Raw genomic sequence first — 57,372 nt, 5'->3', positions numbered from 1 at the left:
GGCCGACGAGCTCGAGGCGCGCGGCGTTCGGCTGCTGCCTCGCACCGTGACAGATGCCGCCGACGCGTTCGAGGCGGACCCGGTCGTGACGTCGGCGTTCGGGTCCGACCTCTCCGCCTCGATCCTCGCGCTCCGGCGTTCGGAGGCGCAGCTGTTCGACGGCGTCAGCGACGAGGACGTCGCCGCGAGCACGAGGTGGCAGCGCTAGCGAGACCACGGGGGACACGGGGCGGGAGCGCGCTCGGCGGCTGGGTGGTGTGGGGACGCCGCTCGGCTGGGGCGCAGGGAGGGGATGAAGCGGGCTTGCCTCGGCAGTGCCCGCGCGATGCACGGCCGCCTCGAGCCTGGGGGTGAGTCTTGCGGGCGATCGAGGGTTCGACCAGCATCGTGAGGAATGCTCCTACCAGGATCCTGGAGGTCTCATGATGCGGCGGACACCCATCGTCGTAGCGATCGCCACGGCTACCACGCTCACCCTTGCAGCGGCGGCCCAGGCGGTGACGGTCAGCACCGGCGGAAGCGACGGCACGGACGACAAGGTCAGTGACCAGGCGTACGTGCGACACGATGGCGGCACGGACGCCGCCATCCAGGAATGCAGCAGCGACGCGACCAGTCCGGTCCCCGTCGCCGCCACCGCAGACGACCTCGACCCCAATGACGGCGGCGGTGAGAGGCAGAACAACGAGCCCGCGGTCGCCGTCGACCCGACAGACCCGACGCACGTCGTCGCGTCCTGGAACGAGTACTGCACCAGTGACATGAACGGGGGCTTCCTGGGCCTGGGGTTCTCCACCGATTCGGGCGAGACGTGGGTCGACTCGCTGACGCCGGGCTACCCCCAGGACACCAGCGCCGAGGGGCAGGCCTCACCGCTGTTCGGCAGCCAGAACTCCGGCAGCGACCCGCTGCTCGCCTTCAACTCCGACGGGGACCTCTACACGGCCGGGATCGCTTACAGCGACGCGCGCCCTCAGAACAGCTTCATCTATGTCACGACGTGGGCCGGCACGCCGGCCGGCGGCCTGCCGTACGACTACCAGCGCACATCCCTGGTCGGGAAGGGCGGCACGCCACCGCTGGTTGCCGGTCAGTTCACCGACAAGCCCATGATGGAGATCGACCGGACGGGCGGCCAGGACGACGGCAACATCTATGTGTGCTGGTCGCGCTTCACCGGCGGCGCCGGGCGCACGAAGATCTACTTCAGCCGCTCCACCGACGGCGGCGCCTCGTTCTCGAAGGAGATCGGACTGTCCTCGGACACCGACGTCCAGGGCTGTGACATCGCCGTCGAGGCGGATGGGGACGTGTACGTCATCTGGGGCAACCGGGACACGGCCAGCTCCCACACGCGCGAGGGGGTGGGCTTCGCCCGGTCCAGCAACGGTGGCCGAACCTTCTCGACGGAGGGGGAGGTCGGCGCATTCAGCCGCTACTTCCCCTTCGACACGATCGCCCGGGACTGCGGGGACGGCCCCGATCTCTGCCCGAGCGGATTCGTGTTCGCGCGGGTTCCCTTGGAGCCGCGGGTGACGGCTGACCAGTCCGGCGGGCTCCCAGGCGTGTACGTGACCTACAACGCGATCGACCCCGCGACGGTCACCGACAGCACGACGTCCTACGACTCCGCCGGCCCGGGAACCGGTCGAGTCGGACGCGGTGTGGTCTACGTGACCCGTTCGCTGGACGACGGGCTGCACTGGGGACCCCCGGTGAAGGTCGATGATGCCGGAGGCAGTGGCCATCAGTTCTTCCCCGATGTCGACGCCTTGGACGGCACCCTGGTCGCGGTGTGGCAGGACGACCGAGGCTCCGACTACTCGGTGCAGCGTCCGATCGGCAACACGCCGGCGGCCACCTCTAGTGGAGCCACCGTCGGTACGTTCGCGGCGTACTCGACGAACGGCACGTCCTTCACCCCGCTCGGGATGGTGTCCTCGGTCCGGCAGCCGATGCAGTACGAGATGTTCGACGCGCGGTCGGTTCCGTTCCTCGGCGACTACAACTGGGTGTCGCTCGTGAGCACCGACGCCGGACTGCGCGGGTACATGGCCTGGACCGACAACCGTGATGTGGCTCCCGGGACCGACCCCCGCGAGAGCGCGCAGGACGGATTCGACGTCCACATGTGCGTCACCGTCACCAACGGCGTCGCGGGACCCAACACCTGCCCCAACGCGGGCGGGTTCGACCAGAACATCTACGGGTCCGCCATCGCCCTCCAGTAGGCGGTGCGCGGGCCGGTGTCCCGCGTCGTACGACCATCCCGCGTGCGAACGGGGGTATCGATCCGCTCGCCTTCCGGACGCCCGCGTCAGCCGGCGCGTACTCAGCGCTGGGGCGTGGTCATGAGACACCGACCGCGAGGAGGATGCACCCGTGGCCGAGCTGCGATTCTGCGCTTACCAGTACCAGCACCTCCCGATGGTCGAGCTGCGCGAGCGGTGGAGACGAGCCGAGGAGCTGGGCTTCGACGTGATGTGGAACGTCGACACCGTGGTCGAGCCGGACCGTGAGCGACACCCCATCTTCGACGGTCCCGCCACCCTGGTGGACCTGGCACTGAGCACATCGGCGATCCGGGTGGGGACGCTGATCTCGAGCCTCTACTTCCGCAGCCCTGTGACGTTGGCCAAGGCGACGATGACCGTGGATCACATCTCGAACGGTCGGGTCGAGCTCGCCCTGGGTGTCGGTGACCCGTCCGCTGGCGCGGCGCAGGTCGGCGTCGACTGGTCTCCGGGTGAGAGGGTGAGACGATTCCGGGAGTTCGTCGAGCTCACCGACCTGCTGCTGCGGCAGGAGGTCACCACCTACGAGGGTGAGTTCTACCGCTGTGAGGAAGCCGAGACGATCCCTCTCCCGCCGCAGCACCCGCGGCCGCCGATCACGGTGGCCGCCCATGGGCCGAAGATGTTGCGAATCGCAGCCGAGTTCGCCGACGGCTGGAACTCATGGGGCGGGTCCGGGATCGACTCCGAGGACCAGTTCCACCGGGTGACACGCGAACGCGCGGAGCTGCTCGCCGAGTTGTGTGAGGCGCGTGGACGCGATGTGCGGTCGATCCGGCACTCGCTCGTGTGCTACCCACCCCTGACCCCATGGGCCTCGGTGTCCGGGTTCCGGGAGATGGTGGAGCGCTATCAGGCGATCGGGATCGACGAGTTCGTGCTCTATTGGCCGCGGAACTGGGATGCGCACGCGACCCACGAGGACGCTGTCTTCGAGGAAGTCATGACCACTGTCGTCCCCGAACTCCGTGCCGTCCGCTCCGCTGACCCGGAACGCGGCTGACCGTCGGTCGGCTGAGCGCCACCCTGGAACGCCGCGTCAGTGGACGCACGGAACACAAGGAGTGCCGCACGGGGCGCAGGTCGAGTCCCCTCACGAGGTTGCTGCGGGGTGCGGAAGCTTCCAGCCGGGCCTGGGGAAGTGGCACGTCTCACCGTCGGGGTTGCGCTGGAGGTAGAGCTGGTCGTCAGCTTCGGCCTCCCAGAACTCCCGGGCGGGCTCGAGGCGCGTGACCAGCTTCCCGGGCCACAGGCCCGAGCGGTCGACCTCGGCGATCGTCTCCTCGGCGACTCGCCGTTGCGTCTCGTCGGTGTAGAAGATCGCGGATCGGTAGTCGGTGCCGATGTCGTCTCCTTGACGATTCAGCGTCGTCGGGTCGTGGATCTGGAAGAAGAGCTCCAGGATCTCGCGAAACGACGTCAGATCCGGGTCGAAGACGAGCTCGACCGCCTCGGCATGAGCACCAGGACTCTCCTCCGACGGATCCGGAGTGTCCCCGCCGGTCCAGCCGACCCGTGAGGAGACCACCCCGGGTTTTCGGCGCATCAGCTCCTGCATCCCCCAGAAGCAGCCACCAGCGAGCACTGCCGTCTCCAGCTTGTCGTCCATGGGCGCGTCCTCGGCTCGCGAGACACGCCGACGCTACCCCTGGGTGTGCGCTGAGTCCATGCGCGAGCTCGGGGGTGCGGTGCCGTGCACGCCGTAGCCGGTCACCCTCCGAGCCGAGCAGCAACGGGGTCTTGGCCCGTTGATCGTCTCCCACGCTCGGAAGTACGTTGATGGCTCTCGCAACCGCTTGGGGTTCGCCATGGACGACGACGTGGAGACTGCGTATCTCGCCGGAGGCTGCGCCTGGATCATGCAGCCACTGCTGTCCCTCCCCCAGGGAGTCATCTCCACCCGGACCGGGTGGATGGGTGGTGATGGGGAGAACCCGACCGAAGAGCACGACGGCGGTCACGCGGAGACCGTCAAGGTCGTCTTCGACCCTGAGCGCCTCTCCTACCGGGGGTTGCTGGAGGTGTTCTTCCAGGCTCACCGAGCCGACCTCGACCGCGACGTCGTCGGTTCCATCTATCGCTCGGAGGTCTTCTGCACGAGCGCGGAGCAGCGGAGAGTCGCCGAAGAGATGATCCGTGACGTCGACGCGTCAGGCCACTGGCCCGGGAGGACGGCGACCAGGATCAGCCCGGAAGGGGTGTTCTGGGAGCAGGGGCCGGAGCACGAGAACTACTTGCAACGCTTCCCGAAGGTCTTCAAGGACCCATTTCCTCGGCAGGGGGTCTCCTCCGAGAGCGCCCCCGCGTCCGGGTGAGCCGGTCGCATCGGCAGCCAGCCGGCGCGATCGGTGCCGGTAGCCCGGCGCCTGAGTGGACCGGAGCGCCTCAGCTGGCGTAGCGGCTCACGTCGGTGCGGATCTCCATGACCTGACGATCGGCGAGACGCGCACTGTGCCAGGCCCGGCCCAGTGCTGCAGTGAGAAGCGCGACCTTGGAGGTCCTCGACGCGTGCGCGCGGGTCGACATGCTGATCAGATCCTTCGAGTAGGTCACGAGGCTCTCTCGTGACACGCATCATTCTGGGTGCGGCAGTACCATCAGGCCAAGCCGTCGATCGTTCAGGCAGGAGTAAGAGAATCTGATGCTCGATCTTCGCCGTCTGGAAGTCCTCTCTGTGTTTGCCGTGCGCGGCAGCATTGCGGCCGCGGCGCAAGAGCTGGGCGTCTCGCCGTCCGCGGTGTCGCAGCAGCTCTCGGCCCTGGAGCGAGAGGCGCAGCTGCCACTGATCGAACGCACCGCGCACAGCGCCAGCCTCACCGACGCCGGCAGGGAGCTGGTCGAGGACGCCACCACGATCCTGGCCGCGGTCGAGGCCGCCGAGGGCCGGCTGCGCGCTCGGTCGGGCACGATCGCCGGACGGGTCCGGGTGAGCTTCATCCCGGGGCTGGCGGCGACGGCAGCCCCGGACCTGGCCGAGCTCCAGCGCCGGCACCCCGAGCTCAACGTGGTCGCCCTCCAGATCGACTCCACCGAGGCCTCGGCCGCCCTCCTGGACCGGGCGACCGACATCGCGGTCGTCGACGAGTGGGGCGAGCAGGCGCTGGTGTCCCACGGCCCGCTGCAGGCCCAACGCGGGCACCGTGAAGCGATCGTGCTCGCCGTACCCGCCGACCACCCCGTGGCGGTCAGCCACTTCCAGAAGCCGATCTCGGCGGCGACGCTGCGCGAGCTGGTGCGGACCGAGACCTGGCTGAGCTCGCCACCCGGACAGGTCTCGCGGCTCGCCGGCGACGCGCGGCTCGCGGACCTGGGGGTCACCCCGGGGCGGCGCTGGGAGTTCGACGGCCTCTACGTCCTGGCACGCCTTGTCGCTGTGGGTTCCGGGATCACACTCCTGCCCTCGAGCGTCGCGGCCTACGAGCGCAACGTCGCGGGGATCCCGTTGCAGCCGCGGATGTACCGCTACGTCCGGGTGCTCACCCGCACCAGCAGCCGCGGCGACCCGAAGATCGACGCCTGCCTCGAGGCGATCCGCCAAGGACTACGCCGCCCCTGGACCGAGCCCCTCACCGCGAGCCCTTCGCGTCACTGACCCGCAGGTTCATGCCGTGGAGAACCTCGGCGCGCCTGGACCAGGCGAGGGCACAAGTGCCCGACGTACGGGGAAGTTGGCCTCTCATCGTCGAAGCGGTGAGGAGCGAGTCTGGCCATGGGCCGGCGATGCGGGCGGTGGGTCCGGGTCGCCTTCCGCCATGTGGCCGGATCGTGAAGGGGGTCGTCATGGGTATCGGCACGACGTTGAGCTCGCGGAGGTCGGGAACCGGGAGGCTTCGGCTCTCGGCTGCGGTCGTCGCCCTGGTCATGGCGTTCCCCGCCTGGGCGGCCGGCTCGACGGAGCCGACGAGCGCCGGTGGACCTCTCTCCGCGCCGTCCTCCGCAGATCAGGTGGCGGTCCCGAGCCAAGCAACGGGTGCCGGCCGACAGATGGCCGGCACGGCGAACTGGCCCGAGTTCCAGCGTGGTGGACGACACCAAGGGTTCAACCCGTTCGAGAAGAAGCTCACCCGTGCCACGGTCGGGCGGCTCAGGGTGGCCTGGCGGTTCGACAATCCCTCGGGCTGCACCAGCTACTCAGGGCCGACCGTCGCCGACGGACGGGTGTACGTCGGCAACTACTGCCCGTACCTCTACGCGGTCGACGAGAGGACCGGTCGCCTCCTGTGGACGGCGACCACCGACGGCAAGGTGGAGTCGGCTCCCGCGGTGGCGGACGGTCGAGTCTTCGTGACGACGGGATACACGGGTCGCGGGGTCTACGCCTTCGACGCGGCCACCGGCGAGCGGTTGTGGCGCTACGAGATGACCGATGGGTCCCTGGGCTCCCCGTCGGTTCGACACGGCGTGCTGTACGTGGCAGCCGATAAGGACGGGGCGCTCTACGCCCTCGAGGCCGCGACCGGGAGGCCCCTGTGGAGGAGTGTCGTCCCCGGGTGGGCAGGTGGATCGGCGCAGTCACCACTGGTGGTCGGCGGCACGGTGTACGTCGGCTCGACCGACGGGTACCTCTACGCGTTCGACGCCGTGACCGGGCGGACGTTGTGGCGAGGAGCGACCGGCGGTCCCATCCACAGGTCGTCGGTCATCGCGGCGTCGGGTCATGTCTTCGTCGGGTCCGATGGCGGCACGCTCGTGGCGTTCCCGCTCTCGGGGTGCGGCGAGTCGACCTGCCAACCCTCCTGGCGCTCCAGAAGCCTTACGCCCGGCACCAGCACCGCGGCGGCAGCGTACGGACGGGTGTACGTCACCGACTCCGACGGCTACATGAACGCGTTCTCGGCCAGAGGATGCGACGCGCTTCTGTGTCCGGCGGTCTGGCGCACAGCCCTCGGTGGCGTCAACGACCGTGCTCCCGCGGTCGCTGGTCGGGTGGTGTACGCCACCTCGGCCAGGAACAGAGCCGTCACCGCCCTCGACACCCGGTCCGGAGCAGTCCTGTGGAGGTTCATCCGGCGGACCGAGTACGGCGGCAACGCGGACATCTCGGTGGCCAACGGACGCCTGTTCGTCAACTTCACGTGGACCTTCAAGCTGTTCGCCTTCCAGGTGGCACAGGAGTAGGCATCACGTCACCGCGCCGCTTCGTCGAGGCGTGATCGAAGGCCTCGTCAGCGACGGCCGACATGCACGACGTGGCCGCCCGCGTCGTACCTGACCACCATCCGCACGTCGGGGTCGGTCGACGTGCGCGCGCAGAACGTCGCCCGGGTCGCGATGCGCGTGTACGGCTGGCCCACGGCTCTCATCACCGCCCGCACCGACATGCCCGGACGCACCAGCGACTTCAAGGTCGGTACGGGCTGACGCAGCGACGGGTTGCGGCAGGAGTCCGGGGCGATGCCGGTCGCGCGCTCCCACATCTGGAGGTACGCCTCGGCGCCGCGCGCCATGTCCTCGGCCAGCGCCGGGCCGTCGGGACCGGCGACGTGCTGGATGTCCTCGATCCAGTCGGGGTACAGCCCGTACTGCGCCACGCCGTCGACGTTGACGTCGTAGACCCGCTCGCCGGCGTGCTGCTTCCCGATGCGTACGCCGTTCAGGCCGGTGAACGGGTATATCACGGGAGCTGGGGCCGACGAACCCCGTGGGTCGCCCTGCGCCCCGAGGCCGTTCATGTCCGCGCCGTAACCGAAGCCCCAGTAGTAGCGGGGATCCGCCCAGCCGAGGTGGGCGCGCCACTTGTCCACGAAGCCGGTGGAGTCGCCGGCGTACGGCGTGATGAAGCCACCGAGCCGGTAGATCCGCGGGTAGGCATCGGGCGTGGACCACGAGTGCGAGGACACGACGCCGGGGTAGCCGAGGGCCTCGACCTGGTCGAGGGCGGAGTTCCGGGCCTTCACGCTCATGTGGTCGGGGTCGAGGATCATGTGCCGCTGCGCGAGGCCCGCGATCGTTGCCTCGCCGAGCGTGGTGAGGCCGCGCGAGTTGCAGTGGTGCGGCGGCCCGTAGATCGGAAGCGCGAGGTTCGGGACGCCGACCAGGGCGGCCACCGCCCCGAAGAGCGCGTCCTGCTGCGAGCCGTCGATCTGGCCGTCCGGGAGGGCGGGAACGGCCAGCTGGTCGCGGTCGTGGGACTCGGCGTCCGGGGGATCGCAGTGCCGCATGTCCCAGAACGACCCGGTCTCCAGGAAGTTGGCGGCGTTGACGGCCACCCCCACCTCGCCGTTGTCGCCGGCGACGCCCGCGAGCGCGTTGTCGAACTTGTTGACCAGCTCCATCTGCCGCACGCCGAGCTTCTTCACCTCGTCCAGCTGCCGCTCGATCGAGGCGACGTCGCACTGCGGCACATCGAGCTTCATCGTGCAGCCGAACGGCACCGACGTCTCGATGCCCATCACCACCGCCATCTTCCCGGCGTTGATGACCTTCCGGGCCTCGAACGGCGAGCGGACGATCCGGTAGAAGCCCTTGCCCGGGCCGCCGAACTGGGCGTCGATGTAGTCCTGCATCGCGTACATGTCGTGCGCCTGCAGGCGGATCGAGTCCATGTCGTCGCAGGAGTTCCGCTTCAGCGGGTAGAGCCGGCACAGCTGGTCGTTCTCGACGAGGAGGTTCACGAACAGCCGCTGGCCGCCGCGCCAGGAGCGCTCCAGCCACCGGTAGTACGTGCCCTCGTGGGTCAGCGAGTCCGGCGCCGGCCAGTCCTTGAACGTCGGCCAGCCCACCGGGTCGTGGTGCGGCCTGCCCGACAGCGCGGACTCCAGGGCACCGCCGAAGCCTCCGGTCGCGGTGTGGTCCGGGCAGTCGACGAGGGCGTACGGCGCGCCGTACTCGTGCCACGGCCGCCCGCAGTGCGCGTCACCGCCGAGGAACTCGAAGGCCATCCCGTGGGTGTGCGCGTCGACGTACCCGCGCACCTCCTGGTACGGCGTCACGCCGGCGTGCGGGCGGCCGCTGACGTCGATCCGGGACTCCGGGTACGGCGCGCAGCCGGTCGTCACGTGCGGCTCGAAGGCGGTCCTCCCGTCGACGGACAGCCGCGTGGTGCCGCTGCGGAAGACGAACCCGTTGCTGCGCTTCGATGACGACCAGACGGTGCTTGCGGAGGGTGCGGCCGCCTTCCCGGTGGTGCTCACGAACTGTCGCTGCGCGTCGTACAACAGGTACGTGCCGAGCCCGGTCGGCTTGAAGAACAACGGCTCGCCGCCGGGCACGAGCCGGTAGCAGCCGTTCGCCATGGCGTAGACGTCGGCCGGCACCTCGGTCCGCGGCTGCATCACCCGCACCGTCGTCAGCGGCGGGTCGGGGAGGGCGCGCTCGCGCGCGACGTACGCCGTGTGCGCGGCCTTCTGCGCCGGCGTGGTCGGGTCGACGGCCGTCGCCGCGTCGGCCGAACGCGACAGGGAGTTCTTCGTGCGCGGGTCGTCGTGGGTGTGCGCCAGACCATGATGCCGCGTGCCGGGCGGGTCGACGTGCGGGCGGGCCTCGAGCACCCTCGTCTTGGTGGCGTCGTAGTTGCGCAGCAGGTCGCCGGTGCGGTTCGCCGACGCGGGCAGCTGGGTCGCGGTGACGACCAGGCCGGCGGCCAGGGACGCGGTGAGGACGAGCTGACGCAGAGGTGTGCCCACGGACCTCCAACGAGCGGGTCCTCCTGAGGTCACCGCCGCCTATGCTCGCCCCCGTGTGGGTGGGGGTGCTCGGCCCGACGGTCGTGGCCGCGTCCGGTGACGGGGAGCCCATCGACGTGCCCGCACAGAAGCAGCGGGCTCTGCTGGCCGCCCTGGCGCTGCACGCCCCGCGGGCCGCGTCCGCCGAGGCGCTGGTCGAGGCGATGTGGGGTGCCGACGCCCCCGACACGGCCGGCGCCTCGCTGCACTCCTACGTCTCGCGGGTCCGCCGCATGCTGGAGCCGGACCTGCCGGCGCGGTCGCCCTCGACGTACCTCCCGAGCGTGGACGGCGGCTACCGGCTGGTGGCCGAGACGGATGCGGCCGAGGTCGTGGCGACCCTCGGCGAGGTGCACGCAGCCATCGGCTCGCTGCGCACCGCCCTCGTCCCCGTCGCCACGGCCGGTGTGGACACCATGGCCCTGGCCGACCGGCTCGCGCGAGCCCTGGACGCCTGGCGCGGACAGCCGTACGACGACCTGCCGGACTCCGACCTCGTCCGCCCGGAGCGGGCCCGCCTGGAGGCCCTGCGGGTGCAGGCACAGGAGGATCGGGCCACCCTGCTCGTCGCGAGTGGACGGGACGCCGAGGCCGTCGCGGAGCTGGAGGCCCTGACGAGGGCGCACCCGTTGCGCGAGCGTCCCTGGCTGCTGCTGGCGGCCGCCCTCGCTCGCTCGGGCCGGCAGGCCGACGCGCTGGCCGCCCTCGACGAGCTCCGGCGGGCGCTGGACGACGAGCTCGGCCTTGAGCCGTCGCACGACGTCAACGACCTGCAGACCGCGATCCTGCGTCACCAGCTGCCGGCCGCCTCCGAGTCGCCGCCGGCGGCGCCGGAGCAGGTCCAGGTGACGCTCCCCGAGTGGCCGATGGTCGGACGGGACCGGCACCTCGCCGCCCTCGAGACCCTGCTGGGGCGTGTCGAGGTCGGCGGTCCCGCGTTCGCCGCCCTCGTGGGCGAGCCGGGCGCCGGCAAGAGCCGGCTGGCCGCGGAGCTCGCCGTCCGGGCCCAGCAGCGAGGCGCCGTCGTGCTGGTGGGTCGCTGCTCCCAGGACGAGGACGCACCCCCGCTCTGGCCGTGGCGACAGGCCCTGGGGGAGGACGCGCTCCACGGCGGCCGGGCCGGTGAGGACCACGACGCGGCGAGGTTCGCGGTGGCCGAGTCGGTACGTCGCGAGCTCGGCCAGCGGGCCGCCGTCCGGACGGTGCTGCTCGTGCTGGAGGACCTCCACTGGGCGGACGCGTCCTCGCTGCGGGTGCTGCGTCACGTCGTCGCCCACCTCGAGACCGGCCGGGTCCTGGTGCTGGCGACGTGGCGGAGCGCTGCGGCGCGGGGTGGCGAGCCGCTCGCCGAGGTGGCCGAGGCGCTGGCCCGGCGGCACGCCGCGCGGCTCGACGTCACCGGCCTCACGCCGGAGGAGACCGGCGAGCTGGTGGCCGAGCTGACCGGCGACCGCGACGCCGGCCTGGCCGTCGCGCTGCACGAGCGCACCGAGGGCAACCCGTTCTTCCTGATCGAGTACGGCCGCCTCGCCCGGGACGAGGGCCGGGCCCTCCGGGAGGCGGTCGACGGGGTGCCGGCGACCGTGGCCGCGGTCCTGACCCGCCGCATCGCCCAGCTGCCCCAGCCGACCTCGGCCGCGCTGACGGCCGGCGCGGTGATCGGCCGCGAGTTCCAGGTCGACGTGCTCGCCCGCGCCCTCGAGACCGAGGAGACCGCCCTGCTCGACCTCCTGCAGCCGGCCGTCGACGGCGACCTGCTGCGCGACGAGGGCGGCGACGTGTTCCGCTTCGGCCACGCGCTCGCCCGGGACGCGGCGTACGACGCCCTCACCCCGTCGCGCCGCGAGCGCCTGCACGCCGTCGTCGCGGGCATCGTGGAGCAGTCCGACCAGGCGGACGCCCGCTCGGCCGAGGTGGCTCGGCACTGGGCGGCGGCGGGTCCGCGGCACGTGCGGCGGGCCTGGCAGGCGGCGTCGAGGGCCGCGGCCCTGGCCATGACCGGCCACGCCGCCGACGAGGCCGCCGCACACCTGCGCGCGGCCCTCTCCCTCCACGCCGAGGATGCCCGCCGGAGCGAGCGCGAGCGGTACGACCTGCTGGTCGCCTACGCCGACGCCTGTCGGTGGAGCACCCGACGGCTCGAGATGCACCAGGCCTGCGACGAGGCGGCCCTCATCGCGGGCCGGCTCGGCGACGCGGCCCTCGTCGTCGCCGCCGTCTCGGTGCCGAGCGAGGACGCCCTCTGGCCCGCGCGGAGCTACGGTGAGGCGAACGACGAGGTCATCGGCGTGATGAGGCAGACGCTCGCGGGGCTCCCGATCGAGGACTCCGCGCTGCGCAGCAGGCTGCTGCTCGCGCTGGCGTCCGAGAGCTACTACGACGCGCGGCCGGCCGAGACCGACCGCCTCGTCGAGGAGGCGCTGGGCATCGCCCGCCGGCTCGCGGACGCCGGTGACACGCGGCTGCTGGCGGAGTCGCTGCTCGCGGCGAGCGTCGTGTGGTGGCAGCCGGACAAGCTCGCGGAGCGCGTCTCGATGCTGGCCGAGTGCCGGCGGCTCGCGGAGGCGGAGGGCGACGCCCGGCTCGCGGCCAACGCCCGGTGCCTGCAGGCCAGTGCTCGCTGCGAGCGCGGTGGCATCGACGGCCTGGACGAGGAGCTGGCCGAGCTCACGACGGTCGTCCGCGAGCTCCGCCTGTACTTCGCGGAGCTGATCACGGTCTGCCTGGCGCACTCGTGGGCCGCCATGCGCGGCGACGCCGCCGCGGTCGCCGCGCTGTGGGGGAGGTTGACGGAGCTCGACGAGCAGATCTCGCTGGCCCACAAGCAGGACACCATCCGCGGGGCGGTCTTCAACGTGCCCCTGTGGAACAGCGCGAGCGGGTTCGACGAGGACCTGGTGGCCGCCTTCCTCGGCGAGACGGCGATCCCCCTGGCGACCGCTGCCGCCGCCCTGTACCTCCGCCACGGACTCCCGGACCGCGCGCGGGAGATGTGGGCGAGCCACACGTTCGACGCCGAGACCGTCAACTGGTACTCGCCTCCCTACTGGGCCTTCGCCGCCGAGGCGTCCCTCGGCCTGGACGACCCGGCCACCGCGGCCCTCGTGTACCCGCGGCTGCGGCCGCTCAGCGGTGGCTGCGTGATGTCGGGCTCCAACCCGGCGATCGGACCCGTCGACGCGTACCTGGCCCTCGCCGCCGCCGCGACCGGCGACACCGCCCTCGCGACCGAGCACGCGGACCGGGCCGTCGAGCAGCTGCGCTCCTGGCGGGTCCCGCAGGTCGAGGCCTGGTTCCTCGGCCTGCGGGACCGCCACGGGTTCTGACCTCCGCCGCTGGTCGAGGAGGGACGAAGTCCCGTCACGAGACCAGCGGGGTGGCTACGCAGGCAGGTACGCGAAGGCGGCGCGCTCGAGCCGGCGGAACTTCCGGCGGCCGAACCACATGACGACCCGGAAGGCCTGGCCCGCCTTGGCGTAGGTCTCGTCCACCACGGCGGGGGCGAGGTCCTCGGCGAGCCAGTTGCAGATGAAGGCCAGCAACGGGAGGTTCCGCTTGGTGTCGCCGAAGTGCTCCTTCTCGATGCGCTCCCAATCCTCCGCCGTCATGTGCCGTTGGAGGATCACCAGCGCCTCGGTCTCCTCGTGCCGGAGGTGGTGGTCGAGCAGCTCCCGGGTCTCCGCGAGCCGTACCGCGAGCCGGGCCTTGAGCCGCTCGCGGTCCTGGCCGTCGGCGGACCGCGAGAGCTCGCCGAGGAGCTGCTCACAGGACGCCAGCTGCGGGTCGATCGTGTCGTGCTCGGCCTCCATGGCCAGCAGCGTCGCCCGCTCGTCGTCGTCGGCACGCTCGAGCAGGAACGGCCAGATGCCGGCGTCCTCCCCGCTGTGGTGCTCGTGGAGCACCTCGGCGAACTTGTCCCACCGTGCGGCCAGCGCGGTCCAGGTGCCCAGGTCGTCGACCGGGGTGTGCGGGACGGCGCCCGCGAACCGTGCGAGGTCGCGCCGGAAAGCGTGGTGCATCAGGTACATCATCATCATGTCCACCGGGCCCGCCGGGGCGGCGGCCTGGCCGGGGAGCATGAGCTGCTCGGGGTACGTCGTGGTCATCGCGGGCTCCTTCGTGGTGGGTGATGTCCCCACCGTGACGGGCCCGTCTTGAGCGCCACTTGCGCGCGACTTGCGCTACCGCTGGATACGGATCACCTTCACCGGGCTGGTCGCCTCGAAGGTCGCGGCGGTGCCGGGCAGGAAGGCGCGGACCTTGACCTTGGGCTGCTTCGGGACGCGGACGACGTACGACGCGGCGTACGTGCCCTGCTGGGACACGGTCGCCTTGCCGATCGAGCGCCACGCGCCGCGGATGAAGCCCTGGAGACGCACGGTCTTGCCCTTCTTGCCCGGGGTGACCTTGCCGCTCAGCCGGACCGTGGCGCCCGGGTGGACGCGCTTCTCGGAGACCTTGAGGGTGATGTCCGGCTGCGGCAGCACGGTGAGCGAGCGCTGCGCGCCGAAGCGGGCCGGCTGGGTGGCGGACTTGCTCGCGGTGCCGGCGTACGCGACCACCACGGTGACCTTCTTCGTCACCTCCGGGATGCGGATGCGGTAGCTGCCGCTCGTGCGCGTGACGCCGGTGCCGAGCGGCTTGCACTGGGAGAGCGGGGCGTTGCGGGACGGGCACGCGTAGGCGTCGACCTGCTGTCCGGCCACCCCCTGGCCGGTGTCCTGGTCGGCGAGCTCACCGGTGATGCGGTTGCCGGCGGCCTGCTTGACGCGCAGGCGCGAGCCGGCGATCCGGACCTGGACCGTCGTGCTGCGCACCCCGGCGCTGTCGACCACCGTCGCCAGGGCGAGCACCGCGTTGGACGTGGGGTAGGTGTGCGTCGTGGTGGCCCCCGTCAGCGCCTTGGCGCCGTCACCGAAGACCCACTCGATCGAGGCGGTGCGTCCGGGGACGGCGGCGACCGGCGGCGTGGCCGCGAAGGTGACCGCGAGCGGCTGACCGGGGACCGGCGCGACGGAGGTCAGCTGTGGGGCCGTCGGGCATCCGTTGATGGTCTGCGTCACCGGCGCGAGGACCGACTGGGTGCCGCGGGCGTTGACCTGCACCGAGCTCGTCACGTCGGTGCAGACGAGCGTGTGACGCAGGAACGGTACGGCGGGGCTCACCGGGCCCGTGGCGGCTTCGCTGACCAGCCCGTTGAGGGTGAGGGTGAGGTCGTTCAGCGAGGCCGGGCTCGACCCGTAGGGCGGCGGCTGGAGGTCGAGCTTGACGCTCAGCTCGAGCTTCGGCCCCGCGTTGGCGGTCGCCGGGTTGAAGGTGATCGGTGTCGTGGCGGTGATCGGGAAGAGCAGGGTGGTTCCCGGGATCCAGATGCTCAGGTTGGCGGCCACGACGCCGTTGAGGCCGGTCGTGACGCTCTGGACGCCGAAGGAGAAGGGCGCGATCGTCGGGCTGCCGGGGATGATCGGCGTGAGCTGCACGTGTCCGGTGCCGTACCCCGCCGGGCACGACGTCGCGTAGCCCGAGCCGTCGAGGCCAGGGGCACATGACGCCGCCGTGGCGGAGGACCCCGCCAGGTAAGACCCGAGCGGCAGCGACGCCGGGTCGGCGACGGCCATCGTCTTGGCCGACGAGGTGCCCGGCCGGACGATGACCTCGGCCAGCCAGCGGGCGGGGTCGGTCGCCACGGTCGACGAGGTGTCGGTGACGTGGAGGTTGAGGTTCACCGGCTGCCCGGCCGCGGTGGTCGGCTGCGTCGGCGCGCCCGCGTCGAAGGTGGTGATCTCCACGCTCGCGCAGAACGGGCCGTCGCAGAGGTTCTGCGGCGCCGCGGCGACCGGTGGCGTGGCCAGCATGCTGACCGCGACCAGCACTGCCAGGGGTGCGCTGACGCGCAGGTGTCGACGTCTCATCCGGGCTCCCTCCCGCGTTCCTGACTGCTCAACGACCACCCGGGCAGAAGGTCACCGCCTGTCCGGACCACCCAGCCGCCGGGACAAGGTCGTAGCGGTCCGACGTACGGCCGCGGCCAGGCTCGCAGTCTCGCCCTCGGCGTAGGTCAGCGCCACTCCTGCAACCGGGTGCCCGTTGTGGTCGAGCACGGCCGAGGCCACGCTGGAGAGACCGGGCGTGACCTCACCCTCCTCCACGGCGTACCCGCGCTGCCGGGTGTCGCTCAGCAATGTGCGCAGCTGGCTGAGGGTGCGCGGCCCGGTGCCGTGACGCTGCACGAAGGCGTCCGCGCCCGGGTACAGCGCGCGGACCTGCGCCGCCGGCAGCTCGGCCAGGATCGCGCGCCCGCTGGCGGTCAGGTGAGCGGGCAGGCGCACGCCGACGTCGGTGACCAGCGGCGGCCGGCCCGGCGCGCGCTCCTCGACGACGTACAGGACGTCGCGCCCGTGCAGCACCGCCAGGTGGGCGCTCTGGCCGGTCGTGTCGGCCAGGTCGGCGAGCAGCCGTCTCGCGATCCGTTGCAGGGGCTCCTGCCGGGTGTACCCGCTGCCCACCTCGAACGCCGCCACGCCGAGGCCCCACCGGTGCTCGTCGGGCAGGTGCACCACGAAACCCTCCTCGGCCATGGCGGTGAGCAGGTGGTACGCCGTGGAGCGCGGCAGCCCGCACGCCCGCATGATCCGGTCGATCGACGTCGGCTCCGGCTGGGAGGCCAGGAACCGCAGGACCCTCAGGGTCCTGGTGGCGGCGGGTACCTGTCCCATGAGTCTCTTCTTTCGCTGGTCGAGCCCGCGAGCGCCAGCGAGCGGTGTCGAGACCCGGTGAGAGTTACGGGGTCTCGACACGGGCTCGCCCAGGGGCTCGCCCGGCTCGACCAGCGAAGCGATGCGATGAGTCTCGCATCCGAGACACCCTCGACGGCACCCCTACTCCCCGAACGGGGCGCCGGAGGAGTTGCATGGGAGGCATGACGGTGCAGGTATACGTCGGCCCCCTGTCGATCGAGGACGTGGTGGCCGTGGCCCGCGACGGAGCCCCGGTGGCGTTGACCGACGGTGCGCTCGACGCGATCGACAAGGCGCGCGCGGTGGTCGAGGAGCTGGCGGCCGCGACGGACCCGGCGTACGGGATCTCGACCGGGTTCGGCGCGCTCGCGACGCGGCACATCCCGGCCGAGATGCGCGAGCAGCTCCAGCGGTCCCTGGTGCGGTCGCACGCCGCGGGTTCCGGACCGGAGGTCGAGCGCGAGGTGGTGCGCGCGCTGATGCTGCTGCGCCTCTCGACGCTGGCCACCGGGCACACCGGCATCCGCCGCGAGACGGCCGAGCTGATGGCCGCGCTGCTGTCGGCGGGGATCACGCCGGTCGTGCGCGAGTACGGCTCGCTGGGCTGCTCCGGCGACCTCGCGCCGTTGTCCCACTGCGCTCTCGCGCTGATGGGTGAGGGCGACGTACGGGACGCGTCCGGGACCCTCATGCCGGCCGCGGATGCGCTGGCCGCCGCGGGCCTCACGCCGGTCGAGCTCAAGGCCAAGGAGGGCCTGGCCCTCATCAACGGCACCGACGGCATGCTCGGCATGCTGGTCATGGCGATCACCGACCTGCGGATGCTGCTGCGGACGGCGGACATCGCCGCCGCCATGAGCGTCGAGGCGCAGATGGGCACCGACCGGGTCTTCGCCGCCGAGCTGCAGGAGCTCAGGCCCCAGGTGGGACAAGGGCTCTCGGCCGCCAACCTGCGCGCCGTCCTCGCCGGCTCCGGGGTGATGGCCAGCCACCGGGAGGACATGTTCCACCGGGTGCAGGACGCGTACTCGCTGCGCTGCTCGCCCCAGGTCCACGGCGCCGCCCGCGACACCGTCGAGCACGCCGCGCTGGTGGCGTCCCGCGAGCTGGCGTCGGCGGTCGACAACCCGGTGGTCGTGGGCGACGAGGTCCGCAGCAACGGCAACTTCCACGGTGCGCCGGTCGCCTACGTGCTGGACTTCCTGGCGATCGTCGCCGCAGACGCCGCCTCGATCAGCGAGCGGCGTACCGACCGCTTCCTCGACAAGGCCCGCAACCACGACCTGCCGCCGTTCCTCGCCGACGACCCCGGTGTCGACAGCGGGCACATGATCGCCCAGTACACGCAGGCCGCCATCGTCTCGGAGATGAAGCGGCTGGCCGTCCCGGCGTCCGTCGACTCGATCCCCTCCAGCGCGATGCAGGAGGACCACGTGTCGATGGGCTGGAACGCCGCCCGCAAGCTGCGCCGGTCCGTCGACGGCCTCTCGCGCGTCGTGGCGATCGAGCTGCTCACCGCGGCTCGGGCCCTCGACCTGCGCCGGCCGCTCGAGCCCGCGCCCGGCACCGGCGCCGTCGTCGACCTGCTGCGGTCGTCCGGGGTGCAAGGCCCCGGCCCCGACCGCTACCTGTCCCCGGAGATCGAGACCACCGTCTCCCTCGTCCAGTCCGGCGCCGTGCTCGCCGCCGTCGAAGAAGAGATCGGAGAACTCCAGTGAACGACCGCCTCCCCATCCACGCCGCGACCGGCACCGAGCTGACCGCCAAGTCCTGGCAGACCGAGGCGCCGCTGCGGATGCTGATGAACAACCTCGACCCCGAGGTGGCCGAGCGTCCCGAGGACCTCGTGGTGTACGGCGGCACCGGCAAGGCCGCCCGCAGCTGGCCGGCGTACGACGCCCTCGTGGCCACCCTGCGCGACCTCGAGGCCGACGAGACGATGCTCGTGCAGTCCGGCAAGCCGGTCGGCGTGATGAAGACCCACGAGTGGGCACCGCGCGTGCTGATCGCCAACTCCAACCTGGTCGGCGACTGGGCCAACTGGGAGGAGTTCCGCAAGCTCGAGGACCTCGGGCTGATCATGTACGGCCAGATGACCGCGGGCTCGTGGATCTACATCGGCACGCAGGGGATCCTGCAGGGCACGTTCGAGACGTTCGCGGCGGTGGCCGACAAGCTCGCCGCCCGAAGGGCCGGGTCGGTTCCTGAGGAGCCGCGAGGAACGAGCGGCGTCTCGAAGGGCAATGGCACGCTGGCCGGCACGATCACGCTGACCGCCGGCCTCGGCGGCATGGGCGGCGCGCAGCCGCTGGCCGTGACCATGAACGACGGCGTGGCGATCTGCGTGGACGTCGACCAGTCGCGGATCACCCGGCGGATCGAGCACAAGTACCTGGACGAGCAGGCGTCCTCGCTGGAGGACGCGGTCGCCCGTGCGGTCGCCGCGCGCGACGAGCGGCGCCCGCTGTCGATCGGCCTGCTCGGCAACGCGGCCGAGGTGTTTCCGAGGCTGCTGGAGATGAAGGCGCCGATCGACGTGGTCACCGACCAGACGTCGGCGCACGACCCGCTGTCGTACCTGCCGCTCGGTGTCGCCTTCGAGGACTGGAAGGACGCCGCTTCTCGGGATCCCGAGGGCTTCACCAAGGACGCGCAGTCGTCGATGGCCGTGCACGTGCGGGCGATGGTGGAGTTCCAGGACGCCGGTGCCGAGGTCTTCGACTACGGCAACTCGATCCGCGACGAGGCGAGGAAGGGCGGGTACGACCGGGCGTTCGAGTTCCCCGGCTTCGTACCGGCGTACATCCGGCCGCTCTTCTGCGAGGGCAAGGGCCCGTTCCGCTGGGCCGCCCTCTCCGGCGACCCCGCCGACATCGCCGCCACCGACCGCGCGATCCTCGAGCTTTTCCCCGACAACGAGCGGCTCCGGAAGTGGATCACCATGGCCGGCGAGCGGGTCCACTACCAGGGCCTGCCGGCGCGCATCTGCTGGCTCGGGTACGGCGAGCGCCACCTGGCCGGCCTGAAGTTCAACGAGATGGTGGCCTCCGGTGAGCTGAAGGCGCCGATCGTCATCGGCCGCGACCACCTCGACTGCGGCTCGGTGGCCTCGCCCTACCGCGAGACCGAGTCGATGCTCGACGGCTCCGACGCGATCGCCGACTGGGCGATCCTCAACGCGCTGGTGAACACCGCGTCAGGCGCGACCTGGGTGTCCTTCCACCACGGCGGCGGCGTCGGCATGGGCCGCTCGCTGCACGCCGGCCAGGTCTGCGTCGCCGACGGCACCGAGCTGGCCGCCCAGAAGATTGAGCGAGTGCTCACCAACGACCCCGGCATGGGGGTCATCCGGCACGTCGACGCGGGGTACGACCGCGCCGCCGAGGTGGCGTCCGAGCGCGGGGTACGGGTGCCGATGCGGGGCTGAGAGCACATGTAACGCGGTGTTAGGGGTACTTCCCACGCGTTCTAACGCGTGGGAAGACGGTCTAACACCGCGTTACATGTGCGTGCGGTACGGCGCGGGTCAGGCCGGGTCGCTGCGGTACCGGGTGTCCTCGCGCTGGGGGTCGAGCGTCGTTTCGCCGGTCGTCGTCCCCGTCGTGTGGGCGGAGACGTCGTCCCGGTCGGTGGCGGCGTGGGTGCCGGGAGGGGTCGGCTGGTAGTCGTCGGTGCGCGTGTCCACGTCGGGGTCGACGGCGTCGGCGGTCCGGAGGCGGTCCTCGACGCGAGCCTCCTCGACGGTGACGCCCTGGCGTGTCTCGGCGGCGGCCTGCTCGGCGCGCGCGGCCTCGGCGCGGGCCACCTCGGCCCGCGCGGCGGCCTCGTCGGCCTCGCGGCGCTGCGCCTCGACGGCGGCGGCCTTCTCCTCGGCCTCGGAGCGCAGGCTCTCCGCCTCCTCGCGCTTGGCGGCGGTGCGCTTGTTGCCCATCAGTGCGACGGCCACGCCGACCACGACGACCAGCACGACGACGATGAGGATGATCCAACCAACTGTGCCCATGACGTCACCGAATCACGGTTGCGCCGCTGACAGACCACCCCGCGGGGTGGCAGTGGCCACCGATCAGTAGTCGTCCCGCTGGCCCGGCATCCGCCAGCGGCGCAGGTTCTGGAACAGCTCGGCCTGCTCGACGGCGTCGTCCAGCGCGTTGTGGGTGTGCGGGCGCTCCGGCAGCAGCTCGGCCGGGATGTGCTCCTTGCCCAGCTTGTCCAGGACGTGGTGCGTGACGGCGTACATCATCGACTTCATGTCGAGCGCGGAGCCGAACGCGAACGGCGACCCGATGACGGAGTACGTGTGGAAGTACCACTGGAGGAACATCCAGTCGTACCCCATCGGCCAGCCCACGAAGACGGGCCGACGGCCGTGTGCGAGATCGTTGACCCAGCGGGCCGCGTCGGTCATCGCGTCGACGGGGTCCTCGCCCTCACGCAGCAGCCGGTCGCGGTCGAGGCCACCGGCCCGTACGACGTCCAGGTTGCTCGGCTCGAACTCGTGGGAGATCGGCTTGAGCTCGCGGTAGAAGCGTGCCGACTCCGGCTGGATCGGCGTGAACGTCCCGGCCGCGTCCTGCTCCCCGGCGATGCACATCCCGAGCGAGAGCATCGAGTACCGCCCAGGGACCGGCCCGTCGGCCTCGATGTCGGCGGAGATGTAGACGTCGGAGCGGACCGGTGGCTCGGTCGGCTCCTCGGTGGCCGGGTCGTCGGGGAGCTCGTCCTCGGAGGTCGTGGTCATGCGTGCTCACCCGGCTTCCGGGGAGCTTCCTTGAGCACCAGCTCGTAGACGTTCTTCAGCCCCGGCGACTCGTCGATCTTCTGCTGGAAGTAGTCGCTCACCTGGGTGTTGGACGCGGCGGCGATCCGCTCCGCGGCCGCGAGCAGCTCGTCCTCGTCCATGTCCGGCAGCCGCCGGACCAGCGCGATGATCTCGTCCCGGTCGGCGCCGACGTAGCAGTCGGCGATGGTGCCCTCGAGCGCCGCGAGCTGGCCGGCGATGGTCTCCCTGTCCAGCCGTTCGGCCCGGATGGCCTCGCTGAGCGCGTGCATCGTGCCGCCGACCTGGTACAGCCGCGCCGGTGGGTCGTCGAAGAGCTGCCGCAGGTACGACGCGTCGGCGTCGCGCCGCAGGATGCGGGTGATGTTGTAGAGCCGCTTGGCGACCTTGCCGTAGTTCTCGTGGCCCTCGGCGGAGTACTTCGCGATCTCGCCGGCGATCTGGTCGAGGTAGTTCTCCAGCCCGTCGGGGGAGACGTGCTGCACCAGCCGTTCGACGTCGACCTGGCTCTCCGGGTCGAGGTAGACCTCCTGGTAGAAGCTGTCGAGCACGCCGTCGAGCGCGATGATCGACCCGTCGGGCGACTCCCACGTGGCGTCGATGACCTTCGACACCGGTACGACCCGGTCGCGCTCGCGGTCGGCGTACACCCAGTCCAGCTTGACGAAACCCGGGTCCATGGCGACCTCGTGCATGCGCAGCCGGTGCGTCTCTCCGGTGGCGTCGACGACGCGGATCATCCGCACGTCGAGGTCCTCCAGGCCCCAGCTGATCGGCGAGCCCTGCCCGACGGGCTCCTCGGCCCGGCTGTACGGCGCGGGGTACAGGCCCAGCTTCATCTCGGCGAACTGCAGGTGCGGGTTGGTGAACGTCCGTGCGACGGCCTCGATCATCGTCAGCGCGAGCACCTCGATGGCGTCCTCGCGCGTCGGCGCGGTGATGTGGACGCGCTCGAAGAAGTCGCAGTCGCCCGGGAACAGCTGGAACTTCGACTGCGCCGCGCTGCCCGCGAGCGCCATCGCGCTGCGCACGCCCTCGCGCGCCTGGGTGCGGATCATGTCGGCGATCTGGCGCACCGCGTCGACGCCGGCGGCGTCGAAGTCGCCGACCACGTCGTCGAGTCCGAACACGCCGCCGCTGCGGACGAACCGCTCCTTCTCGTGCATGCGCACATCCTCGCTGCCTACGATGTCGCCCGGGGAGGGTTTCGCATGGACATCTCGACGTTCTACGCACTGTTCTCGGCGACCTGCTTCACGCTGCTCGGCCTGTGGTGGAACGTGCTCCAGCTCAACTCGAACTGGATCGGCGTGGCCGACGAGCGCCGGGCGGTCGGTGGGGTGTACCTGACGTTCCTGCTTCCCGCGCTGATGGGCCTCTTCGCCCAGGTCGGTGGGGCGGAGACCCCGAACATCTGGCGGGTCAGCTTCATCGCGGTCGCCGTCGTCGGCTGCGTCTCGACCCTGCGCCTGCTGCGCGTGCTCCGGTCCGGGGGCGACGAGCAGCCGCGCGCCAAGTACGTCGCCACGCTGGCCATCTACGTGCTCGTGGCGATCATCGGAGCGGCTCCCGAGGTGGCGAGCCCGCTGGACATCAAGCCCATCCAGGCCGAGGCGATCCTGCTGATCCTGCTGGTGCTGGTCGGCCACGGCCTGGTGTGGGACTTCATGGTGCGCCGCCCGCCGGGCGGGGCGCACGTGCGAGGCTCCGACGAGTGACCCCGGAGCGACGCGCCGTCCTCGCCGAGGTCGCGGGCGCGCTGCCCGACCTGGACCGGCCGTTGCTGGTCGTGGTCGACGGGGCGGACGGTGCCGGGAAGACCTGGTTCGCCGACGACCTGGCCGCCCTGCTGGGTGAGGCCGGCCGCGCGGTCGTGCGCGCCTCGCTCGACGACTTCCACCACCCGAAGGCCTACCGGCACGAGGCCGGGCGCACCGGCGAGACCGTGTGGTCGCGCTCGTTCGACTACCGCGCCGTGCGGCACGAGCTCCTGGACCCGTGGTGCCGCGGCGCCGGGACGCCGTACCGTCCCCGCGTCCACGACCTGGCGACCGACGCGGTGCTCGACGAGCCGCCGGCCGACGTGCCCGAGCACGGCGTCCTCCTCGTGGACGGCGTGTTCGCCCAGCGGGCCGAGCTGTCCGGGTGCTGGGACCTGGTCGTGTGGCTGGAGGTGCCGGACGAGGAGCGGGTACGCCGGATGGCCGACCGCGACGGCGTACCTCCCGACGTCGACCACCCGGACCAGCGCCGCTACCTCGAGGCGCAGCGGCTCTACCGCGCTGCCGCCGATCCTGTCGCGGACGCCGACCTGGTGGTCGACAACGCCGACCCCGGCCGGCCGTTCGTGGTCGGTCGCCCCGTCGTGCCGAGCGGCTGGCACCGCACCCCGCACGGTCTGCGCCGCGTGGTCACCACCGACACGGAGACGGCGGCACGCATCAACCGGCTGCTGGGCGAGTAGCCGTCACCCGGCCGGCGCGCGCCGGAGCCGCTCGAGCCCGTCGTCGGTCACCAGCGCTCGGGCGATCAGCATCGCGCCGGGCAGGGAGCCGATGCGAAGGCGTACGACGTCGCCGTGGACCTCGACGGAGCGGACGTCGTCGTACCGGATCTCGCGCACCCCGCCGTGGTTGCGCGAGATGAAGCGGTCCTCGAGGAACTCGGTGGTCGCCTCGGTGCCGTCGGGCACCGCGGACGCGAACGCGCGGCGGGCCTGGACGTAGCTGACCGCGACGAAGAGGACGGCGAAGGCCGGAGCCAGGACCAGCCAGGCTGGATGACCCAGCACTGCCGCGACCCCCGTCACCGCGAGGGCGACTCCGAGACGCGTCCAGAACGCCCGGCCGGTCAGGGTCGAGCGCAGGTGCACCGCGGCCAGGTGCGCGGCCCAACCGGCCGGCGCCACGAACCGTCTGCTCGGCTCACCCGCCACGGGCGGCACCGACGCCGCCGGCACCCGGCCCCGCGAGCGGGTGCGGACGTAGTCCAGCGCGTCGTCCGGCAGGATCTCCGCCGGCAGCAGCACGGGGCGCAGGCTGCCACGGACCGCGATGCTGAGGAATGCGCGCCGGCGCTTGATCTGGGCGACCGTGCCGTACGGCACCGTGCGCGAGCCTGCGGCCCGGCGCACCACGAGCGCGTCGTCGCCCAGGTCGACCTCGGTGACCAGGCCGGCTGCGTAGTTGCGGGCCAGGACGCGTCTGCTCAGCACCCTGACCGTGGGCACCATGACGGCGACGCAGACCACGACGGCCAGCAGCTCCAGGGCACCCCAGAAGAGACCGATCAGGAGCACCTTGCCGAGGTACGTCGGCAGCGAGCTCTCGTAGGTGACCAGGGACAGGACGACCCCGAACCCGAGACAGGCCACCACGAAGCCGGAGACCACGAGCGGGTTGAGCAGCCGCGCGAGTCCGTCGCGGTGCATCCCGTCCAGGAGGCTGCCGTCGGAGACGTATCGGTAGGTCGTCGTCACCCGGCGATCGTAGGCACCGTCAGCCCGCCACGACCGGCAAACAGCCGTGCTGGTCGAGCCCGACCCGGATCGGGTCGGTGTGTCGCCGACCAGCACGGCGCCGGTCAGATGTGGGCGAGCTGGTGGGCGTCACGGGCCAGCTGTGCCTGGACGTCGTCGTGGGGAAGCGCCAGCCGGACCGCCCAGAAGTAGACGGCGTAGCTGAAGCCGACGACGGCGAGGAGGTCGATCCAGGCGGGGAGCACGTTGAGCTGCGAGTCGCCGTACCGGCCGAGCGCACTGATCACGAGCATCCCCACCAGCCAGACGGGGATCCAGAGCGCGTGCTTGACCATCTTGAGATCGCCGGTGTGCGCCTGGCTGGAGCCGATCGCGAACAGGGCCAGGCCGAGGACGAGCGCCCCGATGACCTTGTACATGGTGTCGAACCCGCCGAAGTACAGGATCAGGTTCGCCGACGCGAACGACGCCGGCAGCACGAGTCCGGGCATCGGCACCTGGTAGGTCCTCGGCCGCTCGGCGTCCGAGGCGCGCAGCGCACCCAGTGCGATCGGGGCCATGCCGTACATGACGGCGGTCGCGCCGGTGACGGCGTTGACCAGCGAGTTCCAGCTGGGGAACGGACCGAACGCCACCATGCCGATGACGGTCGCGAGCAGGATCGAGACGACCGGGACGCCCTTGGCGTTGGTGCTCGCCAGCGAGGCCGGCATCTCCCGCTCCTCGCCCAGTGCGTACGAGAGCCGCGCCGTCGTCCCGAGGTAGACGATGCCCGTGCCCGCCGGCGAGATCACGGCGTCGACCAGGATCACCTTGGCCAGCCAGCCGGCGCCGACCGCCAGGGCGAGGGTGTACCACGCGCCGACGTTGGAGATGCTGCCCAGCGGCGCGTCCCAGTTGTGGGCGACGTCGCTCGGGTTGACCGCGCCGATGAGCGCGATCTGCAGGGCGGAGTACAGCACCGCGCCGAGCAGCATCGCGATCAGGATCGCGCGCGAGAGGTCACGTCGCGGGTTGCGTGCCTCGCCGGCGAACTGGACCGCCTGCTCGAAGCCCTGCGTGGCGAACACGACGCCGCCGGTCAGCGCGGCGAACACGCCGTGCATCCCATGGGGCATGAACCCGCCGCCCGTGGTGAAGTTGCCGCCGTTGAACTCGAGGGTCGCCACGACCAGGATCGCCAGGACCGGCACCGCGAACTTCCACAGCACGACGTAGGTGTTGGACTCCGAGAGGAACTCCGCGCCCGCCAGGTTGATCGTCATGAAGAGCAGCATCAGCGCGATCGCGACGACGTAGCCCCGCACGTTCAGGAAGCCGTTGTCGGCCTGGATCATGTTGAAGTGGTCCTCGACCCAGCCGACGGAGTTGGTGTACTCGATGCAGGCCAGCACCTCGATGGGGGCGATGAAGACGGCCTGGAGCCAGGCCGCCCAGCCGGCGGTGAAGCCGGCGACGCTGCCGTGGGAGTAGTAGGAGAAGCGGCCGCCGGCACCGGCGACGGGGTACGTCGCGCCGAGCTCGGCGTAGACGAGGGCGAGCAGCCCGAGCATCAGGGCCGCGAGGAACCACGCCAGGATCGACGCGGGACCGGCGAGCTCGGCGGCGTTCAGCGCGCCGAGCAGCCACCCGGACCCGATGATCGATCCGAGCGAGACGAACATCAGACCGTAGAAGCCGACCGTACGGTTCAGGTGACCGGCGCGAGGGGCGTCGTGCACCTCAGGGGTGACGGACATGGGGTGCCTACTTCTCGCCCACCGTTGCAGTCGGACGGATTGTCCGACAATCTTGGGCGACCGGATCGGAATGTAGTGACCTGGGTCACGCGCGAGAAGCCCGCTGTCTCTCGTGCTCGACTGGTGAGATGACGGCCCGCGCCGACGAGGACGGGCCGGCGAGGAGGGACGTTGGACGTCAGCCTGATCGGTGCCCCGACGGACGTGGGCGCCAGCGTCGTGGGGTGCCGCCTCGGCCCGGGGGCCTTGCGGCTCGCGGGCATCCAGGCCGCCTTCGAGCGGTTCGGTGCGACGGTCGTCGACCGTGGTGACCTGACCGGGCCCGTCAACCCGATGGCGCCGCCCGTCGACGGGTACCGCCACCTCGCGGAGGTGACGGAGTGGAACAGGTCGGTGCACGACGCGGTGTACGCCGAGGTGTCGGGCGGCCGGATGCCGGTGCTGCTCGGCGGGGACCACTGCCTGGCCATCGGGTCGGTAAGCGCCGTCGCGCGCCACTGCCGCGAGCAGGGTCGCCCGATGCGGCTGCTCTGGTTCGACGCGCACGCCGACTACAACACCGCCTCCATCACGCCTTCGGGCAACATGCACGGGATGCCGGTCGCGGTGCTCACCGGCAACGGCCCGCAGGACCTGGTCGAGCTGTCCGGGGCCGTGCCGGCGCTCGCGACGAGCGACGTGCGGCAGATCGGCCTGCGCGACGTCGACCTGGGTGAGAAGCACCTGCTCCACGAGCACCGCATCGAGGTCTTCGACATGCGCTACCTCGACGAGGTCGGCGTGCGCGAGGCGATGCGGATGGCGCTCGACGACCTGGATCCCGACACCCACGTGCACGTCAGCCTCGACCTGGACTTCCTCGACGACACCATCGCCCCCGGTGTCGGGACGCCCGTGCGGGGCGGCCCGACCTACCGCGAGGCCCACCTGTGCATGGAGATGGTGGCCGACACCGGCCGGCTCGGGAGCCTCGACATCGTGGAGCTGAACCCCGCCCTCGACGTCCGCAGCGAGACCGCCCGCCTGGCGGTCGACCTGGTCGAGAGCCTGTTCGGGAAGAGCACGCTCCTGCGGGTGCACCGCTGACACTGTCGACCAGCGGCAGCGATATCAGCCCTGTGCCAGCCGTCGTACCCGGTCCCACCAGCCGCCTGCGGCGGGCTGCTGCCCCCGGAGATGTCGCAGCCGACGCCGCAGCCGGCGGTTGTCCGCACGCAGGCGCTCCACCTCGTCGACCAGTCCGGGGGCCAGCTCGGCCGGTACGTCGAGCAGGTCGCGACGTCCCTCGGCGTCCAGCCGGCGCAGGCACTCGAGCATCAGGGCGCCGCCCTCGTGGGGACTGACGGCTCGGTAGTGGTAGCTCTGCCCCGGGCGCACCACCGCGACGCGGTCGAGGATCAGCTGCTGGAAGAAGAAGCGCTCCTCCGGCGTGCGGCAGACCGGCATCGTCGCCTCCATCAGCCCGGTGTACAGCGTGGTCCACGAGCCACGGACGCGCTCCTCGGGCCAGTCGAACCACTGCTTGTGGAAGTTCGTGCTGTGGTCGAGGCGGTGGTACATGGGCTGGGGCACGCGGAGGAACGGCCCCCAGCGCAGCAGCTTGGCCAGCCAGACGAACACCTCGGACAGACCGCGGAACTCGTCGCCCCGGATCGGCCCCGCCTGCTCGACCGCGCCGCGGCGCATCAGCCCGCGCACGGCCACCGGCTGCTTCTGCTCGATGTGCTGACGCATCCGGTCGAGCACGTCGCCCTCGATGGACGGTGCCGTCTCGAGGTCGGTGCGCCCGCCGTGCCACTGGCAGTCGGCGTAGACGACCGCCGCGTCGGGTCGCTCGCGGGCCGCCGCGACCAGCACCTCGAAGAACTCGGGATCCGTCGTGTCGTCGTGCTGGCGGTAGCAGAAGAACTCCCCGAGGGGCCGCTGCAGGAGCCAGTTCAGGTTGCCGAACCAGTCGAGGCGCGCCGGCTGCACCGTGAGGGAGAAGCGGTCGTCGGAGAGGAACGGCTCGCAGGCCCGGGCGCTCTCCTCGTCGGCGGCGTCGACGGCGATGATCGCGTCGAAGTCGGTGAAGGTCTGCTCCTGCAGGGACCTCAGCGCCGCACCCACCTGCTCCGCGCCCCGGTAGACCGGCACGCCGACCGTGATCGTCCGGGGCATCAGGCCACCACCCGGTCGGCGCAGTGCTGCGCGAACAGCGGCGCCATGGTGAGCTTGCCGGGGTCCACCGAGTGGTAGCCGTCCTCGCTGGTGACCCCGATCGCGAAGCGGTGGTGCAGCTCGCTGAGCGGGTCGTCGATGTCGGTCTCGCCCCACGCGACGATCACGCCGCCCTTCACGGTGGCGTCTGCCAGGTGCTCGTCGCCGAGGGCCGCGAGGTCGGGCACCAGCTGCGCCAGCCCGCGGACCGTCCCGCGCACGATGTCGTCGCGCACGTCACCCGTGGGGTGCGTCTCCCAGGACGTCGGGGGGCTGACCTCTCCGCTGTAGCCACGCAGGCAGGCCGGGTACCACGTGAGGTAGACGGTGTCGTCGGGGTAGCGGACCACCTCGCCGAACGGCCCGCTCACGACCGTCGCGCTCGGCGGCGCCGGAGCCGACGCGGGCCACCGCACGCTCACGCCGTACTTCAGCCGGTGCAGCCACGGCCGGCCGGGGCGCAGGCCGAGCGTCTCGTCGACCGCCAGTCGCCCGCCCCACAGTGCGTTGACGACCTGGTCGAACGGCTCGTCCCACTCCTCGCCGGGCTGCCCGACCAGGAACCCGGTGACCTCGAAGCGCTCGTCGGCCGTGCGCTTGACCGCCTCGACGCGGTGCCCGGTGCGCACCTCGACCAGCGGCTCCTCGGTGATGCGACGGCGCAGGATGGAGGCCAGCGCGAGCGGGTCGACCGCGACCTCGGGGCTGTCGAAGACGCCGACCGCCTCGGCCGGGTCGAAGCACGCCTCGATCTCGGCCTCCGTCCAGCGCCTCAGCGGCGCGGTCACGGCGCCGCCCAGGTACGTCGCTCCGGGCACTCGAGCCGCGTCGGCCACGAGCCCGTGCACGGCGTCCAGGTAGGCGGCGACCTGCTCGACGCCGTGCTGGCTGTCGCGGTGGACGACGTACGCCGCCGGGCTGGAGGTGGCCAGGTCGAGGTCGCCGCCGAGGTGGCGACGGAGGAACGGGGCGAAGGCCAGCGCGCCGGACAGCATCGTGCGGGCGGTCCGCAGCGACGGGTCGGCGGCGTACATGTAGCCGAGGTGCACCTTGCCCTCGTTCGCCACCGCGGTGCGTGTCAGCAGGTCGGGGTTCTCGTCGACCAGGACGACGTGAGCCCCGCGAGAGGCCAGCTCCAGGGCGATGCAGCAGCCTTGGAGACCGCCGCCGAGGACGCCGACGCGGGTCATGCCATGGAGACGCGCGGCTTCAGCAGGAACGCGATGAGGTAGAGCACGGCGACCACGATGAGCAGGTTCGCGTAGCCGGTCAGCAGGGCGGCGTACTCCAGGCAGCCACCCACGATGGCGCCGAGGATGTTCACCGCGAACGCCGCGCGCGAGTCGCCCGAGTCGCTGAACCGTTTGGCGAACGCGATGTTGGCCAGGTAGATCGGCAGGAAGGCCAGCGCGACCGCGATCAGCAACCGGGGCACGAACGGCAGCGGCAGCAGCCAGTCCGGCCGGATGGCGTACGCCAGGGCGAGGGACGCGGCGATGCCGCCGAACACCACCGGCAGCCGTGGCGTGCGGAGCCGTCGTTCGGTCTCGACGGCGGCGAGCACGACCATGAGCACGCCGGCGAAGACGAGTGCGTTCACCAGCCAGGTCGTGCCGAACAGCAGCGCAAACGTCGCGACGTTCTTGGTCTCCAGTAGCAGGAACGCAGCGCCCATGAAGAAGAGGTCGGCGTACGGGCGCATCGAGCGGAACGACCCGCCGAGCACCCGCAGGGCCAGGGCCGAGACCAGCAGGATGCCCGCGATGGCCCAGAGGTAGAGGGTGGGGAAGCCCTCGCCCTTGTAGTAGAGGAACGGCCGGTCGTCGGTCGAGGGTGCGATCACCTCACCGGAGGGCTGGTACGCCGCGCCGCACTGCTGGTGGCTCTCGTCCAGGGCCGCGGTCACCACGGCCTGGGCGCCGGCGAACGTGTCGACGCACGGCGTGTGCCCGAACACGGTCTGCGCGGTGCCGGCCAGCCGGTCGATCAGCCAGTCCTCGCGGTAGTAGTTGTACATCGCGAACGAGCCGTCGGGCTTCAGGTGGTCGCGGGCCTCCTCCAGCGCCTGCTGGGTGAACAGGAACGACTCGAGGCGGATCTGCGAGGCGCCGCTGACCAGGGTGAGGGAGTCCGGCAGCGCGAAGAGGATCAGGTCGTACCTCTGGTCGGTCCCGGTCAGGAACGCACGGCCGTCGTTGACGTGCCGGGTGACCCGCGGGTCCTGGTAGGCCTCGTCGGGGTTGCGGTCGACGCCGATCTGCATGATCCGCGGGTCGATGTCGACGGCATCGATGTGCTGGGCGCCCTTGGAGAGCGCGATGGCGACGTCGGACCCGGAACCCGCCCCGACGATGAGGACGTTCTCGAGGCTGTTGTCCTTGATCCGCTCGTACGGCGTGGAGTACTGCTGCTCGCCCTGCTCGAGCTTCCACTGGGCCGGCGCCATCAGCTGGTGCGGGATGCCGTTGACGGCGATGTCGACGTAGTCGGGGTTCCCGGAGAGGTCCTTGGTGGTGATCTTGTAGTACGGCGACCAGCTGGTGTTGGCGGCCGTCGACTCGATCAGCAGCACGCCGACGATGGCGACGCCGGCCACGGTCGCGATGAGCCGCCTCAGGTTCGGGACGAGCAGGACGAACGCGACCGCGACGATCACGCCCCACACGACCGGCGGCGCCCAGAGGAACGACAGCACCGTGAACGCGCTGATGCCGACGAGCGAGCCGACCAGGTCCCAGCGGTACGCCGTCAGGGGGGTCAGGTCCGCGAAGCACCGGCCGACGATCTCGGCGGGACCGGCGATCACGAGGGCGACGGCCACGAAGACCAGCGGCAGCACGACCCAGGCAGGCGGCCCGCTCGCCTGGAGCGACGTGAAGTAGATGACGTCGGAGCCGGTGCGGTCGAGGGAGACCGGGAACAGGACGACGCCGAGCACCAGCACGGCCAGCAGCAGCGGCGCGGCGGGCACGAGCGTCCACGTCCGGCGGCTGACGAGGAACCCGATGCCGATGCCCAGGAACGAGCCCAGCAGCACGAAGTTCGAGAAGTACGACAGGTGCACGATGTTCGACCCGAGCCAGCGGATCAGGGCCAGCTCGAGGAACAGCATCAACGCGCTGCCGAGCACCAGGCGCCGTACGACCACACCCTGCCCGGCGACGCTGGCGGCCCGGACCGTCTTGGTGTCGCTCATGGCGGTCATCGTCTCAGCCGAGCGGTCCCGTGTACGTCAATGGGCGACATCGGCGCGCGGGAGCAGCGAGATCTTCTGCCAGATCTTGTTGGAGAGCTCGGTGGTCAGCGTCTCCAGGGTCGAGATGGTGTCGAGGACGACCTCGTCGGTGCTGTGCTCGGCGCAGAGGGCGGCCGTCTTGGCGGTGAGGCTGAGCATCTCCGAGCAGTAGTCGAGGTAGTGGTGCAGCTGGTCGGCGTCCAGGCCGTGGCTGACGGAGGCCTCGGTGCGGACGTACGTCGGCTGCACCTGCTCCGGGTCCTTCGACAGCTGGTGCATGTCGATGACGTGCGCCAGCGAGCGCAGCCGGTGCAGCAGCTGGAGCAGCGTCCGGCGCTCGCGGCGTTCGGGGAAGGCCCACAAGAAGAGCACCGCGATCGCCGAGAACACCAGGTCGTTGATCACGCTCTCGACGAAGGGGATCCAGTCGGAGGTGTGCTCGAGGCCGTCCTCGATGGCGGAGCGCAGGCTGAACACGAGCGCCAGGGCGGTGGCCACGACGATCGTGACGCTGATCGCGCGGGTGGTGAGCGTCGTACGCCGCAACCGCCGGTGCGACTGGCCCGCCTCGGACTCCACCCGGCGCACCAGGTCGGCGAGGTCGCGCGCCGCACGGGTCAGGCCCCGGTCACCGAACCGCGCCTCGATGCGGCGCTCGAGGTGCTCGACCGTGGCGCCGACGTGGTGGGCGACGAGCTGGACCTCGTCACCCGAGGGGCTCGTCGCTGCCACCTCAGCAGACTAGAGCGGCGACACGCCCGGACCGCGAAACTCGCCGTTTGCCGCCCCGTCGACGTGGTCGGGCCGGATACTCACGGCCATGGGCTTCTTCGACAGCCTCAAAGAGGCGCTCGGCGGCGACAAGGACGACGACGGTTCCGTGACGTCCGCGTCCGCCCCCGTCGACCCCGCCCTCGACCCGGCCCCCGCCTCGGCCCCCGCCTCGGCCTCCGACGTTGCCCCTGCGTCCGGCGATGCCCGCCACGTCGACCGCGACGCGACCGACGAGTCCACCGCCGCCCCGCACGTCATCGGCGGCAAGCACGCCCAGCGCGACTGACTTCGCCTCGGCGCCGGTGATGGTGCCGGTGATCGCGCGATCGCGCGGTTTCTGCAGGTTTCCGGTCGCGAAACCTGTCATACGGCTGCGATCGCGCGATTTCTGGCACCCACCGCCAGCCGCGGTCGCGCGATTTCTGGCACCCACCGCCAGCCGCGATCGCGCGATTGCTGGCACCCACCGCCAGCGCGGCTACAGCGCCCGGATCGCCTCGTACACCGCCAGCGTCCGGCGGGCGGTGTCGACGTGGAGGGCCTCCACCATCCGGCCCTGGTAGGTGACGACGCCCGAGCCCCCGTCGACCTGTTGGCCCTCCTCCCAGGCCCGGAGGATGCCGCGGGCGTCCTCGACGGCCTCGTCGCTGGGGGCGAACGCGGCGTTGGCGCCGTCGACCTGGCTGGGGTGCACGAGGGTCTTGCCGTCGAAGCCCATCTCCCGGCCCTGGCGGCACTCCTCGAGGAACCCGTCGGTGTCGCGGACGTCGTTGTAGACGCCGTCCAGGATCGCCGTACCCGTCGCGCGCGCGGCCAGCAGGGCCAGCGACAGCCCGGTGAGCAACGGGCCGCGGCCCGGCACGTGCCCCGGTGATGAGCTCGGGTACAGCTCCTTGGCCAGGTCGTTGGTGCCCATCACGAAGACGGTGAGCCGATCCGAGGCCAGGGCGATCTCCTCGGCGTGCAGGATCGCGCGCGGCGTCTCGACCATCGCCCAGAGCGCGGTGTGGTCCGGCGCGCCGTGCCGCTCCATCGCGTCCGCCAGGGTCTGCACCTCCGACGCGGACGACACCTTCGGCACCACGATGCCGTCGGGGCCGGCCGCGCAGGCCGCCGCCAGGTCGGCGTCGTGCCACTCGGTGTCGGCGCCGTTGACGCGGATGGTGACCTCGCGCCGCCCGTACTCGCCCGACGCGGCCGCCGCACAGGCCGCTTCGCGTGCGGCCGCCTTGGCGTCCGGGGCGACGGCGTCCTCGAGGTCGAGGATCAGCCCGTCGCAGGGGATCGACTTGGCCTTCTCCAGGGCACGCTCGTTCGACGACGGCATGTAGAGCACGGACCGCCGCGGCCGGAAGTCAGCCATCCGAGACCTCGATGGCGGCGTACTTCTCCTTCAGCTCCGGGTCGACCGCGGAGAGCTGCTCGGCCAGCTCGACGAGCACCAGGCACTGCTTGAGGGAGGCGTCGTCCTCCATCTTCCCGTCGAGCATCACCGCGCCGGTGCCGTCGCCCCCGTCACGCTGCAGGGCGGCCACGACGCGCCGCGCGTGACGGATGTCCTCGACCGAGGGGGAGAACACGCGGTGCGCGATCGGGATCTGCGTCGGGTGCAGGCTCCACGCGCCGACGCACCCGAGCAGGAACGCGTTGCGGAACTGGTCCTCGCAGGCCACGGGGTCACCGATGTCGCCGAACGGCCCGTAGTACGGCGAGATGCCGTGCATCGCACAGGCGTCGACCATGCGCGCGATCGTGTAGTGCCAGAGGTCCTGCTGGTACGTCGCGCGGTCGTTGCTCTCGACCCCGTCACTGGTCCGCCGGGGGTCCTCGCGCACCAGGTAGCCCGGGTGCCCGCCACCGACCCGGGTGGTCTTCATCCGCCGGTCCGCCGCGAGGTCGGCCGGCCCGAGGGACAGTCCCTGCATGCGCGGCGAGGCGCCGCAGATCTCCTCGACGTTGGCCACGCCGCGGGCGGTCTCGAGGATCGCGTGCACCAGGATCGGCCGGTCGAGGCCGGCCCTGGCCTCCAGCTGGGCGAGCAACCGGTCGACGTACGCGATGTCCTCGGCGCCCTGCACCTTCGGCACCATCACCACGTCCAGCTTGTCGCCGATCGCCGGGACCAGCGTGGTCAGGTCGTCGAGCACCCACGGGCTGTCGAGGGCGTTGATGCGGGTCCAGAGCTGGGTGGGGCCGAAGTCCGTGCCGGAAGCGATCCGCACCAGGCCTTCGCGCGCGGCCACCTTGTTGTCGGCCTTGACGGCGTCCTCGAGGTTGCCGAGCAGCACGTCGACGGTGCCGACCAGCTGCGGCACCTTGGCCGCCATCTTCTCGTTCGACGGGTCGAAGAAGTGGATCGCCCGGCTGGGCCGCGCGGGGATCTCGCGAAGCGGCTGGGGGGCACCGACCGCCAGGGGTCGGAAGAAGTCCTTGGGGCTGCGCGAGGACGGCATGGCCGGAACGTACCGCCGGGCGGATCCCGCCGGTATGACGCACTTCTCACGCTTGTACCCCCGGACTCCCCGCATCGGGCCGGTTTGCCCGTTCCTGCCCGCGGGGCCCTCGTGGCGCGCAGCATTTGCCGCGCCGATCCGCCTTCCCTGCCCCGAGGTACGCCGTGCACGTCGCCCGTCCCGACCACGCCGCGCTGGAGCGCGCCGTGCGCTGGGTCGTGCTGGTCGTGAGCACGGTGCTGGCGATGACGATCGTCCTCGTGGTGGTCGTCACCTCATCCGCCCGCGCCGACGACGGCAACGGGCCGGGAGGTGGGCCGGACCAGACAGGTCCAGACCAGGAGCAGCTGGTCAAGCAGTTCCAGCAGGCGCAGCTCACCGGGACCCCGACCGGCATGGCGAAGAACCCGCAGGGCCAGGACGTCTGGGTCGGCGTCCCGGGGACCCACGTGGCCACCAACGTCTACGGCTACCCGTACCCCGCCGCCGGCGACTGCAACGAGGCCACCCTGGGCGGCGGCTGCATGGGCGACGCCCGCGGCTTCCTCCAGGGCCAGTGCACCTCGTGGGTCGCCTTCCGGGTGGCGGCCCGCAACGGGCTGTCGTTCTCCAACTGGTACGCCGGCCGGCACTGGGGCAACGCCTCCGAGTGGGGCAAGGTCGCCAAGTCGATCGGCAAGAAGCCCGACAAGACGCCGGCCATCGGCTCCATCGGCTGGTACAAGCGCGGTCACGTCTCCTACGTCGAGGACGTGTACTACGGCGGCACCATCCTGATCTCGGAGATGAACACCGACGGCCACAACGGCTTCCACTTCACAACGGTCAGCCCCGGCATGCGCGGGTACCCCGACAAGTTCATCCACCTCGACGACGTCGTTCCGGTCGACACCACTCCGCCGACCGTGCCGACGGACGTCCGGGTCGTGGCCCACCGCGGCCGCACCGGCATCACCTGGCACTCCTCGACCGACGCCTTCGGCGTCGCCGGGTACCGGGTGCTGCGCAACGGGGTGCCGCTCGGCACCACGCGCGGGACCTCCTTCTGGGACCGCACCCCGCCCGCCGGCCAGTCCGCGGTCTACTCCGTGGTCGCCTACGACGCCGTGGGTCACTCCTCCCGTCCGGGCAACGCCCGCACGGTGCCGGGGTCCGAGGCCGTCGACCGGGCCTGGCTCGCCACCGCCGGTGGACCCGCTCTGTGCGGACGGGCCGGTTCGGAGAAGAAGCCGCGGCTCGGCTGCCGGATCCTGGGCGACAACGGCTGGCGGTCGGTGAGGCTGGACCGCAGGACCCAGTGGGGTGGACCGCTCAGCCGGTCCTTCGTCACCGGCTCCGACGGCTCGGTGTCGTACTGCCGCAACCTGGGGCTGAGCCAGCGCGAGCTCTCGTGCACGGCGCTCGACGCCGACCGTCGTACCTGGGGATCCGACGTCACCTCGGCCCGCACCCCCCGCACCGCCCTCGCCGACCGTGCCTGGGTCGCGACGTCCGCGGGGCCCGCGCAGTGCGGACGGACCGGTACGCCGGCCGAGCCGCGCGTCTCCTGCTCCGTCCTCACCAGCACCGGCTGGCGCACCTCGACGGCGCCCGACCGCACCGACTGGGGCACCGCGCTCAGCCGCGCGTTCGTCGCCCGGCACGACGGCACGGTCGCCTTCTGCCGGACCCTCGGCCGACCCGGCCAGCTGCGCGCCGCGTGCCGGACCTTCACGCCCGAGACCTCGACCTGGGCCGCCGACGAGGTGTCCTCCGACCGCATCGGACGACTGCCCGCGGACGCGACCTGGGTCGCCGCCGCGGCCGGCCCCGCTCTCTGCTGGTCCCCGGCGACCGGCGTGCGTGGCGGCTGCCAGGTGCTCACCGGGTTCGGCTGGCACACCGCGAAGCTGTCCAAGAAGGCGGACCCCGGTGCCGCCGACTCTCGTGCGTTCCTGGTCGACCGCGGCGGGAACGTCTCGTGGTGCCGGGTGACCGGGCACGGCCGCATGGTCGCCTGCGCCGCGCTGCGGGCCACCGGCAACGGCTGGGAGACCGGCCGCTCGGCGCACATCGCCCGCGCACTGCGGTACGGCTCGACCCTCAACCGCGCCTGGGTCCCCACGAGCGCCGGACCCGCCCTGTGCGGCCGCACCGGCACCGTCAAGCAGCAGCGCGTCGGCTGCCACGTGCTCACGAGCACCGGCTGGCGCTTCACCGGCTCGCAGCGCACTCCGTGGGGACTGCCCGGCTACCGCGCGTTCGTGCCCTCCGGTGCGGGCGTCGCCTACTGCCGCACGGTCGCGGTCAAGAAGGGCACGGCCGTCTCCTGCACGCGGATGAGCCGCCTCGACTGGGGCGTCACGCGGACGTCGCGTCGCGCCTCACTTCCGCTGGCCGACGCGTTCTGATCGCGTCGACCGCTGCCACCAGCGCCGCTTCGGCGGTGCCGGCGGAGCGGCCGGTGCCTCGCGACGCACAGCGCCGGCGCGACGTGCCTGCCGACGCTCGCGCCAGGCGACCACCTCGGCCTCGACGTCGCGCGGCATGGTGATCAGCGGCGGCCCGTCGACCGGCGTGTAGCGGGCCTTCATCACCCGGGCGTTGAACTCCTCGAGCAGGCGGCGTACCTCGCTCTCGGCGGTGTGCCGGTCCAGCTGGCCGTCGAGCTCGGCGTCGTCCTTGCGCAGCTGGAGCGCCGGCGGCAGAACGCCGGTGATCTTCTCGCGCTCGATCAGCCGCTTGATCCACCAGTCGGGGTCGTGCTCGGTGCCGAGGTCCTTGATCGGCTTGCCTGCACCCGGCAAGTTGTCGAAGTCGCCGCGGTCCATGGCGATCCGCAACTGCTGGTCGACCCACTCGTTCTTCCGGCGCATGCGTTCGGCCGCCGCGCCGCGGCCCGTGCGCTCGTCGAGCTCGCGCTCCGGACGGTCGTGGCGGGGTTCGGAGCCCTGCTCGGCCATGGTTCGAGGATACCGGCGGTGATCACGGGTCCTGGCGCAGGACGCGGACCAGGACGTGCGCCACGGCTGCCCTGTCCACGCCGGCGCGCAGGGCCGCGTCGTCCAGCCGCTGCTCGGCCTCCGCGAGCTCGAGCCCCCGCAGGCCGGCCAGCAGGCCGATCGCCGTCTCGACCTCCAACCGCTCCCGGAGGATCCCGGGGGCGGCCTGCGCCTTGCTCCGCGAGGAGAACGACAGGTCGGCGTTGCTGACCGCTTCCGCGGTGCTCGCGGAGACGAGGGCGGCCAGCTCGGCATGGTGCCCGTGGAAGGCCTCGGACGACCCGGCGTACAGGTTCAGCCCGCCCACCAGTCGGTCGCCCAGGTAGATCGGGAGAGACAGGCTGCTGCGCACGCCGGCAGCCGCACCGACCTCCGCGTAGAGCCGCCAGCGCTCCTCGTCCAAGGGGTCGGCGAAGTCCATCTCGAGGACCGGGGCCCGTCCCTCGGTGACCTCGACACACGGCCCTCCGTCCAGGTACTGCGCGGCGTCCAGCAACGCAGTCCCGTCTCCGGACGCGACGAGCGTGAAGGTGAGTCCCTCTCGATCCAGTCCGAGCGAGAGCCCCACCAGGTCGGGGACCAGCTCGCCGGCCCCCTGTGCCAGATCGCGGATGAGGTCGTCGATGTCCGGACTGTCCAGGCTCATGTACTCGGCCAGTGCCTCCCGAGTCTCCGGCAGAGGTTCCACGCCTCCATCCTCCTCGACCATCCAGGGTCCCGCCTCATCCCCTGGTGCGAGTCCGCGGTCTCGGTAGTGTCCGCCCATGGGAGAGGGACCGGTCCGGGTGGCGCTGATGAACGACTACGCCGTGGTCCTGGCGGGTCTGGCGCACATGCTGGCGCCGTTCGGTGACCGGGTGCAGGTCGTCGAGCTGGTCTCGCAGCTGCCGGTGGAGAGCTCCGTGGACGTGGTGCTCTACGACGCGTTCAGCCGCGAGCGCGTCGTGGGTCCCGTCGAGGAGGAGCTGACCGGCCAGGACTTCAAGGGGGTCGTGTACTCCTGGCACGTCGACCCCGAGCTGGTGCGCGACGCCCTCGACAAGGGGATCGCGGGATGGTTGTCGAAGTCGCTGTCGGCAGAGGAGCTGGTCGCCTCCCTCGAGCGCGTGCACCGTGGCGAGGTCGTCGTCAGCCCTGACCCCGGACCGGAGGCGCCCGTCAAGCAAGAGGGTCACCCCGGGCAGGTCCACGGCCTGAGCCCGCGCGAGTCGGAGGTGGTCGCACTCATCTGCCAGGGACTGAGCAACCAGGAGATCGCGGAGCGGGCGTTCATCAGCATCAACTCGGTGAAGACCTACATCCGGTCGGCCTACCGCAAGATGGGCGTGCAGCGCCGCACCCAGGCCGTGCTGTGGGCCCGCGAGCGCGGCTTCCTGCCCTCGACCGAGCGGCGGGTCTTCGAGTAGTCCCGCTTCCCGCGTCAGTTCCCCGCTAGCAGCCGGTTGACGAGGAACGACGCCCCGATGAAGACCACCGCGATGGCGATCGACCAGTAGAGCGAGCGCAGCTGGGCGGCCCGCCCGTACCGGGCGGGGTCCGTCGGCCGGGTGGCGCGGAAGCGCAGCACTCCCGCGGCGCCGAGCAGGACGGCCGCCGACATGAAGCGCCCGGCGGACGGCCGGGTGAACGCCAGCACCAGCACGAACACGCCCAGCGCGATGAGCGCCAGGATGAGGAGCCGGGTGCCGAGGGTCGGGCGCGGGTCGCGCGCGCGTCGTGGCGTCACGGGCGCCCGACCTCGGTCGTGGCCACCCTCGGCATGAGGAGCAGGCCGACGGCGGCCAGCAGGGCGGCGGCCGCGCAGACCGACCACACCGTCAGGTACCCCGAGAGCGGGGCGTGGCCCTCGGTCGGGTCCTCGAGCGAGCCGGTGGACGCGAGCGCGATCGCGAAGATCGAGGAGGCGATCGCACCGCCCACGGTCTTGGTCGCGTTGGTCATGCCGGTCGCGAAGCCGGTGCGCTCGGGAGGCGCGCCCGCTGCCGCGCTGGCCGGCAGCGCGGCGACGAGGGCACCCGAGCCGACGCCGGCCACGGCCATGTTGACGAGCGCCTGACCGGTCGAGTCGTGGAACGGCAGCCAGAGGGCGTACCCGGCGGCGACGAGCAGGCTGGACAGCACCAGGGCGCCGCGTGGTCCGAGGAGCCGCGTCGTCAGCGGCAGGGTGAACGCCCCGATGGCCAGGAACACGACGTACACGCCGATCAAGGTGGAGACGAACGACGCGTCGGCACCGAGTCCGTAGCCCGCGACGTCGGGGTCGGTGCGCGCGAACGTCGACAGCGGGATCTGCGCGCCGAGCACCGACATGCCGAACAGGAAGGCGGTCAGCTGCACCGGCCACTGGAGCGGGCTGGCGAACAGCCGGACGTCGATGATCGGGTCCTCCTGCGCGAGCTCGTACCTGACGAACGGGACGAGCGAGACCAGCCCGACGAGGACCAGCGCCCACGCCAGGATGCTGTCCGGGCCTTGCAGCCGGATGGTGATCAGTCCGGCCATCACGAACCCGATGACGTCGGTGATGAGGCAGAAGCCGACCACGTCGAACGTCCCGCCGCCGGTGCCCGGGTCGCGCTCGATGCCGAACCAGACGATGAACAGGCAGACCGTCACCACGAGGGCGGGCAGCATCAGCACGACAGTCATCGAGGTGCTGTCGACGATGGCCCCGCTGGTCAGGGCGCCGATGATCACCGACAGCTCCAGCGCGCCGACGAGGATGCCGGCGGCGCGACGGGTGAGGAGGTTCTGGCGGCCGCTGCCGGCGGTCCGCCGGTAGACGATCGCGACCTCCATCGGCAGCCACACGACGTAGGCACCCTGCACCGCCCAGCCGATGAGGAACGTCGTGAACGACGGCGCGAGCACCAGCACCCAGGAGCCGAGGGCGGTGACCGCCGTCGAGAGCAGCAGCACGTTCTTGGCACCGATCATGTCGCCGAGCCGCGCCAGCACCGGCACGCACAGCGCGGAGACGACGAGCTGGGCGGCCTCGAACCAGTTGACGTCCGCGTCGGAGATGTCGAGGTGGTCGGCGATGTCGCTGAAGATCGGCGTGTAGTAGCCCTGCAGGATCCCGCTGGCCAGCTCGACGCAGACCAGGAAGCCGACGATCGCGGCGAGGGAGTGCGCACCGGTGAGCCGTTCGTGCGGCTCCTGCCCCACACTTCCTGGGCCGACGTTCGTGGTCATGTCAGCCTCTCGATCAGTCGCTGGTACCAGTCGATCCCGAGCAGGAAGTCGTCGATCCCGAGGCGCTCGTCGTAGGAGTGGATGGCCTGCCGCTGAGCCTTGCTCATCCGGAACGGCGCGAACCGGTAGACGCGCTCGCAGATGCCGGTGAAGTGGCGCGAGTCGGTGGCCGCCATCATCACGTACGGCGCGGGCACGGCCTCTGGGAACAGGTCGGCCACCGTCGACTCGATGAGCCGGAAGGCGTCGTCGTCGACGGGCGAGACCGGGCTGGCCTCACCCTCCTCGACCACCTCGATCGCGACCTGCTCGTCCGCGACCGCCTTGCGGAGGTGGGCGACCACGTCGGCGACGGTGTCGCCGACCATCACCCGGACGTTGATGCCGGCCCGTGCGGACGAGGCGATGACGTTGAGGGCGGGCGAGCCGGAGAGGGTGGTGGTCGCGAACGTGGTGCGGGTCATCGCCGCGGACTCCGGACCGGCGGCGACCAGCGCCCGGGTGAGGGCGGGGCGGAGCCTCTCGGCGTTGCGCATCAGCGGGCGCATCGGCAGGGGAGCGTGGGGGGCCAGCCTGCGGAACAGCTCGACGGTGGTGTCCGGGACCGAGGCGCGCATGGGGCTCCGGTCGACGCGCAGGATCGCGCGCGCCAGCCGGGCGGTCGGGCCGAACCTGGCCGGTGTCGACGCGTGCCCGCCGCGGCCCTCGACCGTCAGGACCACGCTGGTCGTGCCCTTCTCGCTGACGCCGATCGCGCCGACGGGCGGCTTGATGCCGGGGAAGGCGTCACCCGCGACGGCGCCGCCCTCGTCGACGACGAACCACGGTGACACCCCGCGCCGCGTGAGCTCGGCGACGGCCTCGAGGGCCGCCGTACCGCTCACCTCCTCGTCGCAGCCGAAGCTCAGCCACACGTCCTGGGCCGGCGTGAACCCCTGCTCCAGCAGGCGTTCCACCGCCTCGGAGATCGCCACCAGGCAGCCCTTGTCGTCGAGCGTCCCGCGACCCCACACCGCGCCGTCGTGGATCTCGGCCGAGAACGGCGGGTGCTGCCACGGCGCCGACCCGTCGACGGGGACGACGTCGAGGTGGGCCATCAGCACCACCGGCCTCGCGCCACTCGCGCCGGCCCACCTGAACAGCAGGCCGTGGCTGCCGACGCGGGTGAGCTCCAGGGCGGCGTACAACCGCGGGAACAGCCGCTCGTGCACCGCCAGCAGCTCGTCGAACGCGGCGGTGTCGACGAGCGCCCAGTCGCGGTCGGAGACGGTCGGGATGCGCACCAGGGCCTGCAGCTTCTCGACAGCGGGGTGCGCCACGGGCTCACACTAGGGGGCATGCGCACGCTCTCGGCCGCCATCACGTTGTCCGTCCTCTCCCTGCTGCCGGGCGTGCCGACGTACGCCGCGGCCGACCAGCCGTCCACCGCCGGTGCCGTCGTCTGGACGGCGCGCGCCGCCGACGGCAGTGAGTCGCTGCGGATCTCCGACGCGGCCGGCACGGCCGAGCACGCGTTGACCCACGCGGCTCCCGGCGAGAAGCACATCGGCGCGCAGTTCTCGCCGAACGGAAGGTGGATCGCCTACGAGGTGGACCGGGGCTCGTCCTCGGAGGTGCGGCTGATCCGGCCCGACGGCACCGACGACCACCGGCTTCCGCTGGGCTGCAAGAGCCCGTGCCTGGGGGTCGAGGGCCCGACCTGGGCCGGCAGGCAGACGCTGTTCGTGACCCGGGTCATCGGCCCGGTCCGGAACGGGCACCCGGCCGAGTCCTTGCTGTGGGCGGTGCGGATCGACGGCTCCTCGAAGGTACGCACGTCACTGGCGACGGCCGCCGGGAAGTACGAGGACAGCTACGCCCACCTCTCCCGCGGCGGGTTCTTCGTCACGTGGACCCGCGTCCGGGTCGCGGACGGGAAGTCCACCATCGTGCGCGTCGACTCCGACGGCGACGACGAGCGCGCCCTGCTGCCGTGGGGCCTCGGCGTCGAGGCCAACGACGTGTCCCTCGCGAGGAGCGGTCCCACCCGCGACCTGGTCATCTTCGAGTCCAACGGCCGGGGGCGGGCCGGCGCGACGTTCGTGGACATCGGCACCATGCCGCTGGGCTGCAACTCGATGCGGGAGTGCGGACGCAAGGTCGTGTGGCTCACCGACAACAGGGCGACCGGCAAGCGCGCGGCCAACCCGCAGTGGTCTCCCGACGGGCTCGACTACGTGTTCAACCTCAGGTCCGGCGCCGCCAGCTTGCACGCCGACATCTGGACGGCGAGCTTCGCGACCGGCGAGCGCCGGATGCTGACGGACTCGACCCGCTTCGCCTACCGGCCGGACTGGGGACCGGAATGACCGCCGTCAGCCGGCAGCCCTGGCCCTCAGCTCGCGGCGCAGGATCTTGCCGCTGGCCGACTTCGGGACCGCGTCGATGAACTCCAGCCGGCGTACCTGCTTGTAGTGCGCCACCTGCCCGGCCACGAACTCCATGATCTGCTCCGCCGTGGCCTCCGAGCCCGCGCGTCGCACGACGTACGCCACGGGGATCTCGCCCGCCTCCTCGTCGGGCAGGCCGACGACGGCGGCGTCGGCGACGTCCGGATGGGTGAGCAGGACGGCTTCCAGCTCCGCGGGAGGTACCTGGAAGCCCTTGTACTTGATGAGCTCCTTGAGGCGGTCGACCACGAAGACGTGGCCGTCCTCGTCGACGTGCCCGATGTCGCCGGTGTGCAGCCAGCCGTCGGCATCGAGGGTGCTGGCCGTGGCCTGGGCGTTGTTCAGGTAGCCGAGCATCACCTGCGGTCCGCGCACCCAGATCTCCCCGTCGGCGTCGAGGCCGAGGTCCTCCCCGCTCAGCGGGTCGACGATGCGCATCTCGGTGTTGGGAGCCGTGACCCCCACCGAACCGGGCTTGAACTGGCCGACAGGGGTGAGGTGCGAGACCGGGGACATCTCGGTCATGCCGTAGCCCTGGACGACCTCGCACCCGAGCCGCTTGCCGGCCTCGAGGGCCAGCTCCGCCGACAAGGGCGCCGCACCGGAGAAGACCTGCTCGAGCTTGGAGAGGTCGTAGCTGTCCACCAGCGGGTGCTTGGCCATCGCCACGACGATGGGCGGAGCGACGAAGGAGCGCGTGACGCCGTACTCCTGGTGGATCGACAGGAACTGCTCGAGGTCGAACCGCGGCATCGTGACGATGGTCGCGCCGGTGCGCAGGCCGCAGTTCATCAGCACCTGCATGCCGTAGATGTGGAAGAAGGGCAGCACCGCGATCAGGGTCTCGTCCTCGCGGAGGTCGGCCGGGCCGAGCACCTGCGCCACGTTGGCGACGAGGTTGCGGTGCGAGAGCATCACGCCCTTCGAGACGCCGGTCGTGCCCGACGAGTAGGGGAGAGCCACGGTCGCGTGCACGTCCCGGGGTACCTGGTCGGCGAGCGGCTCGCCCATGAGGGCGGTGAGAGGGGTGGCGCCGTCAGCCTCGCCGATCACGAAGATCTCCTCGACGCTCGTGCCCTCGGCGGCCGTCCGGGCCGCCTCGAGGAAGGGCGCCACCGTCACCAGCAGCCGGGCGTCGGCGTCGACCAGCTGGTGGTGGATCTCGTGGGCGGTGTACGTCGGGTTGATGGTCGTCACGACCCCGCCGGCGTATGCGACGCCGTGGAACACGACGGCGTACTCGGGGAGGTTGGGGGCGAGCACGGCCAGTGTCTGTCCCGGCTCGAACCCGCGGGCGACCAGGCCCCCGGCGAGCGACCGGACCGCGGCGAGGAGCGCGCCGTAGGTCAAGGTGCGGCCGCTCGGCCCGTCGACGAGGGCCGGCTTGTCGCCCAGCTCGTCGGCCCGCGCCAGCACGAAGTCGACCAGGAGCTCGTCGGGGATCTCGACGTCGGGCAGTGGGCTGGCGTGGATCATGACGCGCTCCTCAGGGGTCCGGCCGAGATGCCGGGCACGCTACTGATTGGGGTGGCGTCGCTCAATGAGCCCGCGTCGATCTCGGATCCGAGACTGGTACGGCGGCCGGTCGCGTTGACCGCCCGCCGTCCGGTCGATGGACTGAGGGGGTGTCAGGAGGCCCAGCGACCGCGGTGCACGACGTCGTCCTGGCGCTTCCGGGGCCGGGTGCTCGGCGAGCCGGGTGCGCCGTCGCTCGCGACGCGGTGGCCGATGGTGACCGCACCGATCGGGTCGAACGTCTCCGGGACGCCGTACGCCGCGCGGACGCCCGCGACCTTCTCCGGCGGGATGCCGAAGTAGCAGGCGCCGAGGCCCTCGTCGGTCACGGTCTGCAGGATCAGCAGGGTCGCCATCCCGGTGTCGATGTGCCAGAAGGGGACCGGCCAGCGCTTCTCGTCCTCGTCGGTCCAGCCCTTGTCGGGCAGGGCGTAGCGCTTGAGGTACGCGTGCCTGCTCGAGCACGGGATCACGATGACCGGCGCGTGCATCATGCCGGTCAGCCACTCGTCGGGCTCGGCGAGCTCGTCGGGGTCGGCGGTCAGCTCCCAGTAGCGCCGGACGTCCTCGGGCTGGTCGAGCACGAGGAATCCCCAGCCCTGGCTGAAGCCGGCGTTCGGCGCGCGGACCGCGTTGTGCAGCGCGCGGTCGACGATGGCCGGGTCGACCGGGTCGGTGGCGTAGTCGCGGACCATCTTCCGGCGGCGTACGACGTCCTGGAACTCCATGGTGGGCAGCATGCCTGACGACTTCGAGGCGATGTGGGCCTCCCTCGCCCCGATCGGCCGGTCGGCGTCGTCGGGCGGGTACTTCCGGCAGCCGTTCGCCGCGGCCGAGCGAGAGCTCGCGTCCTGGTTCGAGGAGCAGGCGCTGGCCCGGGGTCTGTCGCTGACGCGGGACGGGTTCGGGAACGTCGTCGCGTGGCTCGGCTCGCCCGGCCCTCGTGCGGTGGTCACCGGGTCGCACCTGGACTCGGTGCTGGACGGGGGAGCGTACGACGGACCGCTGGGCGTGGTGTCCGCCCTCGCGGCCCTGGATCTCCTCGTCTCACGGGGGTTCTCGCCCTCGCGTCCCCTCGGCGTGTCGGTGTTCGTGGAGGAGGAGGGGTCGCGGTTCGGGCTGGCGTGCCTCGGGTCGCGGCTGGCGTCGGGGGCCGTCTCGTGGGACACGGCTCGCTCGCTGACGGACCGGTCGGGGGTGTCGGTCGAGGACGCGCTCGCCGCCGCGTCGCTGTCCGGGCCGTCCTCGTCGTCGCTGCTCGACGGCGTGACGACGTTCGTCGAGCTGCACGTCGAGCAGGGCCGCGACCTCGTCGACCGGCCCGCCGCGCCGATCGGGGTGGCCAGCGGTATCTGGCCGCACGGGCGCTACCGGTACGAGTTCCGCGGCTCCGCCGACCACGCCGGCACCACGCGCATGCAGGACCGCGCCGACCCGATGCTGACCTACGCGATGACCGCGCTGGCGGCCAACAAGCAGGCACGGCTGGCGGATGAACGGGCGACGTTCGGCCGGGTCGAGGTCACCCCGAACTCGACCAACTCGGTCCCCTCCGCCGTCACGGCGTGGCTGGACGCGCGCGCGTCGTCGTCCTCGTCCCTCGACGAGCTGGTCGGTGTCATCGAGCGGCAGGCGACCGAGCGTGCGGCGCGGGACGGTACGTCGCTGACGGTGACCCCGGAGTCGGTGAGCGGCGCCGTGACGTTCTCGCCCGAGCTGGCCGCGCGCATCGCCGCCCCCCGCGGCTGGCCGGTCATCCCGACCGCCGCCGGCCACGACGCCGGCATCCTGTCCGCGGCCGGCATCGAGACCGCGATGCTCTTCGTCCGCAACCCGACCGGCGTCTCGCACTCGCCCGCCGAGACCGCCGCCATGTCCGACTGCCTCGCGGGCGTGGAGGCCCTGGCCGACGTGCTGGCCGATCTCGCCGGTGACCCGGTAGGTGACGTCGGGTGACGGCGTACCTGCTCGAACGCGCCTGGGTCGACGGCGAGGTACGTGACGACGTGTACGTCGAGATCCAGGACGGCCGGTTCACCGTGGTCGAGCTGTGGCGTCGTTCCTCACGGTTTGGCGTCGTTGCAACGACGCCAAACGTCCGGGATACCCGCCCGAGCGGGTATCCCGACCACCTCCCCGGCCTCACCATCCCCGGCCTGGCGAACTGCCACAGCCACGCGTTCCACCGAGCACTCAGGGGGAGGACGCAGCGGGAGCGGGGGACGTTCTGGACGTGGCGGGAGCAGATGTACGCCGTGGCGGAGCGGCTGGACCCGGACTCGTACCTGGCCCTCGCCCGGGCGACGTACCGGGAGATGGTCGCGGCCGGGATCACCAGCGTGGGGGAGTTCCACTACCTGCACCACCAGGCCGACGGGACGCCGTACGCCGACCCCAACGAGATGGGACGGGCCCTGGTCCAGGCGGCACAGGACGCGGGGCTGAGGATCCGGCTGCTCGACGCGTGCTACCTGAGCTCCGGCTTCGGGGAGCCCCCGATCGGCGTCCAGCAGCGCTTCTCCGACGGCACCGCCGAGGCGTGGGCCGAACGGGTCGGACAGCTGCAGGACGCGGGGGCGGCCATCCACTCCGTGCGAGCCGTCCCCGACGACCAGCTGGCCGCGATCGTCGAGGCGAGCCAGGGCCGGCCGCTGCACGTCCACCTCTCCGAGCAGGTCGCGGAGAACGACGCGTGCGTGGCGGCGTACGGCGCCACCCCCACCCAGCTGCTCGCCGACCACGGCGTCCTAGGCCCGCTGACGAGCGCCGTCCACGCCACGCACCTGACCGACGACGACATCGGGCACCTGGGCGGCACGCGCACGTCCTCCTGCTTCTGTCCCACCACCGAGCGCGACCTCGGCGACGGCATCGGCCCCAGCCGCCTGCTGCACGACCAGGGCAGCCCGCTCACCCTCGGCTCCGACAGCCACGCCGTGATCGACCTGTTCGAGGAGATGCGGGCGGTCGAGCTCGACGAGCGGCTGGCCACCCAGCTCCGCGGCCACTGGTCGGCTCACGAGCTGCTCCGAGCGGCGACGAGCAGCGGGCACGCGAGCCTCGGGTACGACGACGCGGGCGCCATCGCCGTCGGGCAGCGAGCCGACCTGGTCACCCTCGACACGACCTCCCTGCGCACCGCCGGGACCGGGACCGACGAGCACACCGTCGTCTTCGCGGCCACCGCCGCCGACGTCACCCAGGTCGTCGCGGACGGCCGGGTCGTCTTCACCAGGGGCGACGAGGAGCAGGTCGGGCGCGACCTGTCGACCGTGATCGAGGAGCTGTGGTCGTGAGCAGCAGCGTCATCACCAACATCGGCGAGCTGGTCACCAACGACCCGGCGGCCCCGGACCTGCTCGGCATCCACCGCGACGCCGCCGTCGTCGTCGAGGGGGGCCAGGTCGCCTGGGTCGGACCGGCTCTCGAGGCACCGGCCGCCGACACCTACCTCGACGCCGGCGGCCGCGCGGTCATCCCCGGGTTCGTGGACAGCCACGCCCACCTGGTGTTCGCCGGCGACCGGGCGCCCGAGTTCGCCGCCCGCATGGCCGGCACGCCGTACGCCGCCGGCGGCATCCGCACCACCGTCGCCGCGACCCGCGCCGCGACCGACGAGGAGCTGACCGGCCGGGTCGCCAAGCTGGTGGCCGAGATGCGCCGCCAGGGCACGACGACGGTCGAGATCAAGAGCGGCTACGGCCTGACCGTCCGCGACGAGGCCCGCAGCCTGGCCATCGCCCGGCAGTTCACCGACGACACGACGTACCTGGGCGCGCACGTCGTGCCCGAGGGCAGCGACCCGGCGGAGTACCTCGCGCTGGTCACGGGCCCGATGCTCGAGGCGTGCGCGCCGTACGCCCGCTGGGTCGACGTGTTCTGCGAGCGGGGCGCCTTCGACGAGGACCAGGCGCGCGCCGTCCTGGCGGCCGGCGCCGCGGTCGGGCTGAAGGGGAGGCTGCACGCCAACCAGCTCGGTCCCGGCCCCGGAGTTCGCCTCGCCGCCGAGCTCGGCCTGGTGGCGGTCGACCACTGCACGTACCTCACCGACGACGACGTCGCCGCCCTCGCCGACTCCGGCACCATCGCGACCCTGCTGCCGGGCGTGGAGTTCTCGACCCGGCAGCCGTACCCCGACGCGCGCCGCCTCCTCGACGCCGGCGTGCGCGTCGCGATCGCCAGCGACTGCAACCCCGGCAGCAGCTACACCTCCTCGATGCCCCTGTGCGTGGCCCTCGCGGTGCGCGAGATGCGGATGACGCCGGAGGAGGCGACGTACGCCGCCACGGCCGGCGGGGCAGCGGCCCTGGGCCGCGATGACGTGGGCCGGCTGACCGTCGGTTCGCGGGCCGACCTGGTCCTGCTGGACGCCCCCAGCCACGTCCACCTGGCCTACCGGCCGGGGGTGCCGCTGGTGGCCGGCGCCTGGGTCGCCGGGACCCCCTTAGGAGCGTGAATTCGCAGGTCAGAGGCGGTCTAAGGGGGTAGGCGAGGGGCATCGGCGGCAGAGATAAGGCATGTGCCCGATGTCCGCCCGTACCTCAGGAGCGGAGTCTCGTACCTGTCACCGGGAAGGGCCCGGATGCACAGGAAGGGATCCGAGATGAACGACCTGCTTCTGAACGCAGAGCTCGACTACCGCGTGAACCGCATCCGCGAGGACTGGCGCCCCATCCGCGCCCGGCGCGCCCGTCGTCGTCGTCGCCGCGGGGCGGCCGACACGTCGACCTGGATCGGCTGACGTGCGAACAGCCGGGGTCGAAACCGGCGCGCCGATGTCGGTGGGAACCGACATGATGGAGTGCGTGGCACCGGTCTCCTTGGCCCCGTTCGTCGGGCGAGATGCCGAGCTGGAGGAGCTGTCCTCCCGGCTCGGCATCTCTGCGTCCGGGGGCGGCATCGTGCTGCTCGCCGGAGACGCCGGAGTGGGGAAGACCCGGCTCCTGACCGCCCTCCGCGACCGCGCGCTCGCAGCCGGCTGGCAGGTCGTCGCCGGCCACTGCCTCGACTTCGCCGACAGCGCCCTGCCCTACCTCCCCTTCTCCGAGATCCTCGGCCGCTTCCAGACGTCCTCGCCCGACCTCGTCGCCGAGGTCGCCGGCCACCACCCCGCGCTGCACCGCCTCGCCCCCGGCCGTCGGATGATCGACGAAGCCGGCGACGGCGGTGTCACCACCATCGACAAGGCCGCGCTGTTCGAAGCCGTGCACGCCCTCTTCGAGGCCGCCGCCGAGCAGCAGCCGCTCGTCCTCGTCGTCGAGGACCTCCACTGGGCCGACCAGTCGAACCGGGACCTGATGAGCTTCCTGTTCACCCGGCCGTTCAGCCAGCCGGTCGCGCTGGTCGCGTCGTACCGCTCCGACGACCTCCACCGCAAGCACCCCCTGCGCGCCAAGCTCGCCGAGTGGTCGCGGTTCCAGGGCGTGCACCGCATGTCCCTCGAGCCGCTCGACCCCGCCGACGTCCGCGCGCTGGTCGCCGGCCTCTCCGACGGCGGCACGGCGCTGACCCCCGACGAGGTCGCGATGATCGTCGAGCGGGCCGACGGCAACGCCTTCTTCGTCGAGGAGCTGGTCGGCGCCGCGTCCGGCACCCACGACTCCGCGTTGCCCGCCGACCTCGCCGAGGTGCTGCTGGTGCGGCTCGACCGGCTCGACGAGAACGCCCGCCTGGTCGTCCGCGCCGCCAGCGTCGCCGGCCGGCGGGTCACGCACGAGCTGCTGTCGGTGGCCGCCGCCCTCGACGACGCCGCCCTCGACGAAGGCCTCCGGATGGCCGTCGAGCGCAACGTCCTGGTCGCCAGCGACCGCCACTACGCCTTCCGGCACGCCCTGCTCGGCGAGGCGGTCTACGACGACCTCCTGCCCGGCGAACGCGTGCGTCTCCACGCGAGGTACGCCGCGGCGATCCGCGACGGCCGTGCCCGCGGCACCGCCGCCGAGCTGGCCCGGCACGCCATGCTCGCCCACGACGACGAGACGGCGCTGACCGCGAGCATCCAGGCCGGCCACGAGGCCGCGGCGGTCGGCGGTCCCGACGAGGCGGCCCAGCACTTCGAGCGGGCGCTGCGCCTGCTGTCCGGGCTCGCGAAGACCGGCGAGACAGGTCGGTCGGGGGTCGACCGCGCCAAGCTCGCGGTCGACACCGCCGAGGCACTCACCTCCAGCGGCCACCCCGAGCGTGCCGCCGCACTGCTGGCCGAGCAGCTCACCTGCCTCCCCGACGACGCCCCGCCGGCGTCCCGCGGCGCCCTGCTCGCGGCCCGCGCCGTCGCACTGACGGCGATCGAGACCGAGGAGGACCCGCCCGCCATCTCCGAGGAGGCCGTCCGGATCACCCCCGAGGACGACCGCCTCGCCCGGGCCAAGGTGCTCGCCGCGCACGCCCACGTGCTCGCCATCGCCTGGCGGCACCAGGAGGCCCAGCAGGTGGGGCTCGACGCCCTCGCGCTGGCCGACCAGCTCAACCGCAGCGACCTCGCGGCCGAGGCGATCACCACCTTGAGCGGTCTGCGGCTCGGCGCCTCCAAGGAGCGGCTCCGCGAGGCGCTCCGCGAGGCGATCGACCGCACCGTCGAGGCCGGCAACATCCACGCCGAGATGCGCGGCCGCTACCTGCTGGCGCGCTCCTACCAGGACTGGGGCGAGCTCGACGACGCCGAGTCCTGGTTCCGCAGCGCGGTCGAGCGCGCCGAGGCCGCGGGCGTCGAGTGGGCGCCGTACGCCTCGGGCTCCCGCTGGCACCTCACCTGGGTGCTGCTCACCCGCGGCGACTGGGAGGGCGTCCTGAGGATCACCGACCTCTCGGCCAGCCACCCGCCGCCCATGGCGCGAGGCATGTTCGCCGGCCTGCGGGCCGTCGTCCGGGTCGCGCGCGGCGAGGACGTCCTCGACGAGCTGTCCGCCCTCCGGCCGATGTGGCGGCTGGACGGCGCCCTGGCCGTGCACGCGGCCGCGCAGGAGATCCTGCTCGCCGCCCGCGACGGTGACGTCGAGCGGGCGCGCACCACCTACGACGACGTCGTGACCGCCATCGCCGCCATCTGGCACCCCTGGTTCGACGGGCGGGTGCGGATGGCCGCGCTGGTCGTCGAGGCGATCGCGGCGGCGGTCCCGCGCGCGTCCGCCGCCGAACGGCCGGCCCTGCTCGAGCTGACCGACCAGATGCTCGCCGACGGCCACCAGGTGCTCGACCGCTACACCAACCCCGACAAGCAGTGGGGTCCCGAGGGGCACGCCTGGCTGGCCCGGCTCGACGCCGAGGTGCAGCGGGTGCGCTGGCTGGCGGGCGCCGACGACGCCCCCACCGTCGAGGTGCTGGTCAAGGGCTGGCGCGAGGTGGTCGACCTGTTCGCGGCCTTCGGGGACGTCTACGAGCTGGCGCGGGCCCGGGTCGTGCTGGCCACCGTGCTCCGCGCGGCGGGCGAGGCGGCCGAGGCCCGCGAGGTCGCCGACCGGGCCCGCGAGGCCGCGCGCGCACTCGGCGCGACGCCCCTCATCGACCAGCTGCGGGCGGTCGGCTCGGCACCGACGCGGCACGAGGCCGGCGACGACACCCTCACCCCGCGGGAGACCGAGATCCTCCAGCTCGTGGCGGCCGGTCGCACCAACGGCGAGATCGGCAAGCAGCTGTTCATCAGCGCCAAGACGGTGAGCGTCCACGTCTCGAACATCCTCGGCAAGCTCGGCGCCGCCGGCCGCACCGAGGCCGCGGCCATCGCCCGTCGACGCGGCCTGGTCGACTGACTGGTCGAACGATCCGCCCTCTGGGATCACCCCTCGGGGCGCTTGTCCGGCTCTGGCCGCGACGGTTGACTGGCGAGCATGACCGACGACAACGACACCCCTCTGGACGACAGCGACATCACGACCTCGGGCGACGACTCGCTCGGGTCCGGCGGAGATGCCGACGGCACCGACGGCGGCGACGCCGACGGGACTGACGGCGGCGACGCGGACGGCACCGACGGCGGCGACGCGGACGGCACCGACGGCACCGACGGCGACGGCACCGACGGCGGTGACGCCGATGGCACCGACGGCGGCGACGCGGACGGGACCGACTCCTGACCGACGCCCGGGGCGCGCTCGACCTGCTCAGCGGTGACGCCCAGACCTTCACCACGAAGGTCTGGGCGTCGCTGGTGCACCAGCACGAGACCGACCCCGACGACCTCGTCGGGCTGCTGTCGCTCGACGACGCCGACGCGCTGCTGACCGCCGGCGGCATCCGTACCCCGGCGGTCCGGGTGGCCAAGGACGGCCAGGTCCTCGGCGACGCGGCGTTCGTGCGGCGGGGCGCACAGATCGCCGGCAAGCCCCTCAGTGGCCTGGTCGACCCCCGCAAGGCGCTCGCCCTCTTCGCCGAGGGCGCGACCATCGTCTTCCAGGGCCTGCACCGCTACCACCCGCCGCTCACCGACCTGGTTGCGCGCCTCGAGCTCGAGCTCGGCCATCCGTGCCAGGCCAACGCGTACCTCACCCCGCCCGGCTCCCAGGGCTTCGCCGTCCACTCCGACGCCCACGACGTCTTCGTGTTCCAGACCCACGGCACCAAGCTGTGGGAGGTCCACCACCCGCGCGGGGAACGGCCCTGTGAGCTCCACGGCGGCGACTGTCGCGTCGACGACGTCCTGCTGCGGCCGGGGCTGTCGATGTACCTGCCCACGGGCACCCCGCACGCCGCCCGCGCCCAGGACGACGCCAGCCTGCACGTCACGATCGGCATCAACCAGCTGACCTGGCGCGGCGCCGTACGCCGCGCCGTCGACGACCTCCTCGCCGGCGTCGACGACCACCACCTGCCCGCCGGCTGGACCGACCACCCCGAGCTGCTCGCCGAGGGCCTGGCCGACCGGTTGGGAGAGCTGTCCCGCTCCCTCGCCGACGTGGACGCGAGCGCCGCCGCGGACGCCGAGGCGGTCCGGTTCCTCACCGGCCGCACCAGTTGGCTGCGCGGTGGCCTGCACGACGTCCTCGCGGTCGACCGCCTCGCCGCCGACACCGTGCTGGCCCGGCGTCCCGGCCACCCCTGCGTGGTGACCTCGCTCGGTGCCGACAGGATCCGCGTGCTGATCGGCGACCGGTACCTCGACATGCCCGCCCGCCTCGCCGGCGCGTTGGAGGTCGTCCGTACCTCGTCCACGTTCACGCCCGACGACCTCGGCCTCGACCCGCAGAGCAACCTCGTGCTCGCGCGTCGCCTCGTCCGGGAGGGGCTCCTCGAGGTCTCAGCGTGAGCCGGGCGTGACCTACCGCTGCTCGGCCGCCGGGCTCGAGCGTGGCGACCCGCTGGCGGGGACCGCCTCGACGTACCGGTCCTTCCTGCTGATCGAGAACCCCGGCCCCTGGGGTGTCGACGCGATCCGGGACAGCCGGCTGCCAGGACCGGTCAAGGAGGGTCTGCGCGCCGCCACCGCCTCCGCGAGGGTGCGTCCGCTGCTGATCCGCCGCTACCACCGTCGCGCCCCGCGGACGGGGTTCCGCGTGTACGCCGCCCGCGTCGGCCGCGAGGGCGGCTGGCTGCAGACCGCGGTGCTCGACGAGCCCCGGGAGCTGCTGGACCTCGACGTGGCGGCTCTCGGCGCGGGTCGCTCACCGGGCCTGGTGCCGGCCGAGGGGCCGTTCTTCTTCGTCTGCACCCACGGCAAGCACGACGCGTGCTGCGCCGAGAAGGGCCGGCCGGTGGCGGCGGCGCTGTCCGCGGCGTACCCCGACGAGACCTGGGAGGTCTCCCACATCGGCGGCGACCGGTTCGCCGGCAACGCGCTGGTCCTGCCCGACGGCGTCTACCTCGGACGGCTCGACGCCGAGTCCGCGGTGACGGCGGTCGGAGACCTGCTGGCCGGACGCCTGCCGCTGGACGTGCTGCGCGGGCACAGCTACCTGCCGATGGCCGCCCAGGCCGGTGAGATCGCGCTCTACCGGCACCTGGGCGAGACCGCCCAGGCCGCGATCCGCGTGCTCGGGGTGGCCCGCCGCGACGACCTGACCACGGTCGACCTGGCCCGTTCCGACGAGCAGTGGCGGGTCGTCGTCCGCAGCAGCCTCGGCCCCGGCGCGCTGCTCACCTGCCAGGCGCGCCGCGAGGATCCGACCCCGCGCCACGAGGTGGTCGCCATGGAACGCGTGGGCGTCCCGTGACGGGCCCCGCCGGCCTCCTCGGCCGGTGGGAACGTACTCGTAGTATGTCGAGGTGACCGCCCTCGACCGGCACCCCGACCCCGCGGACACGCGAGCGCTCACCGCTCGTCGGTTCGAGCGGATGCGCCCCTTCGGCGGCCGGAAGCCGTCCCGGGTCGACACCACCGGACTGCCGCCCGGCCTGCCCTGGCCTGCATGGCTCCAGAGCATCGCGCTGCTCCGGTTCCGTCACCAGACCGTGCCGTGGCTCCACGGCAGGTACGGCGACACGTTCACCGTCCGCATCCTGCCCGCGGGCCGCCCGCTGGTGCTGTTCAGCCGGCCCGAGCACGCCAAGGAGATCTTCGCCGGGGACCCGGCGATCTTCCACGCCGGCAAGGGCAACGCGATCCTCGGCCCGATCATGGGCGAGCACTCGCTGCTGCTCCAGGACGGCGCCGACCACCAGCGGGCACGCAAGCTGCTCATGCCGGCATTCAACGGCCACGCGCTGAAGAGCTACCAGGGCCTGGTCGAGCGGGTCGCCGCCGCGGAGGTCGCGGGCTGGCGCACCGGTGAGACGTTCAGGGCCCTGGAGCGGATGAACGCCCTGACCCTCGAGGTCATCCTGACGGTCGTCTTCGGCGTCACCGACGAGTCGCGGCTGGCGGCCCTGCGGCCGCGCGTGAAGGCGACCGTCGAGGTCGGGCCGTCGGTCCTCCTCGGCTGGGGCTTCCCGGTGCTGCGCCGGTTCGGCCCGTGGAAGCGGACGGTCGAGAACGCCTACGCCCTCGACGCCCTGATCTACCGGGAGATCCGCGAGCGCCGCCTCGCGCCCGACCTCGCCGAGCGCACCGACGTGCTCTCCCGCCTGATCACGGTCCGCGAGGGCGAGGACGCGCTGGACGACACCGAGCTGCGCGACCAGCTGGTCACCCTGCTGCTCGCCGGGCACGAGACCACGGCCACCGCGTTGGCCTGGGCGCTCTACGAGCTCGGCCGCGACCGCGACCAGCTCCGCCGCGCACGGGACGCAGCCGTGGCGGGCGACGACGACTGGCTGGAGGCGGTCCTCAAGGAGTCGATGCGTGTGCACCCGGTGATCCCGATGGTGGTCCGCACCCTCCAGGCACCGGCCACCGTGGGCGGCTACGACCTCCCCGCAGGCGCCACCGTCGGGCCGTCGATCATCCTCGGCCACCGTCGCCCGGAGAACCACGCAGACCCGGAGCGCTTCGACCCGTCCCGGTTCGTCGGCCGACACCCGGCCCCCAACACCTGGATCCCCTTCGGCGGCGGGGTACGTCGCTGCATCGGCGCCGGCTTCTCCCTGATGGAGGGTGTGGTCGTGCTCCGCGCCGTGCTCACGGCCTACGACGTCGAGGCGATCGGTGCCGACCGGCCGCGCGTCCGCAACATCACCAGCGTCCCGCACCGCGGAGCGAGAATCCGCGTGCACTGACCGGGGCGCTGCGTCAGCATTGCCCTTCGTGACCCAGCCGGTGTCGTGGCGTGAGCGCTTCCGTGCCGTGCGCATGGACGTCACCCCGCTGCGCACCTCACGCGACTTCCGGCTGCTGTTCCTCGCGGGCACGATCTTCTACCTCGGCGGCATGGTCAGCTACGTCGCCGTCCCGTTCCAGATCTACGACCTGACCGGCTCCAACTTCGCCGTCGGTGCGATCGGGCTCGTCGAGCTGGTGCCGCTGGTCGTGTTCGGCCTGTACGGCGGCGCGCTGGCAGACCACGTCGACCGGCGCCGTCTGCTCGTGTGGACC

The 57,372-nt window shown here is 72.1% G+C and carries 50 protein-coding genes (2 of these 50 only partly in view); 26 read left to right on the top strand and 24 right to left on the bottom strand.

Annotated elements, in window-relative coordinates:
• From ISU07_RS01380 to ISU07_RS01370, 3 genes are all read left to right on the top strand, one after another.
• Positions 1 to 208 carry the final stretch of a glutamine synthetase family protein gene (locus ISU07_RS01380; protein ID WP_323742357.1) on the top strand. Its footprint begins 1,190 nt before the window's first position, so only the last 208 of its 1,398 coding nucleotides appear in the window; its start codon lies off the left edge, out of view; it ends in the stop codon at positions 206 to 208.
• A 217-nt stretch (positions 209 to 425) separates the two neighbouring features.
• Positions 426 to 2,231, top strand: coding sequence for a sialidase family protein (locus ISU07_RS01375; RefSeq protein ID WP_194704956.1), 1,806 nt, complete (start codon positions 426 to 428; stop codon positions 2,229 to 2,231).
• Positions 2,232 to 2,382: 151 nt separating this feature from the next.
• Positions 2,383 to 3,297, top strand: coding sequence for an LLM class flavin-dependent oxidoreductase (locus ISU07_RS01370; RefSeq protein ID WP_194704955.1), 915 nt, complete (start codon positions 2,383 to 2,385; stop codon positions 3,295 to 3,297).
• Positions 3,298 to 3,387: 90 nt separating this feature from the next.
• Here the strand turns inward: ISU07_RS01370 and msrA are convergent, their stop codons facing one another.
• Positions 3,388 to 3,903: a peptide-methionine (S)-S-oxide reductase MsrA gene (msrA, locus tag ISU07_RS01365; RefSeq protein WP_194704954.1), complete on the bottom strand. Its 516-nt coding sequence runs from the start codon at positions 3,901 to 3,903 to the stop codon at positions 3,388 to 3,390.
• A gap of 199 nt (positions 3,904 to 4,102) precedes the next feature.
• On the opposite strand from msrA, the gene ISU07_RS01360 reads away from it, so the two are divergent.
• Positions 4,103 to 4,609 carry a peptide-methionine (S)-S-oxide reductase MsrA gene (locus tag ISU07_RS01360; protein WP_194704953.1) on the top strand — a complete coding sequence of 169 codons (507 nt, stop codon included), beginning with the start codon at positions 4,103 to 4,105 and terminating at the stop codon, positions 4,607 to 4,609.
• A 70-nt stretch (positions 4,610 to 4,679) separates the two neighbouring features.
• On the opposite strand, the gene ISU07_RS01355 is transcribed toward ISU07_RS01360, so the two are convergent.
• Positions 4,680 to 4,847, bottom strand: a complete 168-nt coding sequence (locus ISU07_RS01355) for a hypothetical protein (protein WP_194704952.1) — start codon at positions 4,845 to 4,847, stop codon at positions 4,680 to 4,682.
• Positions 4,848 to 4,935: 88 nt separating this feature from the next.
• On the opposite strand from ISU07_RS01355, the gene ISU07_RS01350 reads away from it, so the two are divergent.
• Together ISU07_RS01350 and ISU07_RS01345 are read left to right on the top strand one after the other, a co-directional pair.
• A complete protein-coding gene (locus tag ISU07_RS01350) occupies positions 4,936 to 5,886 on the top strand; it encodes a LysR family transcriptional regulator (protein WP_194704951.1) in 951 nt (316 codons plus the stop codon).
• Between the two features lie 392 nt (positions 5,887 to 6,278).
• Positions 6,279 to 7,412, top strand: a complete 1,134-nt coding sequence (locus ISU07_RS01345; RefSeq protein WP_194704950.1) for an outer membrane protein assembly factor BamB family protein — start codon at positions 6,279 to 6,281, stop codon at positions 7,410 to 7,412.
• Positions 7,413 to 7,459: 47 nt separating this feature from the next.
• Here the strand turns inward: ISU07_RS01345 and ISU07_RS01340 are convergent, their stop codons facing one another.
• Positions 7,460 to 9,919: an amidohydrolase family protein gene (locus tag ISU07_RS01340; protein WP_194704949.1), complete on the bottom strand. Its 2,460-nt coding sequence runs from the start codon at positions 9,917 to 9,919 to the stop codon at positions 7,460 to 7,462.
• A gap of 53 nt (positions 9,920 to 9,972) precedes the next feature.
• Between ISU07_RS01340 and ISU07_RS01335 the strand changes: the two genes are divergently transcribed.
• Positions 9,973 to 13,284, top strand: a complete 3,312-nt coding sequence (locus tag ISU07_RS01335; protein WP_194704948.1) for an ATP-binding protein — start codon at positions 9,973 to 9,975, stop codon at positions 13,282 to 13,284.
• Positions 13,285 to 13,338: 54 nt separating this feature from the next.
• Here the strand turns inward: ISU07_RS01335 and ISU07_RS01330 are convergent, their stop codons facing one another.
• The 3 genes from ISU07_RS01330 to ISU07_RS01320 all read right to left on the bottom strand — a co-directional run bounded on the left by ISU07_RS01330 (position 13,339) and on the right by ISU07_RS01320 (position 16,674).
• A complete protein-coding gene (locus ISU07_RS01330) occupies positions 13,339 to 14,064 on the bottom strand; it encodes a hemerythrin domain-containing protein (protein ID WP_194704947.1) in 726 nt (241 codons plus the stop codon).
• A 75-nt stretch (positions 14,065 to 14,139) separates the two neighbouring features.
• On the bottom strand, positions 14,140 to 15,870 hold the full coding sequence (locus ISU07_RS01325) for a PKD domain-containing protein (protein ID WP_194704946.1): 1,731 nt from the start codon (positions 15,868 to 15,870) through the stop codon (positions 14,140 to 14,142).
• A gap of 51 nt (positions 15,871 to 15,921) precedes the next feature.
• Positions 15,922 to 16,674 (bottom strand): IclR family transcriptional regulator, encoded by a 753-nt coding sequence (locus ISU07_RS01320; protein ID WP_194704945.1) that lies wholly within the window; start codon positions 16,672 to 16,674, stop codon positions 15,922 to 15,924.
• Positions 16,675 to 16,877: 203 nt separating this feature from the next.
• Between ISU07_RS01320 and hutH the strand changes: the two genes are divergently transcribed.
• Positions 16,878 to 18,413, top strand: coding sequence for a histidine ammonia-lyase (hutH, locus tag ISU07_RS01315; RefSeq protein WP_228521077.1), 1,536 nt, complete (start codon positions 16,878 to 16,880; stop codon positions 18,411 to 18,413).
• Positions 18,410 to 20,122: a urocanate hydratase gene (gene hutU, locus ISU07_RS01310; protein WP_194704943.1), complete on the top strand. Its 1,713-nt coding sequence runs from the start codon at positions 18,410 to 18,412 to the stop codon at positions 20,120 to 20,122. The genes hutH and hutU overlap by 4 nt, the downstream gene beginning before the upstream one ends.
• Before the next feature lie 99 nt (positions 20,123 to 20,221).
• On the opposite strand, the gene ISU07_RS01305 is transcribed toward hutU, so the two are convergent.
• The 3 genes from ISU07_RS01305 to ISU07_RS01295 all read right to left on the bottom strand — a co-directional run bounded on the left by ISU07_RS01305 (position 20,222) and on the right by ISU07_RS01295 (position 22,641).
• Positions 20,222 to 20,698, bottom strand: a complete 477-nt coding sequence (locus ISU07_RS01305; protein WP_194704942.1) for a hypothetical protein — start codon at positions 20,696 to 20,698, stop codon at positions 20,222 to 20,224.
• Between the two features lie 63 nt (positions 20,699 to 20,761).
• Positions 20,762 to 21,436: a 3'-5' exonuclease family protein gene (locus ISU07_RS01300; RefSeq protein WP_228521076.1), complete on the bottom strand. Its 675-nt coding sequence runs from the start codon at positions 21,434 to 21,436 to the stop codon at positions 20,762 to 20,764.
• Entirely contained in the window at positions 21,433 to 22,641 is a 1,209-nt protein-coding gene (locus ISU07_RS01295) for a hypothetical protein (RefSeq protein ID WP_194704941.1), read from the bottom strand. The genes ISU07_RS01300 and ISU07_RS01295 overlap by 4 nt, the downstream gene beginning before the upstream one ends.
• Before the next feature lie 45 nt (positions 22,642 to 22,686).
• On the opposite strand from ISU07_RS01295, the gene ISU07_RS01290 reads away from it, so the two are divergent.
• Positions 22,687 to 23,193, top strand: a complete 507-nt coding sequence (locus ISU07_RS01290) for a hypothetical protein (protein WP_194704940.1) — start codon at positions 22,687 to 22,689, stop codon at positions 23,191 to 23,193.
• A complete protein-coding gene (locus ISU07_RS01285; RefSeq protein ID WP_194704939.1) occupies positions 23,190 to 23,939 on the top strand; it encodes a nucleoside/nucleotide kinase family protein in 750 nt (249 codons plus the stop codon). Before ISU07_RS01290 ends, ISU07_RS01285 begins: the two co-directional genes overlap by 4 nt.
• Positions 23,940 to 23,942: 3 nt before the next feature.
• On the opposite strand, the gene ISU07_RS01280 is transcribed toward ISU07_RS01285, so the two are convergent.
• Complete coding sequence (locus ISU07_RS01280; protein WP_194704938.1) at positions 23,943 to 24,953, bottom strand: hypothetical protein; 1,011 nt, start codon at positions 24,951 to 24,953, stop codon at positions 23,943 to 23,945.
• 104 nt (positions 24,954 to 25,057) lie between these two features.
• Positions 25,058 to 26,692 (bottom strand): APC family permease, encoded by a 1,635-nt coding sequence (locus tag ISU07_RS01275; protein ID WP_228521075.1) that lies wholly within the window; start codon positions 26,690 to 26,692, stop codon positions 25,058 to 25,060.
• 171 nt (positions 26,693 to 26,863) lie between these two features.
• Here ISU07_RS01275 and rocF point away from each other — a divergent pair, with 171 nt between their 5' ends.
• Positions 26,864 to 27,778, top strand: coding sequence for an arginase (gene rocF, locus ISU07_RS01270; RefSeq protein ID WP_194704937.1), 915 nt, complete (start codon positions 26,864 to 26,866; stop codon positions 27,776 to 27,778).
• A 24-nt stretch (positions 27,779 to 27,802) separates the two neighbouring features.
• Here rocF and ISU07_RS01265 read toward each other — a convergent pair whose 3' ends face one another.
• From ISU07_RS01265 to ISU07_RS01250, 4 genes are read right to left on the bottom strand one after another with little or no spacing between them, the layout of a single operon-like run.
• Positions 27,803 to 28,852 carry a glycosyltransferase family 2 protein gene (locus tag ISU07_RS01265; RefSeq protein WP_194704936.1) on the bottom strand — a complete coding sequence of 350 codons (1,050 nt, stop codon included), beginning with the start codon at positions 28,850 to 28,852 and terminating at the stop codon, positions 27,803 to 27,805.
• Positions 28,852 to 30,081, bottom strand: a complete 1,230-nt coding sequence (locus ISU07_RS01260; protein WP_194704935.1) for an FAD-dependent oxidoreductase — start codon at positions 30,079 to 30,081, stop codon at positions 28,852 to 28,854. Before ISU07_RS01260 ends, ISU07_RS01265 begins: the two co-directional genes overlap by 1 nt.
• Entirely contained in the window at positions 30,078 to 32,087 is a 2,010-nt protein-coding gene (locus ISU07_RS01255; RefSeq protein WP_194704934.1) for a spermine/spermidine synthase domain-containing protein, read from the bottom strand. Before ISU07_RS01255 ends, ISU07_RS01260 begins: the two co-directional genes overlap by 4 nt.
• 36 nt (positions 32,088 to 32,123) lie before the next feature.
• A complete protein-coding gene (locus tag ISU07_RS01250; protein WP_194704933.1) occupies positions 32,124 to 32,858 on the bottom strand; it encodes a hypothetical protein in 735 nt (244 codons plus the stop codon).
• Positions 32,859 to 32,946: 88 nt separating this feature from the next.
• Here ISU07_RS01250 and ISU07_RS01245 point away from each other — a divergent pair, with 88 nt between their 5' ends.
• Positions 32,947 to 33,186, top strand: a complete 240-nt coding sequence (locus tag ISU07_RS01245) for a hypothetical protein (protein WP_194704932.1) — start codon at positions 32,947 to 32,949, stop codon at positions 33,184 to 33,186.
• Between the two features lie 192 nt (positions 33,187 to 33,378).
• Here the strand turns inward: ISU07_RS01245 and ISU07_RS01240 are convergent, their stop codons facing one another.
• Together ISU07_RS01240 and ISU07_RS01235 are read right to left on the bottom strand one after the other, a co-directional pair.
• The gene (locus tag ISU07_RS01240; protein ID WP_194704931.1) at positions 33,379 to 34,263 is read right to left on the bottom strand and encodes an HpcH/HpaI aldolase/citrate lyase family protein; all 885 of its coding nucleotides are present in this window, start codon (positions 34,261 to 34,263) and stop codon (positions 33,379 to 33,381) included.
• Positions 34,256 to 35,353, bottom strand: a complete 1,098-nt coding sequence (locus ISU07_RS01235; protein ID WP_194704930.1) for an HpcH/HpaI aldolase/citrate lyase family protein — start codon at positions 35,351 to 35,353, stop codon at positions 34,256 to 34,258. Before ISU07_RS01235 ends, ISU07_RS01240 begins: the two co-directional genes overlap by 8 nt.
• 164 nt (positions 35,354 to 35,517) lie before the next feature.
• Here ISU07_RS01235 and ISU07_RS23740 point away from each other — a divergent pair, with 164 nt between their 5' ends.
• Entirely contained in the window at positions 35,518 to 37,743 is a 2,226-nt protein-coding gene (locus ISU07_RS23740) for a CHAP domain-containing protein (protein ID WP_323742356.1), read from the top strand.
• Here the strand turns inward: ISU07_RS23740 and ISU07_RS01225 are convergent.
• Both ISU07_RS01225 and ISU07_RS01220 read right to left on the bottom strand, forming a co-directional pair.
• Entirely contained in the window at positions 37,717 to 38,295 is a 579-nt protein-coding gene (locus tag ISU07_RS01225) for a DnaJ family domain-containing protein (RefSeq protein WP_194704929.1), read from the bottom strand. The two genes, ISU07_RS23740 and ISU07_RS01225, sit on opposite strands and share 27 nt — an antisense overlap.
• A 22-nt stretch (positions 38,296 to 38,317) precedes the next feature.
• Complete coding sequence (locus ISU07_RS01220; RefSeq protein ID WP_194704928.1) at positions 38,318 to 39,022, bottom strand: GAF domain-containing protein; 705 nt, start codon at positions 39,020 to 39,022, stop codon at positions 38,318 to 38,320.
• A gap of 76 nt (positions 39,023 to 39,098) precedes the next feature.
• Here ISU07_RS01220 and ISU07_RS01215 point away from each other — a divergent pair, with 76 nt between their 5' ends.
• Positions 39,099 to 39,740, top strand: a complete 642-nt coding sequence (locus ISU07_RS01215; RefSeq protein ID WP_194704927.1) for a response regulator transcription factor — start codon at positions 39,099 to 39,101, stop codon at positions 39,738 to 39,740.
• A 14-nt stretch (positions 39,741 to 39,754) separates the two neighbouring features.
• On the opposite strand, the gene ISU07_RS01210 is transcribed toward ISU07_RS01215, so the two are convergent.
• Genes ISU07_RS01210 through ISU07_RS01200 form a run of 3 tightly spaced genes read right to left on the bottom strand, consistent with a single transcriptional unit; the run spans position 39,755 to position 42,848 of the window.
• On the bottom strand, positions 39,755 to 40,060 hold the full coding sequence (locus tag ISU07_RS01210) for a hypothetical protein (RefSeq protein ID WP_194704926.1): 306 nt from the start codon (positions 40,058 to 40,060) through the stop codon (positions 39,755 to 39,757).
• Complete coding sequence (locus ISU07_RS01205; RefSeq protein WP_194704925.1) at positions 40,057 to 41,529, bottom strand: MFS transporter; 1,473 nt, start codon at positions 41,527 to 41,529, stop codon at positions 40,057 to 40,059. Before ISU07_RS01205 ends, ISU07_RS01210 begins: the two co-directional genes overlap by 4 nt.
• Positions 41,526 to 42,848, bottom strand: coding sequence for a M20/M25/M40 family metallo-hydrolase (locus ISU07_RS01200; protein ID WP_194704924.1), 1,323 nt, complete (start codon positions 42,846 to 42,848; stop codon positions 41,526 to 41,528). Before ISU07_RS01200 ends, ISU07_RS01205 begins: the two co-directional genes overlap by 4 nt.
• Before the next feature lie 18 nt (positions 42,849 to 42,866).
• Here ISU07_RS01200 and ISU07_RS01195 point away from each other — a divergent pair, with 18 nt between their 5' ends.
• On the top strand, positions 42,867 to 43,877 hold the full coding sequence (locus ISU07_RS01195; RefSeq protein ID WP_194704923.1) for a TolB-like translocation protein: 1,011 nt from the start codon (positions 42,867 to 42,869) through the stop codon (positions 43,875 to 43,877).
• Between the two features lie 6 nt (positions 43,878 to 43,883).
• Here the strand turns inward: ISU07_RS01195 and ISU07_RS01190 are convergent, their stop codons facing one another.
• The gene (locus ISU07_RS01190) at positions 43,884 to 45,434 is read right to left on the bottom strand and encodes a 4-coumarate--CoA ligase family protein (RefSeq protein ID WP_194704922.1); all 1,551 of its coding nucleotides are present in this window, start codon (positions 45,432 to 45,434) and stop codon (positions 43,884 to 43,886) included.
• A gap of 152 nt (positions 45,435 to 45,586) precedes the next feature.
• Positions 45,587 to 46,213, bottom strand: a complete 627-nt coding sequence (locus ISU07_RS01185; protein WP_323742355.1) for a nitroreductase family protein — start codon at positions 46,211 to 46,213, stop codon at positions 45,587 to 45,589.
• Here ISU07_RS01185 and ISU07_RS01180 point away from each other — a divergent pair.
• The 10 genes from ISU07_RS01180 to ISU07_RS01135 form a co-directional block, all read left to right on the top strand.
• Positions 46,212 to 47,429, top strand: a complete 1,218-nt coding sequence (locus tag ISU07_RS01180) for an allantoate amidohydrolase (RefSeq protein WP_194704921.1) — start codon at positions 46,212 to 46,214, stop codon at positions 47,427 to 47,429. The genes ISU07_RS01185 and ISU07_RS01180 overlap by 2 nt on opposite strands.
• Positions 47,426 to 48,769, top strand: a complete 1,344-nt coding sequence (locus ISU07_RS01175; RefSeq protein ID WP_194704920.1) for a formimidoylglutamate deiminase — start codon at positions 47,426 to 47,428, stop codon at positions 48,767 to 48,769. Before ISU07_RS01180 ends, ISU07_RS01175 begins: the two co-directional genes overlap by 4 nt.
• Positions 48,766 to 49,929, top strand: a complete 1,164-nt coding sequence (hutI, locus tag ISU07_RS01170; RefSeq protein WP_194704919.1) for an imidazolonepropionase — start codon at positions 48,766 to 48,768, stop codon at positions 49,927 to 49,929. The genes ISU07_RS01175 and hutI overlap by 4 nt, the downstream gene beginning before the upstream one ends.
• A 147-nt stretch (positions 49,930 to 50,076) precedes the next feature.
• The gene (locus ISU07_RS01165) at positions 50,077 to 50,214 is read left to right on the top strand and encodes a hypothetical protein (RefSeq protein ID WP_194704918.1); all 138 of its coding nucleotides are present in this window, start codon (positions 50,077 to 50,079) and stop codon (positions 50,212 to 50,214) included.
• 64 nt (positions 50,215 to 50,278) lie between these two features.
• Positions 50,279 to 53,218: a helix-turn-helix transcriptional regulator gene (locus tag ISU07_RS24620; protein ID WP_194704917.1), complete on the top strand. Its 2,940-nt coding sequence runs from the start codon at positions 50,279 to 50,281 to the stop codon at positions 53,216 to 53,218.
• A 78-nt stretch (positions 53,219 to 53,296) separates the two neighbouring features.
• On the top strand, positions 53,297 to 53,542 hold the full coding sequence (locus ISU07_RS01155) for a hypothetical protein (RefSeq protein WP_194704916.1): 246 nt from the start codon (positions 53,297 to 53,299) through the stop codon (positions 53,540 to 53,542).
• A 74-nt stretch (positions 53,543 to 53,616) separates the two neighbouring features.
• Complete coding sequence (locus tag ISU07_RS01150; protein ID WP_323742354.1) at positions 53,617 to 54,711, top strand: JmjC domain-containing protein; 1,095 nt, start codon at positions 53,617 to 53,619, stop codon at positions 54,709 to 54,711.
• 7 nt (positions 54,712 to 54,718) lie between these two features.
• Positions 54,719 to 55,615 (top strand): sucrase ferredoxin, encoded by an 897-nt coding sequence (locus ISU07_RS24615; protein ID WP_194704915.1) that lies wholly within the window; start codon positions 54,719 to 54,721, stop codon positions 55,613 to 55,615.
• A gap of 52 nt (positions 55,616 to 55,667) precedes the next feature.
• Positions 55,668 to 57,056: a cytochrome P450 gene (locus tag ISU07_RS01140; RefSeq protein WP_323742353.1), complete on the top strand. Its 1,389-nt coding sequence runs from the start codon at positions 55,668 to 55,670 to the stop codon at positions 57,054 to 57,056.
• 28 nt (positions 57,057 to 57,084) lie between these two features.
• Positions 57,085 to 57,372, top strand: partial view of an MFS transporter gene (locus tag ISU07_RS01135; RefSeq protein ID WP_323742352.1) — the 5' end (the start) only. Its footprint extends 1,020 nt past the window's final position; 288 of the gene's 1,308 nt are visible here — the first part of the coding sequence; it begins with the start codon at positions 57,085 to 57,087; its stop codon lies beyond the right edge, outside the window.

Origin of the sequence: Nocardioides islandensis (assembly GCF_015352455.1) — a bacterium.
In the GTDB taxonomy this organism is placed as follows: Bacteria; Actinomycetota; Actinomycetes; order Propionibacteriales; family Nocardioidaceae; genus Nocardioides; species Nocardioides islandensis.
This window is presented reverse-complemented; position numbering and strand designations above follow the sequence as displayed.

Bases quoted from the DNA above. Each gene is read 5' to 3' on its own strand.
- ISU07_RS01375 (WP_194704956.1), top strand. From the start codon at position 426: ATGCGGCGGACACCCATCGTCGTAGCGATCGCCACGGCTACCACGCTC.
- msrA (WP_194704954.1), bottom strand. From the start codon at position 3,903: ATGGACGACAAGCTGGAGACGGCAGTGCTCGCTGGTGGCTGCTTCTGG.
- ISU07_RS01360 (WP_194704953.1), top strand. From the start codon at position 4,103: ATGGACGACGACGTGGAGACTGCGTATCTCGCCGGAGGCTGCGCCTGG.
- ISU07_RS01350 (WP_194704951.1), top strand. From the start codon at position 4,936: ATGCTCGATCTTCGCCGTCTGGAAGTCCTCTCTGTGTTTGCCGTGCGC.
- ISU07_RS01345 (WP_194704950.1), top strand. From the start codon at position 6,279: ATGGCCGGCACGGCGAACTGGCCCGAGTTCCAGCGTGGTGGACGACAC.
- ISU07_RS01330 (WP_194704947.1), bottom strand. From the start codon at position 14,064: ATGACCACGACGTACCCCGAGCAGCTCATGCTCCCCGGCCAGGCCGCC.
- ISU07_RS01325 (WP_194704946.1), bottom strand. From the start codon at position 15,870: ATGAGACGTCGACACCTGCGCGTCAGCGCACCCCTGGCAGTGCTGGTC.
- ISU07_RS01320 (WP_194704945.1), bottom strand. From the start codon at position 16,674: ATGGGACAGGTACCCGCCGCCACCAGGACCCTGAGGGTCCTGCGGTTC.
- hutH (WP_228521077.1), top strand. From the start codon at position 16,878: ATGACGGTGCAGGTATACGTCGGCCCCCTGTCGATCGAGGACGTGGTG.
- ISU07_RS01305 (WP_194704942.1), bottom strand. From the start codon at position 20,698: ATGGGCACAGTTGGTTGGATCATCCTCATCGTCGTCGTGCTGGTCGTC.
- ISU07_RS01300 (WP_228521076.1), bottom strand. From the start codon at position 21,436: ATGACCACGACCTCCGAGGACGAGCTCCCCGACGACCCGGCCACCGAG.
- ISU07_RS01295 (WP_194704941.1), bottom strand. From the start codon at position 22,641: ATGCACGAGAAGGAGCGGTTCGTCCGCAGCGGCGGCGTGTTCGGACTC.
- ISU07_RS01290 (WP_194704940.1), top strand. From the start codon at position 22,687: ATGGACATCTCGACGTTCTACGCACTGTTCTCGGCGACCTGCTTCACG.
- ISU07_RS01275 (WP_228521075.1), bottom strand. From the start codon at position 26,692: ATGTCCGTCACCCCTGAGGTGCACGACGCCCCTCGCGCCGGTCACCTG.
- ISU07_RS01265 (WP_194704936.1), bottom strand. From the start codon at position 28,852: ATGCCCCGGACGATCACGGTCGGCGTGCCGGTCTACCGGGGCGCGGAG.
- ISU07_RS01260 (WP_194704935.1), bottom strand. From the start codon at position 30,081: ATGACCCGCGTCGGCGTCCTCGGCGGCGGTCTCCAAGGCTGCTGCATC.
- ISU07_RS01255 (WP_194704934.1), bottom strand. From the start codon at position 32,087: ATGAGCGACACCAAGACGGTCCGGGCCGCCAGCGTCGCCGGGCAGGGT.
- ISU07_RS01245 (WP_194704932.1), top strand. From the start codon at position 32,947: ATGGGCTTCTTCGACAGCCTCAAAGAGGCGCTCGGCGGCGACAAGGAC.
- ISU07_RS01240 (WP_194704931.1), bottom strand. From the start codon at position 34,263: ATGGCTGACTTCCGGCCGCGGCGGTCCGTGCTCTACATGCCGTCGTCG.
- ISU07_RS01235 (WP_194704930.1), bottom strand. From the start codon at position 35,353: ATGCCGTCCTCGCGCAGCCCCAAGGACTTCTTCCGACCCCTGGCGGTC.
- ISU07_RS01225 (WP_194704929.1), bottom strand. From the start codon at position 38,295: ATGGCCGAGCAGGGCTCCGAACCCCGCCACGACCGTCCGGAGCGCGAG.
- ISU07_RS01215 (WP_194704927.1), top strand. From the start codon at position 39,099: ATGGGAGAGGGACCGGTCCGGGTGGCGCTGATGAACGACTACGCCGTG.
- ISU07_RS01205 (WP_194704925.1), bottom strand. From the start codon at position 41,529: ATGACCACGAACGTCGGCCCAGGAAGTGTGGGGCAGGAGCCGCACGAA.
- ISU07_RS01195 (WP_194704923.1), top strand. From the start codon at position 42,867: ATGCGCACGCTCTCGGCCGCCATCACGTTGTCCGTCCTCTCCCTGCTG.
- ISU07_RS01190 (WP_194704922.1), bottom strand. From the start codon at position 45,434: ATGATCCACGCCAGCCCACTGCCCGACGTCGAGATCCCCGACGAGCTC.
- ISU07_RS01180 (WP_194704921.1), top strand. From the start codon at position 46,212: ATGCCTGACGACTTCGAGGCGATGTGGGCCTCCCTCGCCCCGATCGGC.
- ISU07_RS01185 (WP_323742355.1), bottom strand. From the start codon at position 46,213: ATGCTGCCCACCATGGAGTTCCAGGACGTCGTACGCCGCCGGAAGATG.
- ISU07_RS01165 (WP_194704918.1), top strand. From the start codon at position 50,077: ATGAACGACCTGCTTCTGAACGCAGAGCTCGACTACCGCGTGAACCGC.
- ISU07_RS01155 (WP_194704916.1), top strand. From the start codon at position 53,297: ATGACCGACGACAACGACACCCCTCTGGACGACAGCGACATCACGACC.